The following is a 57,671-nucleotide window of genomic DNA, read 5'->3' on the forward strand; positions in this document are numbered from 1 at the left end:
GTGGCGGGACCTCGGTCCCGCCACCGGGGAGGCGTTTTCGCGGGCTCCGCCCGTCTTCGCGGTCCTGCTCACCTACCTGCCGCGGGGTGCGCCCTCCCGGCGACGGACGGCGACGACGACGCAGAGAGCGCCGGCTGCCAGGACGAGGACGACGTTCACCAGCAGCGCGGTGCTCAGCGCGGAGGCGGGAGACGCCCCGGCGCCGATCCGCCCGTTGAACACCACCCCGAGGACCGCGGGGCCCAGGGCGCCGCCGTACTGGCGCAGGGCGGTGTTCGTGGCCGCCGCCGCACCGGCCGACCGCCAGGGCACGGCGTTGATGGCGACCACCGAGACGGGGGTGAGCATGAACGACATCGCCACCCCGAACACCGCGAGACGCCAGACGACGTCGGCGAAACCCGTCGTCTCGTCGATCGCACCGATGAGCAGCAGAGCGACCGCCGACAGGAACATGCCGAGGCCCAGCAGGACCAGCGGTCGCACGCGCGACATCAGAGCGCCGACCAGGGGGTTGACGAGCGCCGAGACGCCGGCGGTGAACAGCAACCGCAGGCCGATGCCCAGCGGGCTCAGCCGCTGGGTGTAGCCGAGGAACAGGCTGAGCAGGAAGGCCGTGCCCACGATGGAGAACAGGGCGATGAGCGCGGACACGCCGGCGGCGGTGAACTGGCCGTTGCGGTACAGGCTCAGCTCCATCAGCGGGGCCGCCGAGCGGGACTCCGCGACGACGAAGGCCACCAGGGCGATCGCGGCGAGGCCGAGCGCGACCAGGCACGGCACCGAGGTCCAGCCGTGCTCGCCACCCTCGATGACCCCGTAGATCGAGACGGTGACGGTGGCCAGCACCTGCCCCGTCCAGTCCAGGTGGCGGCCCGCGGGGGCCTTCGACTCCGGCAGCGCCACCAGGGCGGCGGCGGCGGCCAGGGCGGCCAGCGCCCCGGTGGGCGCGTAGATCCACCCCCAGTCCAGGTACCGCAGGATGGTGCCCGACAGCAGGGGCCCCAGGGCCAGGCCGACGACGATGCCGGTGGCCCAGGCGTTCACGTAGCGCCCGCGCCGGCGAGGGTCCGGCACTGCGTGGGCGATCAGGGCCAGGGTCGTCGGCAGCAGCGCGCCCGCGCCGAGCCCGGACACCGCCTGACCGGCCCACAGGGCGTGGACGGCGGCGGAACCCTCGGCCGTGCCGGCCAGGCCGGCGATCACGGCCCCCAGGACGGTCAGCGACATGCCGGCGAGGAAGACGCGCCGGCGTCCGTCAGCGCCAACAACTACGAGAAGTTCGCGATCGGGCAGGCCAAGCAGTTCGTCCCGGTGACCAGTCGCGGTTTCATCATCAGCGACGGCATCCTCATGCGCAACGGTGAGAACAGCTACACCCTCACCGGAGTGCCGGCCGCCCAGAACTGGGTGAAGTACCACGCGCAGACCGGCGGTCACGACGTCACCTTCGAGACCGACCCCGACTCCCGATTCCGTCCGGGGGGAGGGCCGCCGCGCCTGTTCCGCTACCAGGTCCAGGGCCCCCTGGCCCAGGAGCTCGTCGAGCGCGCCTTCGGCGGCCCGCTGCCGGAGACCAAGTTCTTCCACTCGACCCCCGTGTCGCTCGCCGGTCAGCGGCTGAAGGCCCTGCGGCACGGCATGGCCGGTCAGGCCGGGTACGAGTTCATTGGTGACTGGTCCGGGGCGACGGCGGTCAAGGACGCGCCCTACGATCAGTACGCACGGGACCAGTACCGGCGCAACGCCTGAGCGCCGGCTCGCCCGGCCGGTCGCCGCCGCGGACCGCAGGTGCCGTCCGCACCACCGGCCGGACCGGTCGCGCCACCAGGACCACCCGAGGAGCATCGTGGAAGCAGTTCACCCCGAACCCGGCGCAGCACAGCACGACCTGTTGCAGGACTTCTCCCTCGAGATGACGGGCAAGGACGTCCGCCAGCTGCAGGAGGCTCGTGCCGCGATCCCGCCCGGCACGCGGATCAACGTCACCTACCTGGCCAACGAGGACCTGCAGATGCGTGTCGCGGCGGCGCGGGCCGTCCGCGACTGCGGCTTCGTCCCCGTGCCACACGTCTCCGCGCGCCGGCTGCAGTCCGCCCACGAGCTGCAGACGTTCCTGGACGCGCTGCAGCAGGTCGGTGCCAGCAACGACGTCTTCGTCGTCGGCGGCGACCCGCCGACCCCTGCGGGGCCATACGCGGATTCCCTGGCGGTGATCCGCTCGGGGTTGCTGCAGCAGCACGACGTCCGCCACGTCGGCGTCAGCGGTTACCCCGAAGGCCACCCGGACATCACCGACCCCGTCCTGTGGCAGGCCATCGAGAGCAAGGCCGCCGCCCTGCGCGAGCAGGGGCTCGCCGGCAACGTCATCACCCAGTTCGGTTTCGACGTCGACCCGGTCTTCACCTGGCTGGAGGCGGTGCGCTCCCGGGGCATCGACCTGCCGGTGCGCATCGGCGTGCCCGGCCCGGCCGGGATCCGGCGCTTGCTCAGCTACGCCAAGCGCTTCGGTGTCGGCACCAGTGCGGGCATCGCGAAGAAGTACGGCTTCTCCATCACCAACCTCGTGGGCACCGCCGGACCGGACACCTTCATCCGGGCCCTGGCCGAGCGCTACGCGCCTGAACGCCACGGCGACCTGGGCCTGCACTTCTACACCTTCGGTGGCCTGAAGGCCACGTCCGAGTGGATCGACGACTTCCCAGGGGCACGGCAGTGACCACCACCCAGACCGCCACCCGAACCTCCGCCCGCAACCCGACCGCGCGCACCGGTGCCGCCGGCGGCGAGAACCTGGCCTGCTCGATCGTGCACGGGCCGGACCGGACCGGGATCGTCGCCTCGGTTCTCAGCGCGCACGACGCGAACATCGCCTCCCTGAACCAGTACTCCGACGACCCCCAGGGCGGGCGGTCCTACCAGCGCACGGTCTTCAGCCTGGACAACCTCGAGGTCGCCCTCCCCCGGCTGCAGGAGGACCTGCAGGAGCGTCTGGTGCTCGGTTACGACCTGCAGTGCACCGTGCGCGACCTCTCGGTGCCCAAGCGGGTGGCGATCTTCGCCTCGAAGTCCGAGCACTGCCTCCTGGACCTGCTCTGGCGCCACCGCCGGGGCGAGCTGCCCGTCACGGTGTCCATGGTGATCTCCAACCACCCGGACCTGGCCGAGGACGTGCGCTCCTTCGGCATCCCCTTCTTCCTTCGGCATCCCCTTCTTCCACGTCCCCTCCACAGGGCCGGACAGGTCCGCCGCCGAGGCAGAGCGGCTGCGCCCGCTGCGCGGCAACGTCGACTTCGTCGTCCTGGCGCGGTACGTGCGGATCCTCGCCGGCGACTTCATCGACCAGGTGGGCGTGCCGATCATCAACATCCACCACTCCTTCCTGCCCGCCTGCAGCGGCGCGGCGCGGACCTCGAGCGGGCGGCCCTCTCGCGCGCCGTGGCCCGACACAGCGAGGACGGCGTCATCCGCGCTGGCAACCAGACCATCGTCTTCGCTTGAAGAAACCACCGGGCCACCACGACATCGAGCGCGACGACGACAAGCATGACCGCCGAGACGAGCAACTGGTGCGTCGCACTGGTGTTCCCCGTCAGCTCACCGAAGACGCGGAAGTAGTGCGGAAGTAGTACGGCGCGGCGGCACCTCCGATCGAGGCCCCGGCGAACACCAGCGCGGTGGCCATCGCCGACGTGCGCGGCGTGGCGCGGTCGTTAGTCGTGGTGATGACGAAGGGCGTGAAGCAGCCGAAACCGGTGCCGGCGAGCGCGGCCGCGGCGAAACCAACCGGAGCGCTGTCCGCGCCGCACATCGCGAGCTCGGCGACGGCGAGGACCGTGGCCGCCACGGCACCGGTCCACGCGCGCAGCCGGCGGACCACGGGGCCGAGGACCAGGCCGACGGCGACCTCGGGCAGCGAGGACCAGGCCGACGGCGACCTCGGGCAGCGAGGACCAGGCCGACGGCGACCTCGGGCAGCGAGGACCAGGCCGACGGCGACCGCGGGCAGCGAGGAAACCGTCAGCAGCAGCGAGGTCGTCGCCGAGGTCGTCAGGTCCTTCCCGCTGACGAAGGCGAGCGGCATCGAGACGAAGACGCCCTGGAAGGCCGCCGTGGGGACCAGCGTGATCGCTGCGGTGATCCGGACGTCCACGGAGACGCAGTGCCACGGTGCCGCGAACCGGCAGCGGGTTCGTCGGCGGGGGTGTGGGCGGGCGGTTCGGGGATGAACCGGGCGAAGAGGACGAGGCAGACCAGGCTGAAGGCGTGCACGAAGAACGCCGCCTTCCAGTTCACCAGTGTCAGCGCGCCGGCGACGACGGTGCTCACCATGCCGGCGACCGAACCGACGGTGACGAGGCTCTGCACGCTGCTCCGCCCGGCGTCGGGGAGGGCCTCGGCCAGCTCCGGGAGGGTCGGCGAGATCACCGACGCCTCGGACAGCAGCAGTGAAGCGGACGGCAGGACGAGCTCGAGGAGCGGTGAACCGGGATTCCTGGCCACGGGAGCCTCCTCGTCGAAGCCGGGCGGTGCGTCGGGGTCGCCCAGGGGTGCTGGGGGCCCGAGCGGTCAGGGGCGCCCGGCGCGCACGAGACGCAGCCGGATCAGACCGATCCCTGACTCAACTGCGGTTGACCCCTCACCCGAATGCCGCGGAGGATGCCCGCGTGCCCGGCCCCACCGACCTCGGCGACGTGCGTCGCCGCAACCCGTCGCCGGTGCTGCGCACCCTCGACGCGCACGCGCCGTGCGCGCGCAGCGACATCCGCGCCGCGACCGGCCTGGTGAACGGCACCGTCGCCAGCCTGGTGGACGACCTGGTCGCCCGCGGGCTGGTCGCGGAGCTGGGCACCGGCGACCGCCCGGGCTGAAGGGCCGAGCGGCTAGTACTGCAACGGCACTTGTGGTAGATGATGCATCCTGTGGTGGTGGACGGGGCTCTGGCGGAGCTTGATCGGGTGCACGCGCGGATCGCGCCTCGGTTCGCGCGGGCAGAGCCGCGGGCGCGGGTGCGTGACTACGTGACAGGTCTGGCCGCGGGGCTGGAGCGCAAGAACGGCTGGACGCTGGCCGAGCAGGCCGGGGAGGTGTCCCCAGACGGGATGCAGCGCCTGCTGCGGCGGGCGGACTGGGACGTCGATGGGGTACGTGACGACGTGCGTGACTACGTCGTGGAGCACCTCGGCTCACCCGAGGGGGTGCTGATCGTGGACGAGACCGGGTTCTTGAAGAAGGGCACCCGCTCCGCCGGGGTACAGCGGCAGTACTCCGGCACCGCCGGGCGCATCGAGAATCCCCCAGAGGGGGTACCCCCAGCCAGATCGGCACGTTCCTGGCCTACGCCGCGCCTCGCGGGCACGCGTTGATCGACCGGGAGCTCTACCTGCCGCAGTCGTGGACCGAGGATCGTGACCGCTGCCGCAAGGCGGGAATCGGTGACGAAGTGGAGTTCGCCACCAAGCCGCAGCAGGCCATCGCCATGCTCGTCCGGGCCTTCGACGCCGGGGTTGCGTTCGCCTGGGTCACCGCCGATGAGGCCTACGGCCAGGCGGCCTACTTTCGGGTTTGGCTGGAAGACCGGGACGCCACACACGTGCTGGCCTGCAAGAGTAACGACACACTCATCACCACCGATGCCCGCCAGGCCCGCGCCGCCGAGCTCATCGCCGCACTGCCCGCCCAGGCGTGGCGGCGCTACTCCGCTGGCCCTGGCGCCCACGGCGAACGGATCTACGACTGGGCCCGAGTCCCGATCCGCATCGCCTGGCAGCACGGGCGCGGGCACTGGCTGCTGGCCAGGCGCTCCACCAACACCGGGGAGTTGGCGTACTACGTCTGCTGCGGACCCCGCACCAGTTCCCTGGCCGACCTCGCCCGCGTCGCCGGCACCCGCTGGCACGTCGAGGAATGCTTCCAGCAGGCCAAGAGCGAAGCCGGACTGGACCACTACCAGGTCCGTGACTATCGGGCTTGGTACGCCCACATCACCCTCTCGATGCTCACCCTGGCCTGGCTGGCCGTCACCCGCGCTGCCCTCGACGAAACCACCCTCGAAGAGACCGAAAAGGGGGCGCCGATCCCGGCAGTCATGGCATGATTGCCTTCACGCTACCGGAGGTCCGCCGCCTTCTCGTCAAGCTGGCTCTCACCGTCCAGCACGCCGCCGAGCACGTCTGGAACTGGTCACACTGGCGCCGCCGACGCCAGCACCAAGCCCGCACCTGCCACTACCGACGACGCGGACACACCTCACCACAAGTGCCGTTGCAGTACTAGGGCGTGTCCTGTGGATCTTGTAGGTGGGTCGTCATGGCGTCGTGGGTGGGGTCGGTCGTGGTGAAGTCACCGACAAGGCATGGGCGCAGATCGAGCCGTTGCTGCCGCCGATGGTGCAGCGTGGTGGGCGCTGGCGTGATCACCGTCAGGTCGTGAACGGGATCTTGTGGAAGTTGCGGACCGGGGCCCCCTGGCGGGACCTGCCCGAGCGCTACGGGCCCTGGAAGACAGCCCATGAGCGACTGCGCAAGTGGACCGCGGACGGCACCTGGGAGCGGATCCTGGCCGAGGTCGTGGTCAAGGACGACTCCATCGGCAGTCTCGATGAGGCCACCGCGGTCGTGGTCAGCATCGACTCCACCCACGTCCGGGCCCACCAGCACTCCGCTGGGGCCCGGAAAAAGGGGGCTGCGCGCCCTGGATCGAAGACCTCGCCATCGACGGCGAATGCCTCGGGCGCTCCCGTGGAGGGCTGACCAGCAAGCTGCACCTGGCTGTCGATGCCTTCGGCCGCCCGCTCGCGGTCGTTCTCACCCCGGGCCAGGCAGGCGACAACCCGCAACTGCTGCCCCTGCTGGACGCCTTGAGTGAACTGTCGGTGCAGGGGCGCAGGCTCCGGGTCGAGCGGGTGGTCGCCGACAAGGCGTACGCCCACCGCCCCACCCGGAAAGCGCTGCGCCGCAGGTGCATCAAGGCCACCATCCCGGAGAAGAGCGACCAGATCGCCCGCCGCAAGGCCAAGGGCTCAGCCGGCGGCAGGCCACCGGCTTTCGATGCGGACATCTACCGCCAGCGCAATGTCGTCGAGCGCTGCATCAACCGCTTGAAGCAGTTCCGTGCCTTCGCCACCCGCTACGCCAAGCGAGCCGCGTACTTCCGCAGCGAAGTCATCATCGCCTGCATCATGATCCACCTACGTTGATCCGCAGGACAGGCCCTAGCCGACGCCGCCTTCGCGCACCGGCGTGTAGATCACGACCTGCAGGTCCGGGTGGTCGGCCGGGGTGAGCTGGTGGTGCTCCAGGCGCAGGTCACCGGCGTCCGGGTGGTGGAACAGGCGCTCGCGGGAGGTGAACCCGCGCACGTCGTGGTCGGTCCAGCCGGCCTCGAAGTGCGCGCTGGCGGCGCGCAGCCGCTGCACGAGCGCGGCGACGGCCGGCTCCCCCAGCAGCGGGCCGGCCTCGGCGCGGAACTCGGCCAGGAAGCGGCGGCTGTCCTCCTCCCAGCGCGGCAGCAACCGCCGCACGGACGGGTCGGTGAACACCAGCCACAGCAGGTTGCGGTCCTCCTCGGCCACCTCGGCGATGCCGGGGTACAGCACCGCGTAGGCCTCGTTCCACCCGACGATCTGCCAGTCGGAGGTGATCGCGAAGGCGGGCAGGCCCACCTGCGCGTCCAGCAGCCGCTGCACGTTCGCCGGCGCGGTGCGCGGCGCGGCGGTGGACGGCGGCCGGGGAGCGGGGTGGCCGGCCAGGGACAGCGCGTAGGCGTGCTCGGCGTCCGACAGGCGCAGGGTGCGCGCCAGGGCGTCCAGCACCTGCCGCGAGGGGTGGGTGTCGCGGCCCTGCTCCAGCCACGTGTACCAGGTCACCGACACGCCCGACAGGGCGGCGACCTCCTCGCGGCGCAGACCCGGGCTGCGCCGGCGCGTCCCGGCCGGCAGGCCCAGCTCGGCGGCGGTGAGCTGGTCGCGGCGGCTGCGGAGCAGCGCGCCCAGCTCGCGCCGGCGGGTCTCGCTGCTCACCCGGGCATCCTAGTAGCGCCACTACCAGCACCGGCGCCGTCTCCCGGCACCCGGGCGGGTGCCGCACACTGGTGCCATGCCCCCTCTGAGGTCCCGGACCGTCACGCACGGCAGGAACATGGCCGGCGCCCGCGCACTGCTGCGCGCCGCCGGCGTGGCGCGCGAGGACTTCGGCAAGCCGATCATCGCCGTCGCCAACAGCTTCACCGAGTTCGTCCCGGGTCACACCCACCTGCAGCCGGTGGGCCGCATCGTGTCCGAGGCGATCCACGCCGCCGGCGGCGTGGCGCGCGAGTTCAACACGATCGCCGTCGACGACGGCATCGCGATGGGTCACGACGGGATGCTCTACTCCCTGCCCAGCCGCGACCTGATCGCGGACTCGGTGGAGTACATGGTCGAGGCGCACCGCGCCGACGCGCTGATCTGCATCAGCAACTGCGACAAGATCACCCCCGGCATGCTCATGGCCGCGCTGCGCCTGGACATCCCCACCGTGTTCGTCTCCGGCGGCCCCATGGAGGGCGGCACCGCGGTCCTCGTGGACGGCACCGTGCGCAGCCGCCTGAACCTCGTCTCCGCCATCGCGGACGCCGTGAACACCGAGGTCTCCGACGCCGACATCTCCCGCATCGAGGAGGCGGCCTGCCCCACCTGCGGGTCGTGCTCGGGGATGTTCACCGCGAACTCGATGAACTGCCTCACCGAGGCCCTCGGCCTGGCGCTGCCCGGCAACGGCTCGGTGCTGGCCACCCACACCGCGCGCCGGAAGCTGTACGAGGACGCCGGGCGCACGGTCGTGGAGATCGCGAAGCGCTGGTACGAGCAGGACGACGCCACCGTGCTGCCCCGCAACGTCGCCTCCCGCGCGGCGTTCGACAACGCGATGTCCCTGGACATCGCGATGGGGGGCTCCACCAACACGATCCTGCACCTGCTGGCCGCCGCGCAGGAGGCCGGGCTGGACTACACGCTGGCCGACATCGAGCAGCGCTCGCGCGCCGTGCCGTGCCTGACGAAGGTGGCCCCCAACGGCACCTACCTCATGGAGGACGTGCACCGCGCCGGCGGCATCCCGGCCATCCTCGGCGAGTTGGACCGCGCCGGGCTGCTGGACCACGACGTCACCACGGTGCACTCCGCCTCGGTGGCGGAGTGGCTGAAGGACTGGGACGTGCGCGGGGGTTCCCCGTCCCCCGAGGCGGTGGAGCTGTTCCACGCCGCGCCCGGCTGCGTGCGCTCGTCGAAGGCGTTCTCGCAGTCGGAGCGGTGGGAGAGCCTGGACACCGACGCCGAGGGCGGCTGCATCCGCGACGTCGCGCACGCCCACTCCGCCGACGGCGGCCTGGCCGTGCTGCGCGGCAACCTCTCCCCCGACGGCGCCGTCGTGAAGACCGCCGGCGTCGACGAGTCGATCTGGACGTTCTCCGGGCCGGCCGTGGTGGTGGAGTCCCAGGAGGACGCGGTCGAGGCGATCCTGTCCGGGCGCATCAGCGCCGGCGACGTGGTCGTCATCCGCTACGAGGGGCCCCGCGGCGGGCCGGGCATGCAGGAGATGCTCTACCCCACCTCGTACCTGAAGGGCCGCGGACTGGGGAAGGTGTGCGCGCTGGTCACCGACGGCCGCTTCTCCGGCGGCACGTCGGGGCTGTCCATCGGGCACGTCTCCCCCGAGGCGGCCGCCGGCGGCACCATCGCCCTCGTCGAGGACGGCGACACCGTCGTCATCGACATCCCGAACCGCGTGCTGCGACTGGACGTGCCCGACGAGGTGCTCGAGCAGCGGCGCACCGCCCTCGAGGCGGGCCGGGGCTACCGCCCGGCCGCCGTCCGCCCCCGCAAGGTCTCCACGGCCCTGAAGGCGTACGCGGCGCTGGCGCTGTCGGCCGACAAGGGCGCCGTGCGCGACATCGGCCGCTTCGACGGGGGTGCACCGGGCGGCGCCTGAGCGGGTTCCTGTGCAACAGCCCAGGAACCTGTGGATCCGGTGAGTCCTCAGCGGTTCCGCTCGAGCAGGCCGTCCCCGGCCCCGATGCACTCCTCGGGGCCGAGGGGCGGCCCGTGAGAGGAAGCACGATGACCGCCGTCACCACCGGCAGCGCCACGTCCTCGATCTGGCGGGACCTCGCCACCCGGCGCGCGCAGCTGCGCCGCGGCCGCGGCGAGGGCGGTGCGGACCCGACGGAGGCGTTCCTGGACTCGGTGACCGATCCGCTGGACACCGGCGCTTGAACCGAGCGGAGCTCACTGCCCGGCGGCACCCCCGCCCAGCGACCCGGCGGCCCGGGGACGCAGCACCGTGCACAGCGCGAGGAAGTTGGCCAGACCCACCAGCCCGGTCACGGCGTGGATGAGGAGCAGACCGCTCAGCGCGCTCGCGCCCGGCAGCAGGTGGTGCCACACGGCGAGCGCCGCGGTGCTCAGCACCACGCCGAGCACGGCCGCCGCGCCGCCCACGCCGTGCCCGCGGAACCACGGCGTGCCCGCACCGCCCGGGAAGGTGAACCGGCGGTGCATCTCATTGGCCACCAGGGTGGAGAACACCGTGGCGGACACGTTCACCGCGGCCACGGGGATCGGCGTCCAGGCCTGCAGCAGCAGGAACACCACCGCGTGGGCGAGGTTGCCGGTCAGGCCGGCAGCCACGAACCGGGGCAACGTCCGCGTCGGGGCGACGGGGGTGGCGGTGCGCACGGCTCCAGCCTGGCCCGCCGAGGGGCACCGCCGCGTCCTCCTCCAGCACGGTCCTCACCTGCACCCGACGCAGTACGCGGTGGGTCGCAGCATCCCCCGACGGGGGCGCTCGCGGCTCGCCGGAGGGGTCAGCGCGGGTCTGCGCCGCCGGCCTCGGGGAGGACGTCCTGCGACTGCTGCTGGACCTCACCGGTGACCCGGCTGCGTTCGACGGGGCCCGGTGGCGAACCGCCGGCGGCGGCCAGCGCCCCGATGAGGGCGGCGAAGGTCAGCGTGGTCGCGGTGGTGCGCACGGGTGGTCTCCCTGGTGACGACGTCGTCCGGTGACGGTGCAACGCGCGAGACCCCCCTGGTGTTTCCAGCCGCCCTGCCGCGCGCCTCACGCCCGGCGCCCGCCGCGCAGCCAGGTCACCTCCCGCTGCAGCAGCTCCCGCCTGGACGGGCTGTCGTAGGAGCGGGTGCCGTGGCCGAGCCCGTCGTACAGCACCCGGCCCGGGCCCGGGGCCTGCCACACCACCGGGTGCTCGACGCCCTCGTGCTCGGTGGTGAGCAGGACCCGCGAACCCTCCGCGCGCTGCAGCAGGCAGTAGCGCTCGTCGAACGCCTCCACCCGGCCCAGCCCCGCCACGACCGGGTGCTCCTCCCCGGGGACGGGGCGGAAGAGCGCCGGCCCGATGGGCGGGTGCATCGACAGGCCGGGGACCCACCGCCCGCCGATCAGGTCCGCCCAGCCGGGGGCGTCCGTGAACGTGTTCGCGGCCTGGTGCAGAGCCAGCAGGGGCACACCGTCCTCGGCGACGAGCGAGGCCAGGCGCGCGTGGAACGGCGCCCACGCCGCGTCGTCGCCGTCCCAGTGCGGGTCGCTCCGCCCGGTGCCGGCGACGACGACGAGCAGGGCGAGCCCGTCGGCGTCGTCGAGCGCGGCAGGGGCCGTGCCGCGCACCTGCGGTTCGAGGCCGGCCGCGGCCAGTTCCCCGGCGACGCGGTGCCCGGTGGCCGCGTCGTCGTGCCAGCGGTCCTGGTAGCGGCCGCGGCCCACCAGCACCAGCGCCCTCGTGGTCGGTGTCGTGTTCACGTGGAGATCCTCGCGCCTGCCAGGACCGGTCGCGCTCCAGCGGCCGTCCACCCGGGCCGGCCCCGGTGCCGGCGGCGCTCAAGTCGGACTCCACCGCGGCCGAGGAACCCGTGACGGAGTTCGTCGACGGCAGGAGGTTCGAGGTGGACGGCATCAGCGGCGTCGTGTCGCGCATCGCGGACATCGAGGCCCGCATCCGGGCCCTGCAGCCCCCCGCTCCCCCCGCCCGGGCGGTGACGACCGGCACCGGCGCCACCGCGTCCAGCGGCGCGACGGGCACCTCCTTCGCGTCGCTGCTGTCGCAGAACCTCACCACCGCGACGGGCTCCGCGTCCGGCACCGCGTCGGGCGTGAGCGCCGGGGGCGTCGCGGGGACCAGCCGGGCGCGCAACGCCGACGGGGTGCCGCTGGACCTCGTGGGCTACGGCAACGGCAAGATCCCCGCGAGCGCGCTGAGCAGCATCGGGCAGGGTTCGCACACGATGTGGGCGCCGGCCGCCCAGGCCTACCAGCAGCTGCGCGCGGCCGCCGCCCGCGACGGCGTCACGATCAAGGTCACCGACTCGTACCGCTCCTACGAGCAGCAGGTCGACGTGGCCCGGCGCAAGGGGCTGTACTCCCAGGGCGGTCTGGCGGCGAAACCCGGCACCAGCGAGCACGGCTGGGGGCTGAGCCTCGACCTCGACCTGGACGGCGAGGCGCTGACGTGGATGCGCGCGCACGCGGAGGAGTTCGGCTTCAGCGAGAACGTGCCCCGCGAGTCGTGGCACTGGACGTTCACGGCCTGACGTCCGCGCGCGGGGGCCGACGGTCGGACCGTCACAGCAGGCCCTCCAGCTCGGCCGCCCAGTCCTCGGCACGGAGCTCCGGCCCCGCGGCGTCCGGCGCAGGCTGGAACCACACCACCTTGCCCGGTCCCCGTCCCGGCGGCAGGGGTTCGACACCCCACGCCGAGGAGATCGACTCCACCAGCCGCAACCCGCGCCCCGTCGCGGCCGCCGGGCCGAACCGGCGCTGCTGGACGTGGGCCTCGGAGGAGTCGGCGACCTCGATGCGCACCTGCCCGCCCGGCGCGAGGCGCACGGTGACGGTGACGGCGGTGCGGGCGTGCAGCACGGCGTTGGTGACGAGTTCGGAGACGCCGAGCTCGGCGGTCTCCTCCAGCTCACCGGCCCCGGTCTCGCGCAGGGTGCGGCGCACGTGCCGGCGGGCCGCGGAGACCGCGCCGGGGTGGGGGTCCAGGCGCAGGGGCTCGCCCGCGCTGCGCCACCGCACCTCCCCGTCCGGCTCCGGGCGGGTACCGGGTCCCCCCGGCGGCAGCGGCGGACCGGGCGGGTGCTGCGGTTCCGGCCCCCGCCAGGGCCGGGGTGCGGCGCCGGCCAGCTGCCGCTCGAACTCGCCGAAGACCCACCGGCGGTACGCCGCGACCTCCGGCGCCGCGGGCAGGGTGAGCAGGTGCTCCTCGGCGCGGCAGAAGTCGTCGGCCTCCTCCAGCGCGGCCAGCAAGCGCACGGCGAAGGGACCGGCCTCGGCGGGCACCCGGTAGGTGACGTCGCAGGACTCCCGCCCGGCGGCCGACGCGGCGTCCATGACGGCCGTGGGGTCGGCCAGCAGGTGCGCGTACGTGTTCTGCAGCTCCGCCGCCAGGTCCAGCAGCCGCTGCGGCAGCGCCGTGGCGGAGGGGTGGCGGGCACCGAACCGCAGCAGCGCCAGTTCCCGCAGGAGCCCCTCGGTGTACTGGGTGAACTCCTGGCGGCGGCGCAGCGGCAGGTCGAGGAGGTGCACCTGCGGCAGCGCCTCGCCGTCCTCGCCCGCCCGTCCCTGCGCCGGCGCGGCCACCGGGCCCAGGTGCACCGCCAGGACGGCGATGTCGTCGCTGCCGGCGGGGTGCAGGCGGTCCAGCAGTTCCCGGCACAGGTGCGGCAGGGGGGCGCGCTCCAGGCCGGCCCCGGCACGCAGCAGGCGCTGCAGGCCGTCCGTGAGGGACTCGCCGGGGTGCTCGACGAGCCCGTCGCTGTAGAAGACGACGGTCGCACCGGCCGGCAGGGACGCGTGCGCGTCGTGCCGCGGCAGGTCCGCCACGCCCAGGGGCAGGTCCGCCTCGGCCTCCAGGAACCGGGGCCCGGCACCGGGCACGAGCAGCAGCGGCGGGGGGTGCCCGGCGCTGGACCACTGCGCCTGCCAGCCGGCGCCCTCGCACCGCAGCCGGGCGTGCAGGAGGGTGGCGACGTCGCTGGGTGCGAAGCGCTGCAGCACCCGGTCCAGCCGGGTGAGGACCTCCGCGGGCCGGGCGACGCGGTCGGCGGCGATCGCGCGCAGCTTGTGCCGGATCGCCCCCATCCGCGTGGCCGCGTGCAGGTCGTGCCCGGCGACGTCGCCGAGGACCAGGGCGGCGCTGCCGTCGGGCAGCTCGAACGCGTCGTACCAGTCGCCGCCGACCTGGGCGAGGTCGCTGGCGGGCTGGTACAGACCCGCCAGCCGCAGCCCGCCGATCCGCTCGGGCAGCTGGGGCAGCAGGGCCCGCTGCATCTGCTCGGCCCGGTGCTGCTCCTGCTGCAGCAGCCGGGCGGTGTCGACCGTGGCGGCCGCACGGGCGGCGAGGTCGGCCACGAACGCGACGTCCTCGTCCCGGAAGGGCCGGGCCGGGAGGGTGCGCACCAGGGTGAGGGCACCCAGGGTGCGCCCGCGCGCCCGCAGCGGGGCGACGATCGCCGCGCTGGCGCCCAGCTCGCGCAGGTGCGACCTCCGCTGCGCCCACGACTCGTCGCCCTCGTCGTCCACGGTGGACAGGTCGGCCACGTGCTGCAGGGGGGCACCGTGCAGGACCTGCACCAGCGGGCTGCGCATGCCCGGGTCCAGGGGCGGCAGCGGCCCCAGCCCGGCCAGGGCGCCGGCCTCCACGGCCGGGTCGCGGTGCACCAGCGCCACCCGCCGGGCCCGGGCGCCGTCGGCCTCCAGCAGGTCGACCGCCACCCAGTCCGCGAGCGCCGGGACCACGCGCCGCGCGAGCCCGTCCAGGGCGCGGTCCAGGTCCGCGGGACCCTCGGACAGCAGCTGGGAGACGTCGGCCAGCAGGGTGAGGCGCAGGTTGGCCGCTTCGGCCAGGGCGAGGCGGCGGCCGTGCCGGGACGCGTCGTCGCGCTGGGCGCTGACGTCGTGCAGGGTCAGGACGCCGCCGGTGAGGGTGCGGGCCAGGACCACGGGGGCGAAGGCCCAGGAGGCCACCAGCAGGGTGCCGTCGGCGCGGGCGAGGACGGCGCCGTGGCCCGCGGCGGGGCGGGCGGCCCTCAGCGCGGCGACGACGGGGCAGTCCCCGCGGGCGAGGGGGCTGCCGTCGAGGTGCTGGTGGTGCAGCCGCTCGTGCAGGGGTTCGCCGAGCAGCTCGCTCTCGGAGTAGCCCAGCAGCAGCTCGGCCCCGGGCGTCAGGGCGGTGATGAGACCGTCGCGGTCCAGGGCGATGACGGCCACGGCCGGGCCGTCGAAGATCGCCGGCAGCAGGGAGGCGTCGATGGCCACCCGCGTGTCGCGGCCGTCCCGGGGCGCTGCGGGGTGAGCCTCGGGTGCGGGGTGGGGCGGTGGAGCACCCACTCCACTCACACTCGGTAACTCATTCGTCACTGAGTGGATGTTACGGGCCGGGCAGCCCGGCGAGCGCGGCCCCGCGGCGGGGGGAACGCGCTCAGAGCTTGTCCAGCTTGGCCCCGTTCACCAGGCGGACCTCACCGGAGGAGAAGCGGACGGTGACCTGCTCGTCGGCACCGATCGCCACGACGGTGCCGAGACCGTGGCGGTCGTGGGTCACGCGGTCGTCGACGGCGAACTCCGTCGGGGTCCGGGGGGCTGCGGGCTGGAACGGGCTGGTCGGGAGGTGACGCCGGGCCGCACTCGCACGAGGGGACATGCTCCGAGTGTCCTCCACGCGACGGGCTCCTGGGAACACCGGCGCCCCCACGTCGCCCATCCGCCGCAGCGCCCGCCCCGGCGAGCGCGCTCCAGCACCCCCGCCCGGTCCCAGCGGGCGCGAACGCGCTCCCTGCGGGAACCTGGCCCCTCACCCCGCCCGACCCGCACCCGCGGGAGCGGGACCGACGTCCAGAGAGGTGCTCCCGTGTCCGAGCGTCAGACCGTGATCCGTTCCATGCACGACATCGGCCTGGCGGCCTGGTTCGGTGGTTCGCTGTTCGGGGCCGTCGGCCTCAACGGCGCCTCGGCCGCCGTCTCCGACCCCCGCGACCGCACCCACGTCGCCACCGCCGGCTGGGCGCGCTGGGCCCCGGTCAACGCCGCCGCCCTGGCCGTGCACAGCATCGGCGGCGTCGGGCTCATCCTGGGCAACCGCGGCCGGGTCGTGGGGCAGTCCGGCACCCGCGGCAACACCGCCCTCAAGGCGGGGCTGACGCTGGTCGCGATGGGCGTGACCGCCTACTCCGGTCTGCAGGGCGCCAAGCTGGGCAAGGACTCCCACGCCCCGGCCGCCTCCGGCGTCGACCCCGAGCAGGGCACCCCCGAGGACGTCGCGGGCGCGCAGCGCCGGCTGAAGGTGCTGCAGTGGAGCATCCCCGCCCTGACCGGCGTGCTGCTGGTCATGGGGGCCCAGCAGGGCGAGCAGCAGAAGGCCGGGCAGGTCGCCCAGGGTCTGCTGAGCAGCCTGAAGCGCTGATCCCACCGGGGTGGGCCGGTCCCCGGCCCGCCCCCGCAGCGCTCAGGGGGCCGCGACGACCCCGGGCGCAGCGGTGCGCTGCGGGTGCGGGCCGTGGGAGCGGGCCGGCCCGAGCACGCGGTCCGCGTAGTCGCGGGCGGACAGCGGGCGCGAGAACAGGTACCCCTGCCCGTACCGCACGCCGAGCTCGATGAGGCGCGCGCGCTGCTGCGGCGTCTCCACCCCCTCGGCCACGACCTGCAGGTCCAGCGCGGCGGCCATGGCCTGCACCCCGGCGACCAGCTGGGCGTCGCCGTCGGCCACCGCGCCGACCACCGAGCGGTCCAGCTTGAGCACCTGCACCGGGAAGCGGCGCAGGTAGTCCAGCGACGTGTACCCGGTGCCGTAGTCGTCGAGGTGGACCTCGACACCGGCGGCGCGCAGGTCCGCCAGCGACGCGGCGGCCGGGCTCTCGACGGCCAGCTGCTGGTGCTCGGTGATCTCCAGGTGCAGCTGGGACGTCGGCACGCCCGCGTCGGCCAGCAGGGTCAGGACGCGATCGGCCAGGTCGGGGTCGTCCAAGCTGGCGCGCGTGAGGTTCACGGCCACCGGCAGCTCGCGCCGGCCCTGGTCGCGCCAGCGGGAGAGCTGGTCCACCACCTCCTGCAGCACCACGGCGTCCAGCTCGGCGTCCAGGTCGTTGGTGCTGACCAGGGCGAGGAACGCGTCGGGGGCCAGCAGGCCGTGCTGGGGGTGCCGCCAGCGCACCAGCGCCTCCGCACCCACCACCCGGCCGGACGCCAGCTCCACGAGCGGCTGGTGGTGCACCTCCAGGTGCCCGACGTCGGGGGCCCGGCCGGCCAGCAGCCGGCGGACCTGACCGCTGAGGGTGTAGCGACGGGCGACCTCCTCGCGCATGGCGGGGTGGAAGTCCACCGCCCGGCCGCCACCGGCGGACTTCGCGGCGTACATCGCGACGTCGGCGCGGGTCAGCAGCTCGACCAGCGGCACCGGCGCCGCGGCGTCCTCGCGCGCGACGCCGACGCTGGCCCCCGCGCGCAGCACCAGACCGCGCACCACGACCGGGGCCTCCAGCGCGCGCAGCACGCGCCCGGCCACCTCGCCGGCGCACGCGGCGGGGGCCAGGACGACGAACTCGTCCCCGCCCAGGCGGGCGACCACCCCGGTCCCCGCGCAGACCTCGCGGACGGCGCCCACGAGCCGGTCGCGCACCTGCAGCAGCAGGGCGTCGCCGACGTCGTGCCCGTGGGTGTCGTTGACCTGCTTGAAGTCGTCCAGGTCCAGCAGCAGCAGGCTGCGGCCACCGGGACCGGGCGGCTCGGCGTGCGCGCGGGCCAGCCCGCGCCGGTTCGCCAGGTCGGTCAGCGGGTCGTGCTCGGCCAGGTGCTCGCTGGCGCGCAGCGCCGCGGCGGCCCGCAACAGGCACAGCGCCGCCACCAGCGCCCCGGTCACCGGGACCGTCCAGCCCGGCAGGCCCGGTGCGCCGGCGGATCGCGCCACCCACCACAGCGCGGCGGGCACGGCGACCAGCGGCAGCAGCCCCAGCAGAGCCGCGGAGGGGCGTCGCCGGCGCGTGAACGTCTCGGCGGCGAAGGCCACCGTCATGGACGGGTGCAGCGCGGCGAGCCCGTAGAGCAGCAGGGCCAGCACCCCCAGGCCCTGCACCGCCTCCCCCGGCAGGGCGGTGCGCCGCCCGTGCAGGGAGCAGCTCAGGTCGTAGACGACGGTGAGCAGGCCGGCGGAGAGCAGCAGCCAGGAGCTGACCGGCAGGGCGCGGCGCGAGACGGCGAAGCGCAGCAGCACCCCCAGCAGGACCACGTCGACGCCGGCCACCGCCACGCCGGTCGCGTCCCCGTGGCCGGCCAGCGCCACGGCCACCAGCTGGGCGCCCACCAGCGCCACGACGGCGGCGATGACGACGAGGTCCAGCCTGCCGCCGGGCGAGGGTTCCCGGCCCCCCTCCCGCCCACGGGCCACGTGCAGCACGATCCCCGCCGCGACCGCCTGACCGGCCCACACCAGGGCCGTCGGCGGGCCGTCGACCCGGCCGGTGGTCTGCGCGAGCCAGGGCACGGCCCCCCACAGGGCCAGCATCAGCGCCACCAGCCACCAGGCCGCGCCGCGGGGGCGGTGCAGCGCGACGCCGAGCACGACCAGCGCCACCGCGACGGGCGCGACCACCAGCACCGCCGGCCCGCGCCAGGCGGGCACGGCCAGCACCAGCGCGGCTGCGGCGAGCGCGCCGACGAGGAGCGCCCAGGTCGATCGGGCGCTCCATCGGGCACGGCGAGAGGTCACGACCCGGCGTCGTCACGCCCGGGCGGCGGCTTGACGCCGTGTCACCCGACCGGCGGCCCCGGCCCCACCCCGCAGCGGGCCGGCGGGAGCCGTCCAGGAGCGACGGCGCGCACCACGGTCGCACCGATGCCCGCGGCGCCGCTCAGGCTCAGGCGGCCGGGTCGTGGACGGTGCGGGACAGCACGGCCTCGCGGGCTCCCGTGGCGATCGAGTTCCTGCGCCCCGTCGCGGTGTCCAACCCCCGGATGCGGCCGGTCGAGTGCCCGCGGCGGAAGTTGACGGCCGCGACGCCGTCGCAGGGCACGACCTTCTCCTGTCACGCGAAGAGGTGGGCGTCCTCGCGCAGCTTCCACACCCGGTCGCGATCGGTGTCGGCCAGCCCGCGCTCGGCCCCCGCCAGGCAGTGCCAGGTGTAGGCGCTGTCCGTGAGGTGGAGGTGCTCGTAGGCGTTCTCGGGGCCGTAGACGTGCAGCACGCGAGCACCCGCGAGCTCGGAGGCGCGTTCGTGGCGCGCCGAGCGAACCGGTGCGCACGTCCTCCTCCACCCACGGGGCCCCGGGCGGCGCGTCAGTCGGCCGGCAGGAACGCCAGGCTGCCGGCGTCCACCACGCTGGTGCCGCCGTCGACGGGAACCACCGCTCCGTGCACGTAGGAGGCCGCCGGCGTCAGCAACCAGGCGATGACGCCGGCCACCTCCCCCGGCGTCGCGGCCCGGCGCTGCGGGACGGCCGCGGTGACGCGCGCGTAGGACTGGTCGAGGTCCAGGCCCAGGGGCTCGCCGAACTCGGCCATCTCCGCGTCACCCATCTCGGTGCGGACCCAGCCCGGCGCTACGCAGTTCACCCGGACCCCGCGCGGGCCCAGGTCCACGGCGAGGTTCCGGGTCAGCATGTGCAGACCCGCCTTCGAGGCGCCGTAGGCGGCGTAGGCGGGCGAGGCGCGCAGACCGGCCACCGAACCCACCGTCACCACCGAACCGCCGGCGCGCACCAGGTGCTCGAGCGCGGCCCGCACGAGCAGGAAGGGTGCGGTGAGGTTGATGCGCAGCGTCTCCTCCCAGTCCTGCACGGACAGGGTGCCGACGGTCCCGGCCCGGACGATCCCGGCGTTGAGGACCAGGCCGTCCAGCGCCCCGAACGCCTCCACCGCGGTGGCGACGGCCGCGTCGGCGCCCTCGGGGGTGGCGACGTCGACGGCCAGGGGCAGTGCCCCCGTCCGCTCGGCCACCTCCTGCAGGGGTCCGGGCCGGCGCCCGCAGGCGAGCACCTGCTCACCGCGAGCCCGCAGCGCAGCGGTGACCGCCGCCCCGATGCCGGTGCCCGCTCCCGTGACGACGACGTTCACGACAGGTTCGCCGCGAAGTCGAGGTCGCGGCGCGCCGTGGCTCGCCACCACCCCAGCACCGCCAGCAGCGGGATGCCGAGCAGCAGCCACGCCCCCGCCCCGCTGCCGCCGAGCAGCGCGTAGTTCGTGATCGCCAGGTACAGGACGACGACGAAACCGGCCAGGGACAGCGCCGGGGCCACCGTGGTCCGCCAGAGGCCCTCCTCCGCACGACTGCCCGCCAGGAAGGACAGCATGGCGATGCAGGTGACCAGCAGGACCGTGAGCAGGGACGCCGTGCCCAGCGCCAGGAGCCAGAAGTACGTGGTGCCGATGGGGTCGGCGCGGGCGACCTCGAACCCGCCCAGGACCACCAGTTCGGTGGCGCCGATGGCCAGGGCGGCGGCGACCGGGGTGCGCGAGCGGCTGCTCGTGCGGCCCAGGACGGTGGGGATCGCCCCGGCGCGGCCGAGGGCGAACACGTAGCGGGCGAAGAGGTTGTGGAAACCGATGAGCATCGCCAGGAAGCTGGTGACGACCAGGAAGTCCAGGACCGTCACGAACGGGGACCCGAGGTAGCGGCCGGCGATGTCCGGGACGAACGTGCCCGACTCCAGCTTCGCCGCGGCGTCGTCCTGCACGGTCCCCAGGCCGTTCGCGGTCGACAGGCACCACGTCGTGAAGGCGTAGAAGAGACCGATGAAGCCGATGGACAGGTACGCGGCGCGCGGGATGGTGCGCCGGGGGTCGCGCGCTTCCTCGGAGAAGACGACGGTCGCCTCGAAACCGGTGAAGCACGCGACGCAGAACAGGAAGGCCACCCCCAGCCCCGGTGCGAGCACCGCGTCCGGGGTGAAGCCGGCCAGCGAACCGCCGGACGGCCCGCCACCCTGCACCAGGATGCCGATGTCCAGCACGATGAACGTCGCGACCTCCAGCAGCAGCAGGACGCCGAGGACCTTCAGGCTGATGTCGACACCCCGCGCCGTGAGGGCGGTGACCAGCAGCAGCGACAGCAGGAGCAGGACGACGCGGGGCACCGGCAACCCGAGCCGGTCGGCGAACAGCTGGGTGACGAAGACCCCGTACTGGCTCCACAGCGCGCACTGCACGGCGACGTAGAACAGGACCGTCACGCCGGCCGCTGCCGCACCGGCGCGGGTGCCCAGGCCCGAGGCGACGTAGGTCACGAACCCACCGGCGTTGCGGATGCGGCGGCTCATGGTGACGTAACCGACGCTGAACACCGTGAAGAGGACGCCCGCCAGGAGGAAGACGGCGGGTGCGGCGGCACCGATGCTGGCGAAGACGACGGGCGACCCGCCGACGACGGCCGCCATGGGGGCCACCGCGGCGACGACGAAGAAGGTGACGCCGAAGACGCCGAGGCGGTCGCGCTGCAGTCCGGAGTTCTGGACGGCACCCTCCGCCCCCGGGCGCGTCGGCGACGGTGCGGGCTCGGTCCCGCTCACGACCGGCACCGTGCCGGCAGCGTGGTGCGCAGGGCGCCGGATCGCGGTGCCGCGGACGGGGTGGTCGTGCGCATGGCGTTCCTCTCGGGGTGTCGGGGATCGAGGGTCCAGGGGTCCACGGGTGCGGGGGCCGGGACCCGGCCCGGAGGGTTCAGCAGTTCGAGCACACGGCGTCGGGTGACGGTGCGACCGCCCAGGACATCCGGTGCACCTGCGCTCCGGAGGTCGCCTGCTCGTCGATGTCGTGGACCACGTCCCCGCCCACCAGGGTGAGGTCGACGGGGACCTCGTGGAACTGCTCCACGGGGACGCGCAGGGCACCCTCGTCGTCGAGCACTCGTTCACCGAGGACGCAGACGTCGCCCACCTTGCCCCTCTCCAAGGAGCCCTTCCAGTCCTCGGCGTGGTCCTGCCAGGCACCGGCGGTGGTGAACGCCCGCAAGGCGTCGTGGAAGCCGATGCGCTGCTCGGGGCCGGAGACGGCCCCGGAGGCTCCTCGGCGCAGCAGGGCGCCCTGCAGGCCGAGGCGCCAGTCGGGTGACACGTTCGGCGAGTCGGAGGAGACCGCCACGACCACACCGGCGGCGAGCGCCGTCGCCAGCGGAACCTGGTAGGCGGCCCTCTCGGGCCCGACCACCTCCGGCTGGCTGTCCGCGATGAGGCTCTTGATCGCGGGGTTGAAGTTCACGCCCAGCCCGTGCTCGGCGAGCAGGTCGAGGGTTTCCGGCCGGGCGAAGTCGCCGTGGATGACGTAGTGGCGCAGGTGCGCCCCGGAACCGTCCGACAGCGCCGAGGCGCAGGCGGCGGCGACGGCGTCGATCGCGGCGTCGCCCGTGGCGTGCGTGCCCACCTGCCAGCCGGCCTCGTGGACGAGGCGGACCATGGCGGTGAGCTCGGCGACCTTGCCGGCGGCGTCCTCCCCGACCGTCACGAGGTTGCCGCGCCCCCCGCCGACGTACTCCTCGCGCATGAACGCGGTCCGGCTGGCGATGGGCACCCCGTCCGCGCGCAGCTTCACCCCGCGCACGGCGAACAGCCGCGGGTCGACGTCCACGGCCGGGCGGTAGGCGGCCAGCAGCTCGCGCACCTGGTCCGTGCTCACCGGGTAGGTGTCGTCCGGTCGGCTGAGCAGGGCGGTGACCCGCAGCGGCAGGGACGCCTCCCGGGCCATCTCCGCGTACAGCGAGCGCGTCAGGTCCCCGATGCCCGGTTCGGTGCAGCTGGTGATCCCCAGGCGCGACACGGCGGCCGCGGCGTCCTCGATCGCGGCCCGCTGCTCCTCCCGGGTGAAGGCCGGCACCTGCGAGTTCACCAGGGCCATGGCCGTCTCCTGCAGCACACCGGTCGGCCGGCCCCGTCGAGGACCACGACCCCGCCGGCGGGCACCGGGGTGCTCGCGGTCACGCCCGCCAGCTCCAGCCCCCTGGAGTTCACCCACAGCTGGTGGTTCGACCAGTCGAGGAGGACGACGGGGTTGTCGGGCGCCACCGCATCGAGGTCCTGCCGGGTGGGTGCGCGCCCCTCGGTGAAGAGGTCCTCGTTCCAGCCCTTGCCCCGGATCCACGCGCCCGGTCCCGCCTGCGCGACGGCCGCGGCGACGGCCGCTGCGACAGCGGTGATCGTGCCTCCGGCCGCCTCGCCGACGTCGATCGTGCGCGGGGGCATGGCCAGGCCGGTGCGCAGGAGGTGCAGGTGCGAGTCGTTGATGCCGGGCACCGCCGTGCGCCCCCGCAGGTCGACGACCCGGGTGCGCCGGCCCACCCACCGCCGCGCCGACGCGTCGTCGCCGACGTGGACGACGACGCCGTCGCGCACGGCGAGCGCCGTCGCGATCGTGTCGCAGCCGTCGAGAGTGACGACCTGGCCGTTGATCAGGACGGTGTCCGCCTGGCGGCGTCCGCGCCGACCGGTGCCGGCGCTCGCGGGGGCCGCGCCGGCCAGCGCCGCGGCTCCCGCTGCGGCACCGGTCGCGGCGCCGAGGAGGAGGCGTCGCGTCGGGCCCGTCACGGGGTGGGTGGTGCGGTGCTTCGCGCGGTCGCGGTGCGGCACGGTTCCTCCTGAGGGGCAGGGGTGGTGGGTGGGAGGAGCGGTGGGTCAGGCGGTGAAGGGGCGGCCGGTGATCCGGTCGCTGATCTTGCAGCAGCAGGCCCCGGCGCCCAGGCAGTCCGCCCCGTGCCGGCCGCTCATGGCCACGGCGGCGGCGTTCGCCGCACCGCCGGTCCCGCTCGTCGCGCCGGCGGCGGAGGCGTCGTGCACGACGACCCCGCCGAGCACCGTGGCGGCCACGGTCATCCCGGGCAGGTCGTGGGCGTCGACGCCGAGGAGGTCGCCGTCGAGCACGCAGAGGTCGGCGACCATCCCGCGCTGCAGGGTGCCCTTCCACCCCTCGGCGTGATCCTGCCAGGCGGGGGTGCGGGTGTAGGAGGTCAGCGCCTCCAGGCGGCTGATCGCCTGCTCGGGGCCGGTGACGCCGCCGTACATCCCCTCGCGGGTCTCCGCTCCGAAGACGCCGACGAGCCAGTCGGGCATCGTCACCGGCGCATCGGAGGCGCTGGAGACGCGGACGCCCGCGTCCAGGGCGCTGCGGTAGGGGGCCTGCCAGGCGGTGCGCTCCGGCCCGAGGACGCTCTCGACGCTGTCCCCCAGCAGGTGCTTGATGGACGCGTTCATGTTCGCGCCGATGTCGTGACGCGCCATCGTGCGCAGCGTCGCCTCCGGCGCGAGGTCGGCGTGGATGACGTAGTGGCGCAGGTCGCTGCGGCGCCGCCCGCGGCCGGTGGCGGCGAGGTAGGCGGCGACGACCGCGTCGATCGTGGCGTCGCCGGTGGCGTGCGTGCCGACCTGCATCCCCGCGGCGATCGCCACGGCGATGATCTCGTTCAGCTCGCCGACCTGCTCCTCGATCGTGGCTCCGTCCACGGTGAGCGAGCCGTGGGTGCCGTCGAGGTAGGGGTCGTGCAGCCAGGCCGTCCTGGCGGCGGTGGGGATGCCGTCGCCGAACACCTTGACGCCGGCGACCCGCAGCAACTGCTCGTCGACGCCCTCGAGCGGGGAGAAGGCGTCGAGCGTCGAGCGCAACCCCGCCGCGTTCGGACCGGCGCTGAGCAGCGCGGTGATCCGCACCCCGAGGCGCCCGGCGGCGGCCTCGGCGGCGTACACGGCGAGGGTGTCCAGCCCGATGCCCGGCTCGGTGATGCTGGTGATGCCGCGCTGGTGCAGCAGCGCCGTGCCCGCCTCGACGCTCTCGGCGATCTCCTGCGCTGAGAACGGCGGGACGACCGCTCGCACGAGGTTCTGCGCCCCCTCGCGCAGCACTCCGGTGGGCTCACCGTCCGCGTCCTTCTCGATGACGCCGCCGGGTGGCGGCACCGTGTCGCGCGTGATGCCGGCCAGTCGCAGCGCCGCGGTGTTCACGCTGGTGGCGTGGAAGGAGAAGTCGGTGAGCACGACGGGGTGGTCGCCGGAGACGGGGTCGAGGTCCGAGGCGCGCGGCGGGCGCGGCAGGCGGTTGTCGTTCCAGCCCTGCCCGCGGATCCAGGCCGCCGGGTCCGTGGTCGCGGCCACCGCGTCGCGCACCACGGCGACCAGTTCCTCGATCGTCGCGGTGTCGACCGGGTACGAGTACGGCGGCAGGTTCAGGCTCAGCGAGTTCAGGTGCAGGTGCGAGTCGTTGATGCCGGGCAGGACGGTTCCCCCGGTGGCGTCGAGCACCTGGGTGCGGCGACCGGTCAGGCGCTTGACGTCCCGCGCCGAGCCGACCGCGATGATCCGGCCGCCGCGCACGGCGACCGCTTCGGCGGTGCGGCAGCGCTCGTCCATCACGAGCACCTTCCCACCCACGACGACGAGGTCGGCGGGACCGGAACCGGCAGCCGCCGCGGCGGGCACCGTCGAGCCTGCGACGGCGACCCCGGTGGCGCCGGCGCTCGCACTGATCAGAGTTCGACGACTGAGGTGGGGCACGGAGGACTCCTGTGGGCGGTGGCAGGACCCGGTCGACCGGTGCGGTCGCCCCCGGGATGAGGGTGGGGTTCGAGGAAACCAGCGACTCACGTGCGGCACATCCGTACGAATACCGAGGAGAACAGGCCGCGCACCGTGTGAACCTTGTCAGTTCACAGCCGCGGGCGTACCGTCACCGCCACCGCCGAGCGAGTTCGAGGAGCTTCATGGACGCCGCGGCCCTGGCTGTCGCAGCCGAGATCGGCGCGCTGACCGCTTCGGAACGGGGCAGCGGGGTGGCGGACCGGGCGCTGGAACTGCTCAGCCACCTGGTTCCCAGCGATGCCTCTGCCCTGCAAGTGGTCGAGGGGCCGTTCACGTCCTTCCTCGCCACGCACGGGGACCTGCGTCACGTCGGCGCCGCCTCCGCGGACGAGTTCCTGCGCGACCCGAACCTGCCGCGCGTGGTGGGCGCGGAACTCCCCTTGTCGCTGTCCACGGACCCGGGGAACTCGTTCCGCGAGGGCACCTTCTTCCGCAGGTACCTGGAGCCCGCCGGCTTCCGGGACGGGGTTTCCGTGCACCTCGGAGTCGGTGGTTCCACGTTGGGGTTCCTGCACCTGTCGGCGACGCAGGAGGTCTTCGGGCACCGGGAGCGGACGGTCCTCGCCGCGCTGCGGCCGGTGCTGGCCGGGTGGCTGCACCGGGAGCGCAGCACCTCAGGGCTCTCGGACCGCCTGCCGGCCGGTGCGTGCGCAGCGGTCGTCGTCGGCGGTCGCGTCGAGGAGCTGGCCGGGCGCGACCTGCCGCCCTTCCTGGGCGAACGGGGGTTCCGCCGGGTGCTCGAGCAGTGCGGGTCCTCCAGCGAGCGACGGCTCACCGCCTGGTGGGACGACGGCCGGCAGTGGTACCGGTTCGTCGTCGAACCGCTGCACCACGACGACCGCCGCAGGGGCGGGCACGTACCGCTGCTGGTGCACGCCGTCGCAGGCCCCCTGCCGGCCGGTTTGACGCGCCGCGAGGTGGACGTGCTGACGTGCCTGGCCCTGGGCATGGACAACGCGTCCATCGCTCAGGTGCTGGGCGTCTCCCTGCGGACCGTGCACTCGCACGTCGAGGGCGTGCGCCGCAGGACGGGCAGCGCGAGCCGGCTGGAGGCGGCGGCCTACGCCCACCGCGAAGGAGTGCTGCACCCGCTGCGGCAACTCCCGGGCGGCGGGGTGGACAGGCTCTCGCACCGCCGGTGAGCGCACCGGGCAGCCGCTCGGCGCGTCGGGGGCGCCGGCCGGGTTCAGGCGGCGACCAGGGGGATCGCCGCCATCACGAGCATGCTGGCGGCCATGCCGCTGCTGCACACGCTCCGCACGAGCGGGTCGCGGCCGGCCACGGCGACGGCCGCGGGCCCCGGGACGCACCGGCGCACGGCCAGCGCGAACCACGCTGCCGCCACGACGAGCGCGACGGCTGCGGTGTCCCCGGGCACGGAGTGGACGTGAGCACCGGAGGGCGGCGCCGCCTCGGCGGTCGTGCTGCTCCCGGAACCCTCCTCGGGCCCCAGCACCAGCAGCAGGACCGCCATCGCGAGGAGCTCGAGCGCGGTCGCGGGCGAGCGCCCGCCACGGCGGGCGCGTGCGGCGCCGGCCCACGCGGCGGCGAACGTCCCCAGGACGACGGCGAGCCAGGCGGCGAAGGGGACGGCCCTGCTGCTCCCGGCGAGCAGCCCGGGGAGCATCGCCACGGTCATCACGAGGTGCGGCCAGCGCTCGTGGCGGTGGGCCACCACCGCCACGAGCGCCAGCACGACACCGAGCACCGCCACGGCGAGGTGGACGTGGTGCAGCACCCCGCCGTGGCCCGTCACGGCACCGGGGTGGTCGTGGCGGCCGTGCCCTCCTCCGCGGGCCGGGGCGGCCGGGCCGCGGCCGCGGCACCCGCACCGAACGCCACCACCACCGACGCCAGCAGCACCAGGGCGAGCGTGGTCGATCCGCCGATGAGGGTGGTGAAGTTCGACAGCACGGCCACCAGGACGCCGAGGAGCCCCAGGCCCCCCAGGGCGGGGGCGATCTTCGTGTTCCAGGCGCGCCGGTCCACGCCGGTGCGGGCGAAGAACGCCAGGACCGCGGCGCAGGCCAGCAGCATGAGCACCAAGACGCTCACCGTGGCCAGACCCGACATCCACGTGAACAGGTGGACGACGGGGTCTGCGCCCGCCAGGGCGAACACCGCGAGGACCACGACCGCGGTGACGGTCTGGGCCACCGAACCGTTGTGCGGCGAGCGGTGGCGGTGGTGGGTGCGGCTGAGCAGGTGCGGGAGGGCGCCGACCCGGCCCAGGGCGTAGCAGTACCGCGCGACGGCGTTGTGGAAGGCCAGCAGAGCGGCGAACAGGCTGGTGAAGAGCAGGACGGGCAGGACGTGGTTCCCGAAGCTGCCGAGGTACTGCTCGCTGACCACCCCGATGACGAGGTCGGCGATGTGTTCACCGGCCACCGCCTGCACCTGCGAGGGGCCGACGGCGACGACGACGGCCCAGCTGGCGAAGGCGTAGAAGACCCCGATGAGGACCACCGCCACGTACGTGGCGATCGGAACGGTGCGCTTCGGGTCCCTCGCCTCCTCGCCGTAGATGGCGGTCGCCTCGAAACCGATGAAGGAGGCGATCGCGAACATCAGGGCGATGCCGGGCGAGCCCGACGTGAAGGTGGCGGGCTCGAAGGAGGTCAGCGACGCTCCCTCCGGTCCGCCGCGCAGGAGGACGGCGACGCTGAGGACCGCCACGATCCCGATCTCCAGGACGAGCAGCACGCCGAGGACCTTCGCCCCCAGGTCGATGTTGCGGTAGCCGAGGAGACCGACGACCGCGACGAGGACCGCGGCCCACAGCCACCACGGCAGGTCGGGCCCGCCGTACTGCACGACCAGGCCCTGCAGGGTGGTGGCGGCGAGGCCGTAGATGCCCGCCTGGATGGCGGTGTACGTCAGCAGCGCCAGCCCGGCCGCGCCCAGCCCGGGTGCCCGGCCGAGGCCCCGGGTGACGTAGGCGAAGAAGGCGCCGGTGTCGGTCACGTGCCGGCTCATGGCGGCGTAGCCGACGCTGAACAGCAGCAGCACGACCGCGACGGCGAGGTAGGCCGTGGGGGTGCCGGCGCCGTTGCCGATGGCGAGCATGACCGGCAGGGCACCGCCGATCGCGGTCAGCGGCGCCGCCGAGGCGACGACGAGGAACACGATCCCCGGCACGCCGATGGACCCGCGCAGGCCACCGGGCTGCCGCTCCGGTGCCGCGCCGCGCTCACTCACCGCTGGTCCCGGCGTGGCACGAGGGCGCCGCGGGGGCGCCGGCCGAGGAGGCGCAGTGCGCGCCGGCCGTCGGGGGGACGTCCAAGGTGGGGTTGCGGTCGAAGAACCCCACGGGCTTGAGCTTGAAACCGGTGTAGTCCACCGGCATGATCGGCCAGTCCTCCGGGCGCGGGACGTGCGTGAGCCCGAAGGTGTGCCACACGACGACGTCCTGCCCGTCGATGTCGCGGTCCTGGGCGACGTAGTCCGGCAGGCCAGCGCCCCCGGAGTGCTGGTTCACGAAGTCCCCGGCCGCGTAGCGCTGCGCGGGGTCGTAGCGGGTGACCCACAGGTGTTCGGTGGCGAACTCCGCGCGCTTGCGGATCGGGGAGTCGTCGGCGGCCAGCAGCGTCGGCTGCCCCTCGGGGAACAGGGCGTAGGCCACGGGCTGCCCGAGGGCGTTGCGCCGCTCGGGGTTCGTGATGTGCCAGGCGCGTGCGAGGGAGGGTTCGGCCTTGCGGCGCGCCTCGGACTCCGTGCGCAGCGGGGTGGTGCGGGTGGTGAAGGCGTTGCCGCGCGGGTTGTCCGGTCCGGTCGGCACGCGGCGCACCTCGACCTCCTCGACCCGGTTGGCGTCGCCGTCCACGGCCATGTCGAGGCGGGCGCTGAACAGGTGCTGGTGGTACGGGGCCCCCAGACCCGGCGCGATCTCGGAGGCGTACGGGTACCCCTCGCCCGGGTGGGCGGAGGTGAAGACGATGCCGGTCGCCTTGGCCTCGAACTCGATGGTGCCGTCGAGGTACAGGTACCAGTAGAAGCCGTAGTCGTAGTTGCCGATCGTGGTGAAGAACGACACGACGAGCCGGCGCTGGCGGCGCACTGCGGCCCTGCCGGCCCACAGGTCGGTGTGCTTGAAGAGGATGCCGTAGTCCTCCTCGTGGATGCACACCGCGTTGCGCAGCACCCGGGGGTGTCCGAGCTCGTCGGCGATGACGGCGTCCAGGTAGGTGATGTCGCCGACGCAGTCGCACCCCAGTTCCAGGGCGTTGGCGTAGCGGCCCACCAGGTACTCGCCGGTGTCGAAGTAGTTCTGCCACGAGCGCACCGGGGAGGGGTCCGCGTACGGCACGACCATCTCGGCGATGGAGGCGCGGTGGACGATCGGCCGGTCGCGGCCCTGGTCGCGGTCGTGGAAGGAGATCTGGTGCAGCACCAGGCCTTCGCGCGCGTCGAAGCCCACGCGCACCGAGAAGTTCTCCCACTGCAGCAGGTCGCCGTCGAGGGTGAACGAGGGTCCCTCGGGCTGGGTGATCGAGATCGGCTTCTGGCTCGTGCGGTACTCCCCGCGCACCGCCGGGTCGTCGTAGTTCCCCGAACCCTGGGGCACGGGGACGACGCCGAGGTCGACGACCTGGGTCACCTCGCGGGCGATGACGTCGACGTAGCCGACGAGCCCGTCGATCGGGTGCGCCCAGGCGTGGTCCTCGGGGTGGTCCTGGCGGAACGCCAGCCCGCGCAGGATGCGCTTGCCGGACTCGCCCTCGATGTCGTCGAAAACACCGGCCGACAAGGGGGCGACGCGCACGTCGGCGACGTCGAGGTCCCGGGCGGCCAGCGCCGCCAGCCACCGCTCGTCGGTGGCGAGCAACTGCTCGACGAGTTCGAACTCCTCGTCGAGGACGGGCAGCTGGCCGTCGGTCGCCGCGTCGAGGTCGGTCACCGACGTGACCTCACCCTCCCCCTGCGCGGTGAGGACCACGAGCACGTCCTTGGCCTCGACCCTGCCGGTGTCGTGCAGCAGCACCCTGGCGCGCCGGGGCGGGTTCTCGCCCCGCGCCGCGGCTTCGCGCAGTTCCTGCTTCGTCGGCTCGTCGAGACCGACGTAGACGAAGCGGGACGTCTCACGCAGCAGACCGGCGCCGGACACCGCCTCCCGGACGGCGTCGATCTCACCGGCGGTCAGGGAGGACAGCGGGTGCGGACTGCTGGTACCGGGAACCAGGGTGGGGGCGGGCGTGGTCGCCGTCATACGGACCTCCTCGTTGAGTCTCCGAGCGTAGAAGAAACGGTACGCGATGGGTTACGCCGACGGGAAGAACTCGTTACGCGCCTGTTTCGGGCGCCTGTGACCGGGGGACGCTCACAGCTGCGCGAGGAAGCGCTCGAGCGCGGCGAGCTGGCGGTCCGCACCGGGAGCGGCGACTCCCGAGAGCACCAGGATCTGCGCCCCCATGAGCTGCGCCAGGAGCTGGTCGGCCAGGACCCCCTCCTCGGCCGGGGAGGTCACCTCGCCGGCGGCCCGGGCCTCGCGCAGCCAGCCCACGAGGGCGGTGCGCCAGTTCGCCATCGCCCGGCCGTGCACCTGGGCGAGCTGCTCGTCGACGACGGCCCGGCTCCAGGCGGCGATCGCGACACGGGCCTCGTGCAGCTTCAGCTCGTCCAGGGGCAGCACCTCCCGGCAGAAGGCCCGAAGCGCCGTCAGGCCGGAGGCGCCCTGCGCGACCGCGGCGACGCGTTCGTTGGTCTGCTCGTACACGTACTCGTAGGCGGAGCGGATCAGGTCCTCCTTGTCCGCGAAGTAGTGCGTCAGCGCACCGTTGGCGAACCCGGCCTCGCGGGCGATCTCCCGCATGGTCGCGGCGTCCGCGCCGTGGTGCCCGATCAAGCGCCAGGTGGCCTGGATGATCTCGCGGCGGCGAACGGTGTGGTCGACGAGCTTGGGCATGGCTCCCGGTCCGGTCCACGGGCGGCCGGGCGCCGTCCGCTCCCCCAGCCTGCCACGAGGCCGCTGACCGCCCCGCGGGGCGGTCAGCGGCCCGGCGGCCGGCTCAGGCGGTGGGGGCGACGGTGGGTGAGGCGGCGCTGATGACCTGCGGCACCGCGACGGACTTCAGGCCCTCCACCCCGAACTCCAGCCCGTACCCGGAGCCCTTGACGCCGCCGAACGGCACCATGGGGTGCACACCGCCGTGGGCGTTGATCCACACGGTGCCGGCCTGGAGGCGCTCGGCGACGGCACGGGCGGCCGCCGCGTCCGAGGACCACACCGAGGCGCCGAGGCCGACGTCGAGGCGGTTGGCGCTGGTGATCGCGTCCTCCACGTCGCCGTAGCGGATGATCGGCAGCGCGGGGCCGAACTGCTCCTCGTCCACGAGCGGGTCGCCGTCGGTCAGGTCCGCGACGAGGGTGATCGGGAAGAACAGCTCCCCCAGCTCGGTGGCAGGCTTCCCGCCGGTGACGATCCGGCCGCCGCGCTGCTCGGCGTCCTCGACGAGCCGGGCGACGACGTCGAACTGCTGCTTGTTCTGCAGCGGCCCCAGGACGCTGTCCTCGTCCAGGCTCGGGCCCATCGGCATCCTGCGCGACACCTCGGCCAGGGCGTCGACGACCCGCTCGTACAGGGAGTCGTGGACGTAGAGCCGCTTCAGGGCCGCGCACGTCTGGCCGGTGTTGATGAACGCGCCCCAGAACAGGCCCTCGGCGATCGCCTCGGGGTCGGCGTCGGGCAGGACGATCCCGGCGTCGTTCCCGCCGAGCTCCAGGGTGAGCCGGGCCAGGTTGCCGGCGGAGCTCTCGACGATCTTGCGGCCGGTTGCGGTGGAGCCGGTGAACATCACCTTGTCCACGTCCGGGTGGGAGGCCAGGCGCGCACCCACCTCGCGCTCGCCGGAGACGGCGGTGAGCACGCCCTCCGGGAGCTCCTCGTTCAGCAGCGAGACCAGCGCCAGGACGCTGAGCGGGGTGTACTCCGAGGGCTTGACGACCACGGCGTTGCCCATGCGCAGCGCCGGCGCCACCTGCCAGATCGTGATCATCAGCGGCCAGTTCCACGGGCCGATCGCGCCGACGACGCCCACGGGGCGGTAGACGAGCTCCGCGCGGGTGGTCCCGTCGTCGACGACGACCTGCGGCTCGAGCACCGTGGCGGCGGTGGCGCGCAGCCAGGCGGAGCAGGCCCCCACCTCGAAGCGGGCGTTGGGGCCGTTGAGCGGCTTGCCCTGCTCGCGGGCCAGCAGCCGCGCCAGCGGCTCGGCCAGGGCGTCGACCCGGTCGGCCATGCGCAGCAGCGCCTGCGAGCGCTCCTCGTGGCCGCGCGCGGCCCAGCCGGGCTGCGCGGCGCGGGCGGCGGCCACGGCGGCGTCGAGGTCCTCGACGCCCTGGACGGGCGCGTGGCCCAGGACCGCTCCCGTGGCGGGTTCGCGAATCTCCCGGCCGCGCCCCTGCGGGACGGCGACGCGGGCGAGCAGGTCCTCGGCGGTGGTGGCAGGGGTCTCGGTGGCGGTCATGGTGCTCCTTCGCATCCTCGCGGGCTCCCCGGTGAGCGGACCGCGGACGGGCTGCCGCCAGGATCGCCCTGCCGCAGGGCCGTGCGCTTGACCCCGCGCGTGCAGCGCTTGTCCGTGAGCGCACGAACGGTCCCCGACCCGGTGACCCGGCCACCCGCAGCGCAGCACAGTGCCACGAGGTGCACGACCTGCCGCAGCCGTCGAAGGAGACGACCTTGAGCGAAACGACCTCGACCTACGACACCATCGTCGTCGGCGCCGGCTCCGCCGGTTCCGTGATCACCCGGCGCCTCGTCGACGCGGGCCAGCGCGTGCTGCTGCTGGAGGCCGGTGGGGACGACCTGAACCCGGCGATCCACGACGTCGGCCGCGCCGGGGAGCTGTGGCACAGCACCGACGACTGGGACTACTACACGACCCCGCAGGCCCACGCCGCCGGCCGCCGGCTGCACCTGCCGCGCGGCAAGGTGGTCGGCGGATCGCACGCCCTGAACGCCACCATCTACGTGCGCGGGCACGCCTCGGACTACGACGCGTGGGCCGACGCCGGGTGCGAGGGCTGGTCCTGGGCCGACGTCCTGCCCGTGTTCAAGGCGATCGAGGACTACGACGGCGGTGCCAGCGAGGTGCGCGGCAAGGGCGGCCCGCTCGACGTCGTCGGCGGTTACCCGCTGGCGCCGATCCAGAGCTCCATCGTGGAGGCGGCCCAGCAGTGCGGGGTCCCGTTCAACCCGGACTACAACTCCGGCGAGCTGGACGGGGTCTCCCAGCAGCAGATCACCGTTCGCGACGGGCGGCGGCTGACCACCTACACCGCGTACGTGCGCCCGGTGATCGGGTCGGCGGGGCTCGACGTCGTGACCGGCGCGCACGTGCACCGCCTCCTGGTGGAGGGCGGTCGCGTCGTCGGCCTGGAGTACGAGACCGGCGGGGAGGTCGTCCGGCAGCACGCCGGCCGCGTCGTCCTCTCGGCCGGCGCCATCGGCTCCCCCCGCATCCTGCTGCTCAGCGGGATCGGCCCGGCCGCGGAACTGGAGGCCGTGGGGGTGCGCCCGGTGCTGGACCTGCCCGGGGTGGGCAAGAACCTGCACGACCACTTCCTGTCCCCGGTCGTCTTCACCACCACCCGCCGTGAGATCGCCCCGCCCACCGCCGGCTCCTCGGTCACCCAGACCCACCTGTTCGCCCGCAGTCGCCCGGGCCTGGAGGTCCCCGACACCCAGCCGATCCACTTCAGCGTGCCGATGTGCGAGCCGTGGATGCAGGGGCCCGCGACGGGTTTCTCCCTCATGGCCGGCCTGGTGCGCCCGCAGAGCCGGGGCGAGCTGCGCCTGTCCGGCCCCTCCCCCGAGGACGAGCTGCTCATCGACCCGGCGGCGCTGGCCGAGGAGGCCGACCTGGAGGCGCTGGCGTTCTCGGTGCGCCAGTGCCGCGAGATCGGCGCCGCCGACGCGCTGGCCGCGCAGTGGGGTGCGCAGGAGCTCTACCCCGGGCCGGGCGTGCGGACCGACGAGGAGCTGCGCGACTACGTGCGCCGCACCGTGATCACCTACCACCACCAGGTCGGCACCTGCCGGATGGGCGTCGACGACCTCGCCGTCGTGGACCCGGAGCTCGCGGTGCGCGGGCTCGAGGGCCTGCACGTGGCGGACGCCTCGATCATGCCGCGCATCACCTCCGGCAACACGAACGCGCCGAGCATCCTCATCGGCGAGAAGGCCGCGGCCCACCTGGTGGGCTGAGGGTCCGCGAGGCCGGTTCAGCCGCCGTGCAGCGCGCTGCGGGTGCGCGAGGGCGGTTCGCCGTAGGCGGCCTTGTAGGCGTGCGAGAAGTGCGCCGGGTCGGCGAACCCCCACCGGGCGCCGATCGCGGCGACGGGACGCTCGAGCTGCCCGGGGTCGGTCAGGTCGCGCCGGCAGCGTTCCAGCCGGCGCGCCCTGATCCACCCGGAGACGGTCGCCCCCTCGGCGCGGAACAGGGCGTGCAGGTGCCTCGTGGAGACGTGGTGCGCCGCGGCGATGCTCGCCGGGTTCAGCCCGGGGTCGGCCAAGTGCGCCTCGATGTGGTCGTGCACGCGGGCGAGCAGGGCGTGCCGCCGGGCGTCCACGCTGCCGCGCACGTCCAGTTCCGTGGCGACCATCGTGGTCACCAGGTCCAGCGCGTGGGTGCTCAGGCGTGTGCGGGCGGGACCGGGGAGCCGGTCGAGCTGCTCGCCCACGTGCGCGAGGAAGGGCGCCACGACCGCGCCGAGGCCCTGCGCGCCGCTGAACCGCGTCGCCGTCAGCTCGCGCACCCGCTCCGGCGGCAGGCCGAGCAGGGAGTGCGGGAACATGAGGACGACCGCGCGGAAGTCGTCGTCGAACGCCATGGAGTACGGGCGGGAGGTGTCGTACACCGCCAGGTCGCCGGCACCCAGGACGGCCTGGCGGCCCTCCTGCACCAGCAGGCAGCTGCCCTCGAGCTGCACGCTGACCTTGAAGCGTGCGGCTCCCCCCCGCTGCACGAGCGCAGCGGTGCGCTCCACGAGGTGGCGGCGGGCGTCGACCTCGGTCACCTCGACCTTGCCCGCCGCCGTGCGGCGCAGGCGTGCGCGGAAGCGGTCCGGGGCGCTGGTGCTCACCCGCAGCGGGACGAAGGCGGAGGAGACCGCGTCGCTGAAGGCGTCGATGCCCTGCAGCTGCAGGTGGCCACCCCCGCCGGGGCGGGTGCTCGGAGCCGTCGGAGCCACGTGGACCTCCCCCTCCTCGGACGCCGCCACGACGCCGTGGCGATCCGCACGATGCTAACCAGGGCACCCCCGCCGGGCAGCCCCTCGCGCCGGGGCGTTCACCCGAGCGCACCCGTGGCACCACCGCCCCCGCGCCCCAGCGCTGCGGACAGCTCGCCGGCCGCCGCGGTCAGGCGCGCGGCGAGGTGGGCCTCGTCGAGCACGGTGCCGTCGATGTAGACGACCGCGAGGGCGCACGGTTCTTCCAGGTGCGCCGGGACCGGCACCGCGACGGAGCGCAGGCCGGGGATCACCTCGTCGTGGGAGGTCGCCCAGCCGCGGCGGCGCACCGCGGCGACCTCCGCGGCGCGCGCTCCCTCGGCCGCCGCGGGGCGGGCGGCGAGCAGCGCCAGGCCCGGGGCCCCCCGCTGCAGGGGGTGCACGGTCCCCGGCCGCTGGGCGAGGCTCGCCCCGGGGCGCCGCGGTTCCACGCTGGCCAGCGTCACGCAGTCCTCGTCGCGGGCGACCACCGCGAAGGCGGTGACACCCAGGTCCGCCGCGACGGCCTCCAGCACCGGTTCGGCCGCGGTGCGCAGGTCCGGGAGCACCGAGCGCGACAGCACGGCCAGCCCGACGCCGGGGCGGTAGCGCCCGGCCGGGTCCCGGTCGACGAGGCGGTGCGCCTCCAGGGTCCGCAGCAGCCGGTAGGCGATGGAACGGTGCAGCCCGAGACCGGCGGCGACGTCGTCGACGCTCAGGGAGCGGTCGGCCTCGGCGAGCAGCTCCAGGACCCGCAACCCGCGCGACAGCGTCTGCGACAGCGCTCCTTCGACCGCCACGCCCTCCCCCTCGTCGAAACCCGTCGTCGCCGACGACCTTACCGAGACGCCGGCCTTGACGGTTCCCGCGGCCATCCCTACGGTGTGTTCCACATCAGAGTTCACAGTTCTGATATCGAACGCGCCGACGACGGCGCAGGCGGCCACAGAGAGGTGGGCACAGCCCGTGCAGTTCCACCACCACGGATACGTCTCCGGCGACCCGCGCATCCAGCCCGCAGCCGGCGTCGGGCTCGACCGCCCGGACGAGCTGCCCGACGAGGTGGACGTGCTGATCGTCGGGACCGGCCCGGCCGGCATGATCACCGCTGCCCAGCTCTCCCGCTTCCCCGGTGTGGTCACCCGCATCGTCGACCGGCGCGAGGGCCGCCTCGCCATCGGCCAGGCCGACGGCATCCAGGCCCGCAGCGTGGAGACGTTCCAGGCGTTCGGCTTCGCCGACAGGATCACCGCCGAGGCATACCGGATCACCGAGACCGCCTTCTGGAAGCCGGACCGGGACGACCCCGCGCGCATCGTCCGCACCGCGCTGACGCCCGACGACCCCTCGGGCATCAGCGAGTTCCCGCACCTCATCGTCAACCAGGCCCGGGTGCTGGACTACTTCGCCGAGTTCATGGCGCACTCCCCCACCCGGATGCGCCCGGACTACGGCTACGAGTTCAGCGGCCTGCAGGTCCACGAGGACGGCGAGCACCCCGTCGAGGTCACCCTCGTCCACACGGCGGGCGCGCGCGCGGGCCGGACGCGCACCGTCCGGGCCAAGTACGTCGTCGGTGCCGACGGCGCGCGCAGCAAGGTGCGGGCCTCGATCGGCTGCACGCTCGCCGGCGCCGCGGCCAACCACGCCTGGGGCGTCATGGACGCTCTGGCGGTCACCGACTTCCCCGACATCCGGCGCAAGTGCGCCATCCAGTCCGCCACGGGCGGCAGCATCCTGCTCATCCCGCGCGAGGGCGGGCACCTGTTCCGCATGTACGTCGACCTCGGCGAGGTGCCCGAGGGCGGCAGCAGCGCGGTGCGCAGCACCACGATCGAGCAGATCATCGCCACCGCGCAGGAGATCCTGCACCCGTACACCCTCGACGTGCGCGACGTCGCCTGGCACAGCGTCTACGAGGTCGGCCACCGCCTGACGGACCGCTTCGACGACGTCCTTCCCGAGGACGCGGGGACCCGCAGCCCGCGCGTGTTCATCATGGGCGACGCCTGCCACACCCACAGCGCCAAGGCCGGGCAAGGCATGAACGTGTCCATGCAGGACGGTTTCAACCTGGCCTGGAAGCTCGGGCACGTGCTGGAGGGCCGCAGCCCGGAGAGCCTGCTGAGCACCTACTCGGCCGAGCGCCAGGTCGCCGCCCAGGCCCTCATCGACTTCGACCGCGAGTGGTCCACCCTCATGGCCAAGAAGCCCGAGGAGATGGCCGACCCCGGCGAGCTGGAGAGGTACTACGTGCGCACCGCCGAGAACCTCGCCGGCCTCGCGGTCCAGTACGCCCCCTCGCAGCTCGTGGCCGAACCCGTCCACCAGCAGCTCGCGACCGGGTTCCCCGTCGGCAGGCGCTTCAAGTCCGCTCCGGTGGTCCGCGTCTGCGACGGCAACCCCGTCCACCTCGGCCACCACGCCACCGCCGACGGGCGCTGGCGCATCTACGTCTTCGCCGACGCGGCCCGGGCGGGCACCGGCTCGGCCGTCGACCGGCTCGCGCAGTGGCTCAGCACCGCCGCCGGCTCCCCGCTGGCCGCCACCCCCACCGGCGCCGACCTGGACGCGTGGTTCGACGTGAAGGTGGTCTACCAGCAGGCCCACCCGGAGGTCGACACCACCGCCGTCCCGGAGGTGTTCAAGCCCCGGACCGGCCCGTTCCAGCTCATCGACCACGAGAAGGTCTACGCCGCCGACCCGGCGGCGGACGTCTTCGACGTGCGGGGGGTGGACCGCGGCGGTGCCGTCGTGGTCGTGCGCCCGGACCAGTACGTGGCGAACGTGCTGCCGCTGGACGCGCACGCGGAGCTCGCGGCCTACTTCGCGCCGCTGCTGCGCCTACCGGTGGCCGGCGGCGCCTGAACCCGGCGCCGGCTCCGCGGCCGTGTTCACCGCGATGATCTCCTCCTGGTAGGGCGCCACGACGCTCGGGCTGATCCGGCAGTCGAGGAGGAAGACGCCCTCGCGCCCGGAGGCGAGCCACTCCGTCAGGCGTTCCAGGTCCTCCACGGTGCGCGCCACCGCCGCATCGGCACCCACGGCGCGGGCCAGACCGGCGAAGTCCACCTCGGGGATCAGCATCGGCTCGAGCGCCAGGCCCTGCCCGCCGTACAGGCTCACCTCGGCGTTGTACGCGGCGTCGTTCCAGACGACGACCACGCCCCGGCGCACGGTGCGCACGACGCTCTCCAGGTCGGCCAGAGCCATCAGGCAGCCACCGTCGCCCGTCGACAGCACGATCGTGGAGTCCGGGCGGGCTCGCGCCGCACCGATGGCGCTGGCCAGGCCCAGCCCGATCGTCTGGTAGGCGGTGCCGACCATCTGCATGCGGTGCGGAGCCGTGACCGGCCAGTACGAGTTGGCCCAGCCGATGAAGTGACCGCCGTCGGAGACGACCACGCGGTCCTCGGGCAGCACCTCGGCCAGCCGGGTGGCCACGCTGCGGGGATCGAGCCGCCCGTCCGCCGCCACCCCGGAACCCGGGTGCCGGCGGTGCAGCCCCCGCTGCGTCAGCGCGACGGCTGCGGCGCGCCACTCGGGGACCGCGCCCGGCCCGGGGGGCAGGGCGTCGAGCACGGCTCGCACGGCGGCGGTGGCACCGCCCCGGACGAACCGCGTCACCACCGGGTGGGTCGGGCCCTCGGCCTCGTCGATCTGCACCACCCGGGTGCCGGCACCGAAGAGGCGACCGAACCGCGTCGTGAACTGGTTCAGGCCCGCGCCGACGACGAGGACGACGTCCGCCTCGCCCACCAGCGCCATCGCCTCCTCGTCACCGAAACCCCCGGTGACGCCCAGGTCGAAGCACGGGTCGGGGAAGAGGCTGCGCGCCGTCGCGGTGGTGCCCGTGACGGCACGGAGGGCCTGTGCGAGCTCCCCGAGGACGGAACCGGCACCGGCCAGGACCGCGCCGCGCCCGGCCAGCAGGAACGGGCGCCGCGCGGAGGCCAGGTCCGCTGCCGCGGCAGCGGCCGCCGCGCGGTCCACGTCCACCGGCACGGGCAGCCGGAGCGCCGGCAGACCCCCCGCGCCGGGTACCGGGCCCGCCTCGCGCGCCGCGACGTCGTAGGGGATCGCCACGACCACCGGGACGCGCTCGCTCAGGGCGTGCTCCAGCGCCGCGGTCGTCACGGCGATCGCGTCGTCCGGGCCGACGGTGAAGGTGGGCACACCGACGCCCGCGGCGATCGCTCCCTGGTCGACGTCCCACGGTCGTGGTCCCGCGGTCGGCCGGTCGCCCACGACGAGCACGAGGGGTGTTCGCGCCTGCACCGCCTCGGCGAGCGGGGTGACGGCGTTGGTGAAACCCGCGCCGTACGTGGTGGTCGCCACGGCGGTGCGGCCGCTCGCGCGGCAGTAGGCGTCGGCCGCGGCGACGGCGGCCGCCTCGTGGCGGACCGCGGTGAACCGCACCCGCGCGCCGGTGTGCAGGGCGTCGATGAACCGGGCGTTGCCGTTGCCCATCAGGCCGAAGGCCTCGGTGACGTGCGGGGCGAGGGCGTGGGCGACCAGGGCGGAGGTGGTGGACACGTGGACTCCGGGGAACGGTGCGGGAGGTTTCCATGTGTGTCTCGCGGCACCACCGCTTCGTGCCCCTTTTGCGGGCACCGGGACCGTCGCCCGGACGAGGACCACCTTAGGACGGGAACACGCTCGCCGGAAGCCCGTCCGGGGCGGTCGTGGCGGTCACGCGATCCCACCGGGTCGAGGGTTCGGCGCGAAGACCTTGCCCGGGTTCAGGATGCCTGCCGGGTCGAAGACCGCCTTGATCCGCCGCTGCAGGTCGAGCTGGTCCTCCCCCAGCTCATCACCCAGCCACCGGCGCTTGAGCACGCCGATGCCGTGTTCCCCGGACAGGGTCCCCCCCACCTCCAGCGCGAACTCGAACAGCTCCCCGGCCGCCCGCCAGACCACCTCGGGCACCCCCTCGCCCTGGAAGGCGAAGGTGGGGTGCAGGTTGCCGTCCCCGGCGTGGCAGGCGGTCGGGATGACGAGGTCGTAGCGCTCCTCCAGCTCGCGCACCCGCGCGAACACCGCGCTCATCGCCTCCAGCGGGACGGCGACGTCCTCCACCAGCACCGTCCCCAGGGTCTCGATGGCCGGGAACGCCTGCCGCCGCACGGCCATCAGGCGGGCACCCTCGTCGGGGTCCGTCGTGAGCTCCGCGTCACCACCGGCGGCGGTGGCGAGGGCCAGCACCGCCTCCCCCTCCTCGAGGGCAGCGGCGCCGTCGGTCTGCACCAGCAGCAGCGCGTCGCCCCGGGACAGCAGGTCGGTGCCGCTGTACCGGCTGATGCACTCCAGCGTGCGGCGGTCCATCAGCTCCATGACCGCGGGTGTCCACCCGGCCGCCACGACGCTCGCGGCGGCTCCCGCGGCGCGCTCGACGGAGGGGAAGGACGCGCTGATCGTGGCGACCGCGCCCCGCACGAGCGGGCGCAGCTTCAGGGTGCACTCGACGATCACCCCGAGCGTGCCCTCCGAGCCGACCACCAGCGCGCACAGGTCCAGGCCGGTGACCCCCTTGACGGTGTCGTGACCGACGCCGATGAGCCGGCCGTCGGCCAGCACGACCTTCAGCGACAGCACGGCGTCACGGGTCACGCCGTACTTGGCGCACAGCAGACCTCCGGCGTCGGTGGCGATGTTGCCGCCGACGGTCGAGATCTCCCGGCTGGCCGGGTCGGGGGCCCACCACAACCCCTGACCGGCGAGCCGGCGGTTCAGCTCGGCGTTGAGGATGCCCGGTTCCACCACCGCGAGGCGGTTCTGCGGAGAGACCTGGAGCACCCGGTCCATGGCACGGGTGGACAGCACCACCTCACCGGGTCCGGCGATCCCGCCACCGACCAGGCCGCTGCCGGCCCCACGGGTCACGATCGGCACGCCGTGTGCGCTGGCCGCGCGGCAGGTCTCCTGGACGTCGGCGATCGAGCGCGCTTCGACGACGCACAGCGGGACGCCACCGCTGACCTGACCGGAGCGGTCCCGGCGGTACTGCTCGAGCTCCGCCGGGCACGTTCGCACCCGGCCGGGCAGGCGCTCGAGCAGGTCCGCGACGACCCCCGTGGTGGCCGTCGGCACGCCGTCGGCGTCGACGCTCATCCCGGTCCTCCCTGTCGGTCCGTGCACGGTGGGGTGCGGATCAGGCGTGACGCACTCCGTAGATCGGGTTCTTCGCCTGCTCCTCCTCGTTCTCCGGCCCCAGGTCGATGCCCCGGCGGTCCCGGATCAGCAGGGTGGCGGCGAACGCCACGAGGGTCAGCCCGACGAGGTACCAGCCGACGGAGTACACCGTCCCCGTCTCCTGGACCAGCGCGGTCGCGATGGTCGGCGCGAACGCGCCGCCGAGGATCGCCCCCAGCGCGTAGGAGATCGACACCCCCGAGTAGCGGATGGAGGCGGGGAACAGCTCGGAGAAGAACGCCGACTGCGGGCCGTACGTCAGCCCGGTACCGATGCTGAAGATGCCCAGGCCCAGCGCCAGGTACAGGACGTCGCCGGTGTTGACCAGGGCGAGCATCGGGAAGACCGCCGCCAGCTGGCAGACCCAGCCGACGATGTACGTGTTGCGCCGGCCGATGCGGTCGGAGACGACCCCGGCCGTCCACGTCGAGGCCAGCCACACCACGGCGGAGAACAGCACGGCGAGCAGGACGGAGGTGCGGTCCATGCCGAGCGGGCCGTCGGGGTTCGTGGAGTAGTTCTGGATGAACCCACCGGTGGTCATGTACCCGGCAGCGTTGTTGCCCGCGAAGGTCAGCGCGGCGAGCAGGACGAGCAGGGCGTGCTTGTGGAACAGCCGCACCAGGGGCACACGGGTCCTGGCGCCGCGGACCGCGATCTCGCGGAAGACGGGGCTCTCCTCGACACCGCGGCGGATGACGATGCCCACGACCAGCAGCACGACGCTGAGGAGGAACGGCACCCGCCAGCCCCACTCGACGAACGCCTCGCCCCGGGCGAAGACCCCGCTCATGAGGGCGAGGGCGCCCGAGGCCAGCAGCATGCCCAGCGGCACCCCGATCTGCGGGAAGGCGCCGAACTTGCCGCGCTTGTCGGCGGGCGCGTTCTCGACCGCCATCAGCACGGCTCCACCCCACTCGCCCCCGGCCGACAGCCCCTGCAGGATGCGCAGCACGACGAGCAGGACCGGGGCGACGACACCGGCCTGGGCGTAGGTCGGCAGCAGGCCGATGAGCGTCGTGGACCCGCCCATGAGCAGCAGCGTGAGCACGAGCATCCGCTTGCGGCCGATCTTGTCCCCGAAGTGCCCGGCCAGCGCCGCACCGAGCGGGCGGAACAGGAAGCTGAGCCCGACGGTGGCGAACGAGAGCAGGATCGCGATCGATCCGCCGGCCGGCTCGAAGAAGTTCTGCGCGAACACCAGGCCGGCGGCGTTGGCGTAGATGAAGAAGTCGTACCACTCGACGGTCGTGCCGACGACGGTCGCGGTGGCGACCCGGCGCCGCTCGGCCGCCAGCGCGGCCTCCGGTGTTCTGGATGTGAGGGCGGACACTGATGACTCCTTCGTCACGGTGGGGACCTGCGGCTCGTGCCCACCCCGGCGGGCGGGCACGAGCCGATCACAGCGGGAAACCGACGTACTTGGTCTCCAGGTACTCCTCGATGCCCTCGGAACCGCCCTCACGGCCGAACCCGGAGGCCTTGACGCCGCCGAACGGGGCGGCGGCGTTGGAGATGACCCCGGCGTTGAGGCCCACCATGCCGGTGTCCAACGCCTCGGCCACCCGCATGCCGCGGGAGAAGCCCTCGGTGAAGACGTAGCCGACCAGACCGTACTCGGTGTCGTTGGCCAGGGCCACACCCTCCTCCTCGGTGTCGAAGGTGACCACGGGCGCGACCGGGCCGAAGGTCTCCTCCGTCAGCAGCCGCGCACCGGCCGGGACCCCCGTGACGACGGTGGGGGCGTAGAAGTAACCGGCCTCCCCCACTCCCTCGCCGCCGGTGAGCACCTCGGCGCCCGCGCTCACCGCCTCGCTGACGCGGGTGGCGACGTCCTGGCGGGCGCGCGCGTCGATGAGGGGGCCGACCTGCACGCCCTCCTCGGTGCCGCGGCCGACGCGCAGCGCGCCCATCCGCTCGGCCAGCCGCCGCGAGAACTCCTCCGCGACGCCGCGCTGGGCGTAGAAGCGGTTCGCGGCCGTGCACGCCTCGCCCATGTTGCGCATCTTCGCGGCCATCGCACCCTCGACCGCCGCGTCCAGGTCGGCGTCGTCGAAGACGAGGAAGGGGGCGTTGCCGCCCAGCTCCATGGAGGTGCGCAGCAGGCGCTCCGCCGACTGGCGCACCAGCGCCTGCCCGACCGGTGTGGAACCGGTGAACGTCAGCTTGCGCAGCCGCGGATCGGCGATGAGCGGGGCCATCACCTGGCTGGTGCGCGAGGTGGTGACCACGTTGAGGACCCCGTCGGGCACACCGGCTTCCTGGAGGACCCGTGCCAGGGCCAGCATCGTCAGCGGCGTCTGGGTGGCCGGCTTGACGACGACGGTGCAGCCGGCGGCCAGGGCCGGGCCGATCTTGCGGGTGCCCATCGCCAGCGGGAAGTTCCACGGCGTGATCGCCAGGCAGGGGCCCACCGGCTGCTTCATCGTCAGCATCCGCGAGCCGCCGGCCGGGTTCTGGGCGTAGCGCCCCGAGATGCGCGAGGCCTCCTCGGAGAACCAGCGCAGGAACTCCGCGCCGTAGGCGACCTCGCCGCGGGCCTCGGCCAGCGGCTTGCCCATCTCCAGCGTCATCAGCAGCGCGAAGTCCTCCGCGCGCTCGGTGACCGCGTCGAAGGCGCGGCGCAGGACCTCCGCGCGCTGCCGGGGCGGGGTGCGCGCCCAGTCGTGCTGGGCGGCCACCGCGGCGTCGAGGGCGGCGACGCCGTCCTCGACCGAGGCGTCGGCGATGCCGGTCAGCACCTGCCCGGTGGCCGGGTCCTCCACGGTCAGCGTGCCGGCCCCGCCGTCGCGCCAGGTGCCCCCGATGAACAGCTGCGTCGGCACGTCCCGCAGCAGCTGCTGCTCGCGCTCGGCGCCGCCTCCCGCGGCGTTGCCCGCACCGCTGGTCGCGCCGCCCGTCGTCGTGCTCGTCATGCGTCCTCCTCCTCGCCCGCTGCGCCGCGCATCAGACCTGGTGACCGACCTTGAAGCCCTGCTCCACCTCGTCCTTGCGGGTGTAGGAGAAGCCGTCCGCGCCGATCGTCACGTCGGCCTCGCGGTCGTCCTGGCGCTCGACGACCTCGCGGGGGTTGCCGTCGAGGTCCAGCACCGTCGAGGCGTTGCTGTACCAGGACGGGACGACGGGGTTGCCCCACCAGTCGCGACGCTGGTTGTCGTGCACGTCCCAGGTGACGACCGGGTTGTCCGGGTCACCGGTGTAGTAGTCGTGCGTGTAGATCTCGATGCGGTGCCCGTCCGGGTCGAGCAGGTACAGGTAGAACGCGTTCGAGACGCCGTGCCGGCCCGGGCCGCGCTCGATCTGGTCGGAGCGGCGGACCGCGCCGAGGTGGTCGCACAGGTGCAGGATCTGGCTGCGCTCGTGGGTGGCGAACGCGATGTGGTGCATCCTCGGGCCGTCGCCACCGGTGAGCGCCACGTCGTGCACGGTGGGCTTGCGGTACATCCAGGCCGCGTAGACGGTGCCCTCCTCGTCCTCGATGTCCTCCGACACCTTGAAGCCGAGGCCCTCGTAGTACTCCCGCGCGGCGGGGACGTCCGGGGTGACGACGTTGAAGTGGTCCAGGCGGGAGATCGCACCGGCACCGTGGAGGTCGTAGCGCTGGGTGAAGCGCTCGACGTGCTCGGCGTCGTGGAAGAACTCGACCGGGAAGCCCAGGGGGTCCTCGATCTGCACGGCCTCGCCGATCCCCCTGGTGGTGCCGGCCGGCACGCGGCGGACCGGCACCTCCAGGGCGCGGTAGTAGTCCTCCGCCAGGTCGAGGTCCTGCGGCGTGCGCACCCGGTAGGCCAGCTTCGCGCACGCCGCGACGGGCCCCTTGCGGATCACGAGGGAGTGGTGCAGGTACTCCTCGAAGGCCCGCAGGTACAGGGCGTCCTCGGTCTCGGCGGTCACCACGAGCCCGAGCAGCTCGGTGTAGAACCACCTGGAGCGCTCGAGGTCGGTGACGACCAGTTCGGCGTATGCGCAGCGGATGACGTCGGGCGGGGTGGGCAGGGCGTCGTTCACGGGTTTCTCCTCGTCGAGAAGGGGGTCTCAGTAGTCGATCTCGCTGGCGGCGCGGGCGCCGAAGCGGGTGGTGTGCACGTCGCCCAGGGTGATGTGGACGGCCTGCTGCTCGGTGTAGAAGTCGATGGAGCGGTAACCGCCCTCGTGGCCGAGGCCGGAGGCCTTCACCCCGCCGAAGGGGCTGCGCAGGTCGCGCACGTTGTGCGAGTTCAGCCACACCATGCCGGCCTCGATGGAGTGCGCGACGCGGTGCCCGCGCTGCAGGTCCGAGGTCCACACGTACCCGGCCAGGCCGTACTTGACGTCGTTGGCCAGGCGGATCGCGTCGGCCTCGTCCTCGAAGGGCGTGATCGCCACGACCGGGCCGAAGATCTCCTCCTGGAAGATGCGGGCCGTGGAGGGGACGTCGGCGAACACGGTGGGCGCCAGGTAGTTGCCGACCGGCAGGTGCTCGGGACGGCCGCCGCCGGCGACGAGGCGGCCCTCCGTCTTGCCGACCTCGACGTACCCCAGGACGCGCTCGTAGTGCTCCGGGTGCACCAGCGCCCCGACCTCGGTGGCCGGGTCGTGCGGGTTCCCGACGACGATGTTCTTCGCCCGGGCGGCGTAGCGCTCCACGAACTCGTCGTAGACGCTGCGCTCGACCAGGATGCGCGAGCCGGCGGTGCACCGCTCGCCGTTGAGGGAGAAGACCCCGAACAGCGTGGAGTCCAGCGCCGCCTCGAGGTCGGCGTCGGCGAAGACGACCGCCGGGGACTTGCCGCCCAGTTCCATCGACATGCCCTTGAGGTGGGCCGCGGAGTTGCGGAAGATCAGCTGCCCGGTGGTGGTCTCGCCGGTGAAGGAGATCAGTCGGGTTCCCGGGTGCTTGACGAGCGCGTCGCCGGCCTCCTCGCCGATGCCGTTGACGAGGTTGAACACGCCCTCGGGCAGTCCGGCCTCGGTGAAGATCTGCGCCCACAGGCTCGCCGACAGCGGGGTGAACTCCGCGGGCTTGAGGACCACGGTGCACCCCGAGGCGATGGAGGGGGCCAGCTTCCAGCTCTCCAGCATGAACGGGGTGTTCCACGGCGTGATGAGGCCGGCGACGCCGACCGGCTTGCGGTTGACGTAGTTGACCTGCTTGCCGGGCACCTTGTAGGCGTCGTCGGTCTGGGCGACGATCAGGTCCGCGAAGAAGCGGAAGTTCTCCGCCGCGCGCTGGGCCTGCCCGAGGGCCTGGGTGATGGGCAGGCCGGTGTCGAAGGTCTCCAGCTCCGCCAGGCGGGCGTCGGACGCCTCGACGAGGTCGGCGATCCTGTTGAGGACCCGGGCGCGGGCGCGGGGGGCCATCGTCGGCCAGGGGCCGTCCTCGAAGGCGCGACCGGCCGCCTGCACGGCGGCGTCGACGTCGGCGGCCTGCCCCGCGGAGGCGGTGGCGTAGTTCTCGTTGGAGACGGGGTCGAGCACGTCGAAGGTCTCGCCGCCGACGGAGTCGCGCAGCTCGCCGCCGATGAAGTGCTGCAGGTGGGTGGGCAGCCCGTCGGGCACGTGTCGGGTGGTCGCCTGGCTCGCGGTGTCCGTGGTCACGGTTTCCTCCTGGTCGTCGTCGGGGAGCGTCGGGGGTGGTGGGTCAGCCGCGCGGGCGGACCTCTGAGGGGTGGGCGGCCTCGTGGGCGAGCACCGCTGCGAGGGTGGCCGCGCGGTGCGAGCGGGTGGCCTGCTCGACGGCGGCGGGATCGGCTCCGGAGGCGATGAGCTCGATGAGCTCGTCGTGCTCGGTGACGGACTGGTGGGTGCGCTCGGGGACCATCGAGAACACGCTGGTCCGCAGCGTGCTGAGCCGGCTCCACCCGCGGTCCACGAGGTCGAGCAGGTGCGGGTTGGGGCAGGGCGCGGCCAGCGTGCGGTGCAGGCGCTGGTTGAGCTGGCTGAAGCGCTGCGTGTCGAACCCCCCGCGAGGCAGTTCGCGCAGCTCGGCGCGCATGAGCTCGTTGAGCCGGCGCACCTCCTGCAGGTCGGCGGCGGTCAGCAGGGGCACGGCCTGGCCGACGGCCGCCCCCTCGACGACGGCCAGGGTCTCCATCGTCCAGCGGTACTCCACGGGGTCCAGGCCGCGGACGGTGGCGCCGACGTTGCGCTCGAACTCGACGAGGTCCTCCGCCTCCAGGCGCCGGACGGCTTCCCGGACCGGGACCGTGGAGGAACCCAGCTCCTTGGCCAGCGAACCCAGCACGAGGCGGTACCCGGGCGTGTACTCCCCCGAGAGGATCCGGTCGCGGATCAGCCCGTAGGCCGCCTCGACCTTGGACGTGCTGGTCCCGGCCGCGGGTCCAGGGTTCATCAGCGCCGCCTCCACGTCGTCGTCAGGGCACCTGGCGTATCAACATCGTATATCTTAATGTACATCGCAAGACCGTCAAGGGTGCGCAGCGGTGTCCCGCTCCACGTGCGGCACGATCGCGTGCACCCCCGGACACGAACGTCAGGAGAGCGTCGACGATGACCCGCCCCGACCACGACCCGCGCTTCGCCGCCCTTCCCGCCGGTCGCCCCGGCAAGGTGGTGGCCGTCCACCTCAGCTACGCCTCCCGCGCCGACCAGCGCGGCCGGCGGCCCGCCGCCCCCTCGTACTTCCTCAAGCCCTCCAGCTCGCTGGCCGCCGGCGGCGGCACGGTCGAGCGCCCGGCGGGCACGGAACTGCTGGCCTTCGAGGGCGAGATCGCGCTGGTCATCGGCGAACCCGCGCGCCGGGTCCCGGTGGAGCGGGCCTGGCAGCACGTCTCGCACGTCACCGCCGCCAACGACCTGGGCCTGTACGACCTGCGCAGGAACGACAAGGGGTCCAACGTCCGCTCCAAGGGCGGCGACGGGTTCACCCCCCTGGGGCCGCGGCTCATCGACGCCTCCGACCTCGACCCCGCGGCCATCCGGGTCCGCACGTGGGTGAACGGCACCCTGGCGCAGGAGGACACCAGCGCAGCCGTGCTCTTCCCGCTGCCGCAGATCGTCGCCGACCTCTCCCAGCACTTCACGCTGGAGACCGGCGACGTGGTCCTGACCGGGACGCCCGCCGGTTCCAGCGTCGTCGTCCCCGGTGACGTCGTCGAGGTCGAGGTCGACGTCGTGAGCGGTGCGCGTGCCGGCGCCACCTCCGGCCGGCTGGTGACCACCGTGGTCCAGGGCGAGCACGCCTTCGACGCCGGCCTCGGCTCGCTGCCCGCCGTCGACGACCAGCAGCGCGAGGAGGCCTGGGGTTCGCGCGAGGCCGCCGGCCTGGAACCCGCCGCCTCCCCCGGGCTCGGCGACGACCTGCGCGCCAAGCTGGAGCGGGCCCCGGTGGCCGCCCTGTCGGCGCAGCTGCGCAAGCGGGGCCTGAACAACGTGAGCATCGACGGCGTGCGCCCGAACCACCCGGAGCGCAAGCTCGTCGGCACGGCGAAGACGCTGCGGTTCGTGCCGAACCGCGAGGACCTCTTCGCCTCGCACGGCGGTGGCTTCAACGCCCAGAAGCGGGCCTTCGACGCCGTCGAGCCCGGCGAGGTCCTCGTCATCGAGGCCCGCGGCGAGTCCGGCTCGGGAACCCTCGGCGACATCCTCGCCATCCGGGCCAACGCCCGGGGGGCGGCGGGCATCGTGACCGACGGCGGTGTGCGCGACGCCGACGCCGTGGCCGCCGTGGGCCTTCCCGTCTACTCCCGCGGAGCCCACCCCGCCGTCCTGGGCCGCAAGCACGTCCCGTGGGACGTCGACGTCACCATCGCCTGCGGCGGGGCCGCGGTGCAGCCCGGGGACGTCATCGTCGGCGACTCCGACGGGGTCGTCGTCGTCCCCCGCGACCTCGCCGAGGAGGTCGTCGACGCCGCTCTCGCGCAGGAGGAGGAGGACGCCTGGGTCGCCGAGCAGGTCGCGGCGGGCCACCCCGTGGACGGGCTGTTCCCCATGAACGCGCAGTGGCGGCAGAAGTACGCCGAGCGCGACGACGCCCGCTGAGCCCACCCCACCGGAGGAGACCACCGATGTTGTCCCCTGAGACGATCACAGCGATCGCGGACGAGCTGGCCGCCGCCGAACGCGATCGCACGACGGTGCCCCTGCTCACCGCCCGCCACCCCGGCATGGACGTCGAGGACTCCTACGCCGTGCAGAACGAGTGGCGCCGCCGCGGCACCGCGGCGGGCCGGCGACCCGTCGGCCGGAAGATCGGCCTGACCTCGAAGGTCATGCAGGTGGCCACCGGCATCACCGAACCCGACTACGGCGCGATCTTCGCCGACATGGTGTTCGAGAACGGCAGCACGATCGAGCACGCCCGCTTCTCCAACGTCCGCATCGAGGTCGAGCTCGCGTTCGTCCTGCGCGAACCGCTCGCCGGTCCCCACGTCTCGATCTTCGACGTGCTGCGGGCCACCGAGTACGTCGTCCCGGCGCTGGAGATCCTCTCCTCGAGGATCGAGATGCAGGGCCGGACGATCGTCGACACCATCAGCGACAACGCCGCCATGGGTGCGATGGTCGTCGGGGGCAACCCGGTGCGCGTCGACGAGGTCGACCTGCGGTGGGTCGCGGCGCTGCTCTACCGCAACGAGACCATCGAGGAGTCGGGTGTCGCGGCGGCCGTCCTCAACCACCCCGCCAGCGGTGTGGCGTGGCTGGCGCAGAAGCTGGCCCAGCACGACGACCACCTCGCGGCCGGGGAGATCGTCCTGGCCGGGTCGTTCACCCGGCCGATGTGGGTGCACCCCGGGGACACCGTCCTCGCCGACTACGGAAGGCTGGGGACGATCTCGTGCCGCTTCGCCTGAACCCGACCCTGCGGGACCGCCTGGGCGCCACCGACCGGGCGCTGTTCGGCGGCTGGGTCTGCTCCGGCTCCCCCGTCATGGCCGAGATCATGGCCGGCTCCGGCCTGGACTGGGTCCTCATCGACATGGAGCACGCCCCGAACGGGCTGGAGTCCACCCTGGCCCAGCTCCACGCGGTCTCGGGCTACCCCGTGACACCCGTCGTGCGGGTGCCCGCCGCGGACGACGTCCTGCTCAAGCAGGTGCTGGACCTGGGGGCCCAGACCGTCCTGGTCCCCATGGTCTCCACCGCCGAGCAGGCCCGCGCCGTGGTCGCGGCCACGCAGTACCCGCCCGCCGGGCGCCGGGGCGTCGGCAGCGCGCTGGCCCGCTCGGCTCGGTGGAACCGGGTGGACGGCTACCTGCCGAACGCGGCGGAGCACGTCTCCGTCGTCGTGCAGGTCGAGACCGCCGAGGCCGTCGAGAACGCCGGGGAGATCGCCGCGACACCCGGTGTCGACGGCGTGTTCGTCGGCCCGAGCGACCTCGCGGCGTCCATGGGCCTGCTGGGCGCGCAGACGCACCCGGACGTGGTGGCCGCCGTGCACCGCGCCCTGGAGGCGGTGCTCGCCGCCGGCAAACCGGTGGGGGTCAACGCCTTCGACCCCGCGGTCGCCCGCGCCTACGCCGACGCCGGAGCGCGCTTCGTGCTGGTGGGCGCCGACGTCGCGCTGGTGGCCAGGGCCTCGGAGAAGCTCGCGGCCGAGTTCGTCCCCGCGCCGGGGGACGAGGCCGAGCGGCCCTCGTACTGACGTCCCGCTCGGAGGTGGTCCGCAGGGGTCCGGTGCGCGCCGGGGCGCACCGGGCCCCCTCAGGAGTACAGCGCCTCGACGTCCGCGGCGAACAGGCGCAGCACCTCGTGGCGCCGCATCTTCAGGCTGGGGGTCAGGCAGTCGTTCTCGACGGTGAAGTCGCCCTCCAGCACGCCGAACCGGCGGATCGACTCCGCCCGGCTGACCAGGCCGTTGGCGTGGTCGACCGCCGACTGCAGCTCGGCGCGCACGGCCGGGTCGTCCTTGGCCGCCAGGACGTCCAGACCCTCCCGGCCGTGCAGCTGGCCCCAGGCCGCCACCGCCGCCTCGTCCAGGGTGAGCAGGCAGGTGACGTAGGGGCGCTCGTCGCCGACCACGACGCACTGCGAGATCAGCGGGTGGGCGCGCAGCCGGTCCTCCAGCGGGGCCGGGGCGACGTTCTTCCCGGCGGCGGTGACGATGATCTCCTTGGCGCGCCCGGTGATGGTGAGGTTCCCCGCAGCGTCGAGGGAGCCGAGGTCGCCGGTGCGGAACCAGCCGTCGCGGAACGCCTCCGCCGTCTCCTCCGGGCGGTTCAGGTACTCCTTGAACACCCCGATCCCGCGGCAGAGGATCTCCCCGTCCTCGGCGATCGCCACCTCCGTGCCCGGCAGCGGCAGGCCCACGGTGCCGATCCGCTGGTCGCCGGGGCGGTTCACGCAGGCCGGCGCCGCCGTCTCCGTCAGCCCCCAGCCCTCGAACACCGTGAGGCCGGCGCCGCGGAAGAAGTGCCCCAGGTACTCCCCCAGCGACGCCCCGCCGGAGACCGCGCGGGTGAGCCGGCCGCCCAGGGTGGTGCGCAGCTTGGCGTACACGAGGCGGTCGAAGAGGGCGTGCCGCGCCCGCAGCGCGCGGCCGGGACCACCGGTGTCCAGGGCCCGCGAGTACGCCACGGCCGTCTCCTCGGCCCGGGCGAACAGGGCCGCGCGCAGCTTCCCGCCGGTGGCCGCCTTGTGCTGGGCGGCGGCGTGGACCTTCTGGAACACGCGCGGCACCGCCAGCACGAAGGAGGGCCGGAAGCTCTGCAGGTCGGAGACCAGTTCCCTGGTGTCGGGCGCGAAACCCATCCGCACCCGCGCCGACAGGCACAGCACCTCCACGAACCGCGCCAGCACGTGCGCCAGCGGGATGAACAGCAGGGTCGAGGCCCCCGGCTCGTCGAGCATGTCCGGCATCACCGCGTGGGCGTTGCGGACCAGGTCGACGAAGTTCGCGTGGGTGAGCACGCACCCCTTCGGCCGGCCCGTGGAACCGGACGTGTAGACGATCGTCGCCGTGGCCGAGGGACCGGCGCTGGTGCGGGCCGCCTCCAGCGCGTCGTCGCCCACCTCGCGGCCGGCGAGCGCCAGCGCCTCCAGCGCACCCTCCTCCAGGGTCCACCACTCGCGCAGGGTGGGGACCTGCTCGCGCACCCCCGCCAGGACGCCGGCGTGCTCCGCGGTCTCCACCACGCACACCACCGCGCCGGAGTCGGACAGGATCCATGCGACCTGCTCGGGCGAGGACGTGTCGTACACCGGCACGCTGACCGCGCCGGCGAACCAGCACGCCGCGTCCACGACGGTCCACTCGTAGCGGGTGCGCGCCATCAGCCCCACCCGGTCGCCCGGGCGGACCCCTGCCGCCAGCAACCCCTTGGCCACCGACCGCACCGTGGCGGCGAACTGCGCGGTGGTGACGTCGACCCAGGCGCCGGTGCCGTCCCTGCGGCTGAAGCACACCGCCCGGGGGTCGTCCCGCTCCCAGTCCAGGACCAGGTCGCTGAGGTTGCCGTCCGTGGCCGGCGGCACCTGCGCGGGCTGGCTGGAGGTGGCCAGCAGCCCGGCCGGCCGCCGCTCACCCCCCGGCGCACCGGCGGGGGTCGTCGCGGAACTGCTCGGCGTCGTCGTCGACACCTCTGCAGACGTCATCGGCTGCTCCTCGGTCCGCGCCCCGGTCCCCCGGTGACGCCGTGCTGGTCCCCGGATGATGCGCCCGCACCGGGGGTCGGTCAAGGCGACGCACCCCACCCGGCCCAGGCGGCCCCCGCAGCGGGTCCGGCCGCCCCCGGGGACGACGAGGGCCACAGCACCCCGGCGGGGTGCTGCGGCCCTGACGTGCGCGCTCAGGCGGTGGCGCCGGCGCTCTCCTGCGCGGGGGCCAGGGCCCGCGGGTCCCGGGTGCGCGCCGCGGCGATCACGGCGGCGCCGATCACACCGGCGATCGCGAACATCACGAAGCCCCACCGGGAGGCGCCGCTCGCGATGAGCAGGCCGCCGACCCACGGCCCCGCGACCGCGCCCCAGCGGCCGATGCCCGCCGCCCAGCCGACGGCGGTGGCGCGGCTGCGCGCCGGGTAGGTGGTGCCGACCGCGGCGTACACGAGGGTCTGCGCGCTGAACAGCCACGCGCCGGCCAGGAAGACCACGAGGTAGGTCAGCAGCAGCGGCATGCGCAGGAAGAGCAGCCCGACGGCCACGGCGGTCAGCAGGAACCAGACCACGGCCACGGTGCGGGCGCCGATGCGGTCCGCCAGGCGGCCGGCGACGAGCATGCCGACGATGCCGCCGACGTTGATGACGACGAGGAAGCTGACCGCGGAACCGAGCTCGTAGCCGGCGGCGCGCATCATCGTGGGCAACCAGGTGCTCACGCCGTACACGAGCACCAGGCCGAAGAAGGAGCCGATCCAGAACAGGACGGTGACCTTGCGCAGCCCGGGGGCGAACAGCCCGCGCAGCCCGGAGCGGTCCGTCTCGCCCTCGGAGCGGGCCGGCGCGTACGCCTCCAGCGGCACCCCGTAGCGGGTGGCGACGCGCTGGGCGCGGTCGGTGCGGCCCTTGGCGATCAGGAAGGTGATCGACTCGGGCAGCATCGCCCACAGCACCGGCAGCACGAGCACCAGGGGCAGGGCACCGAGCCAGAACACCGCGCGCCAGCCCAGCGCCTCCACGACGCTCATCGCGAGCACACCGGCCAGCGCACCGCCGGCCTGGTGGGCGGTCATGAGCAGCGTCACGGTGATGTTCTTGCGACCCGCGGGTGCGAACTCCAGGACCGTGGTGATGGCGGTGGGCAGCAACCCGCCCAGGCCGAACCCGGCGATGAAGCGCGCGGCGCCGAAGGCCGCGGCCCCGGGGGCCAGCGCGCAGCCGGCCGAGGCCAGGGAGAACACCGCGACACCGGCGAGCAGGATGCTCCGCCGCCCGACGCGGTCGGTGATGATCCCGGAGGTCAGGGCGCCGAGCAGCATGCCGAACGTGGTCAGGCTGCCGATCTCGCCGGCGGTGGCCGCGTCGAGGCCGAAACCCTCGTCGGCGAGCACCGCGGGCAGCACCGCGCCGTAGGAGAACAGGTCCAGGCCGTCGACGAGGACGGTGAACCAGCACAGGGCCAGGACGCGGGTGGCGAGGCGGGCCGTGGCGGGTGAAGCGGTCAGCGGGTATGGCGAGGACATCGTCGTACCTCCGTCGGAAGGGATCAGGTGGGACGGGCGCAGGCCCGTGGTGGTGCGCTCAGCGCGCGGCGGAGCGGTCGCGCAGCTCGGCCAGCAGGTCGTGCGCGGCGGTGGCGACACGGGGCTCGACCCCGAGCTCGCGCAGCTGCTCGGCGGCGGCGGCCATCTCGTCGGTGCGGCGGCGGGCGTGGGTGTGGGTGCCCTCGACCAGCCGGACCAGGGTGCTGCGGTCGAAACCCGCGAGCTCGTCGGCGACGTTCTCGCGCAGCCAGTCCTCCACACCCGCGGCGCGGGCGCCCTCCAGGGCCTCCACGACGGCCGCGGCCAGGCCCTTGTAGAAGACGCTGCGCAGCAGCTTGCGGGAGATCGCTGCGCCGGGCGGGCCGTCGAGGACGTCCACGGACGCGCCCCAGCCGCTCAGCAGCCGGGCGTACCGCTGCGCCCCGGGGCCGGAGACCACCATCGGGGTGCGCAGGCCCTTGCCGGGCACCGGCGCCATCAGCGCGACGTCGGCGACCGGGACGTCCCGGCCGGCGAGCCGTTCGGCGAGCTGCTGCTTGACGCCCGGCGAGGCGGTGTTGAGGTCGGCCCACACGGTCCCGGGGCGCAGGGCGTCCAGCGCCGCCTCGAGCGCCGGCAGCGCGTCGTGGGAGCTGTTGACGCTGAGGACCAGGTCGGCGTCGCGCACCGCGTCGCGCTCGTCGCGGCGCGCGGCCACGCCGGCCGGCGCACCGGCCACGGGGTCGTACCCGCGCACGTCGGCGCCGGCGGTCGCCAGGTCGCGGGCGATCTCCGAACCGGCCTCACCGAGGCCCAGGACGGCGACGCGCGCGCTCGAGGAGACCTCGGTCACCACGCGTCGCCCTCGACGGGGTCGCTGCCCACCGTCACGCGCTCGCCCTGCGGCACGGGCGGGGTGCCGTGGGTGTGGAAGGACTCGATCGTCTTCAGCCCCCACGCCTGCCCCTTGGCCCGCTCGGCCTCGGTCCAGTCCACCGGCTGCCAGTCGGGCGCGATGACGAGGCGGGCGCCGGCGTTGCACAGCTCGATGCGGTTGCCGCCGGGCTCGTAGACGTACAGGAAGAACGTCTGCTGGATGGCGTGCTTGTGCGGGCCGGTCTCGATGAACACGCCGTGGTCCAGGGCGAGGTCGGCCGCGCGCAGGATGTCCTCGCGGGTGTCGGTGGCGAAGGCGATGTGGTGCAGGCGCCCGGAGGAGCCGGTCCAGTCGCGGGTCCAGACCGCGTCGTAGCCCTTGTTGGTGAACGTCGTCCAGCTGCCGGCGGTGGTGCCGTCGTCCAGGACGATCTGCTCGGTGACCAGGGCGCCCAGGGTGTCGCGGAAGTAGTCGCGGTTGGGCACGACGTCGGCGCCGAGGTAGTTCACGTGGTCCAGCCGGCGCACCGGCACGCCGTGGTCGGGCCGCGCGGCGGCCTGGTTCTTCAGGGACGGTGCGAGCTCGGCGGGCGGGGTGTACCACTCCGACTCGTAGTACACGCCCATCTCGTGCCCGTCGGGCTCGGTGAAGACGTACGTGGGCCCGCACCCCGGGTCGCCGTCCTGCCAGCCGGTGCCGCGCCCGCTCGCCTCGATGCGCTGCACCAGCCGCTGCAGCGCCTCGGGGCTGGCGGCGCGCAGGTTGGTGCGCCCGATGCCGGAGGTGGTGTGGGCGGTGAGCTTGATCGTGGTGCGCTCGTAGTCGTCCCAGGCGTGCAGGAACACCGAGTCGCCCTGCGAACCCACCTCGGTCAGGCCCAGGTAGCCGGTGAAGAACTCCAGGCTCTGCTCCGGCACGGGGGTGCGCAGCTCGACGTGGGCCAGGTGGGCGATCTCGTGCAGCGGGGGCATCGTCGTCTCCGGGAGTGCGGGGAGGGGCGGGGAGGAGGTGGATCAGGCGCGCGGGTACGCGGTGCCGTCGAAGAGCTTGCGGGCGGTGCGCACCACGCCGGAGCGCACGGCGCGGGGGGGCTGCGCGGTGGTGTCGACGACCACGTCGACGAGCAGGTGACCGGTGGGGTGCTCCACGTCGACCGTGGTGCGGTCCCCGGGCCAGCCGTCGGCCAGCTCGTGGCCGACGGCGCCGGGCAGCAGGACGCCGGTGACCGCGCTGACCGCGGCCAGCACGCCGATGGAGGTGTGCGGGTGCACCGGGATGAACGAGCGGGTGCACAGCTGCCCGCCGTCGGCCGGCGCGGCCAGCAGGATCGTCTTGGGCACCGACGAGCCGGTGACGTCCCCCAGACCCATCAGCGCGCCCGCCTTCACGCGCAGGGCGTCGACGCGCGCGAGCAGGGCGGTGTCGGCGGCCAGCTCCTCGTGCGTCTCGTACCCCGTCAGGCCGAAGGAGGCGGCCGTCGCCAGGACCACGGGCATGCCGTTGTCGACGCAGGTGACCTCGATCCCGTCGACGGTGTCGCGCAGGTTCCGCGTGGGCAGCAGCGCACCGGTCGCCGAGCCCTCGGTGTCGGCGAAGTCCAGGACCACCGGGGCGGCCGTCCCGGGCACGCCGGCGATGGACACGTCACCGCGGTACTCGACCCGCCCACCCGGGGTGGGGAAGGTCGACACGGCGAAGCTGTCGGAGTTCACCATGCGGATGCGCACGGCGGTGCGCTCCGGGCCG

General features: G+C 74.0%; 45 protein-coding genes and 5 pseudogenes (1 of these 50 running past the window's edge). 16 read left to right on the top strand and 34 right to left on the bottom strand.

Going from position 1 to position 57,671, the window contains the following annotated elements:
- Window positions 1-72 precede the first annotated feature (72 nt).
- The gene (locus ACRYM0_RS05340; RefSeq protein ID WP_432502813.1) at window positions 73-1,230 is read right to left on the bottom strand and encodes an MFS transporter; all 1,158 of its coding nucleotides are present in this window, start codon (window positions 1,228-1,230) and stop codon (window positions 73-75) included.
- Window positions 1,231-1,251: 21 nt separating this feature from the next.
- Here ACRYM0_RS05340 and ACRYM0_RS05345 point away from each other — a divergent pair.
- The 3 genes and pseudogenes from ACRYM0_RS05345 to ACRYM0_RS05355 all read left to right on the top strand — a co-directional run.
- Window positions 1,252-1,707 (top strand): annotated as a pseudogene (locus ACRYM0_RS05345) (aminomethyl transferase family protein); the annotation flags it as partial.
- Window positions 1,708-1,915: 208 nt separating this feature from the next.
- Window positions 1,916-2,719 (top strand): methylenetetrahydrofolate reductase, encoded by an 804-nt coding sequence (locus ACRYM0_RS05350; RefSeq protein WP_432502940.1) that lies wholly within the window; start codon window positions 1,916-1,918, stop codon window positions 2,717-2,719.
- Window positions 2,716-3,501 (top strand): annotated as a pseudogene (locus ACRYM0_RS05355) (formyltransferase family protein). Before ACRYM0_RS05350 ends, ACRYM0_RS05355 begins: the two are co-directional and overlap by 4 nt.
- A gap of 91 nt (window positions 3,502-3,592) precedes the next feature.
- Here the strand turns inward: ACRYM0_RS05355 and ACRYM0_RS05360 are convergent.
- Window positions 3,593-4,153: a hypothetical protein gene (locus ACRYM0_RS05360; RefSeq protein WP_432502816.1), complete on the bottom strand. Its 561-nt coding sequence runs from the start codon at window positions 4,151-4,153 to the stop codon at window positions 3,593-3,595.
- Window positions 4,051-4,503, bottom strand: coding sequence for a hypothetical protein (locus ACRYM0_RS05365; protein ID WP_432502818.1), 453 nt, complete (start codon window positions 4,501-4,503; stop codon window positions 4,051-4,053). The genes ACRYM0_RS05360 and ACRYM0_RS05365 overlap by 103 nt, the downstream gene beginning before the upstream one ends.
- A gap of 164 nt (window positions 4,504-4,667) precedes the next feature.
- On the opposite strand from ACRYM0_RS05365, the gene ACRYM0_RS05370 reads away from it, so the two are divergent.
- The 3 genes and pseudogenes from ACRYM0_RS05370 (at window position 4,668) to ACRYM0_RS05380 (ending at window position 7,198) form a co-directional block, all read left to right on the top strand.
- Window positions 4,668-4,871: a hypothetical protein gene (locus tag ACRYM0_RS05370; protein WP_432502821.1), complete on the top strand. Its 204-nt coding sequence runs from the start codon at window positions 4,668-4,670 to the stop codon at window positions 4,869-4,871.
- Between the two features lie 51 nt (window positions 4,872-4,922).
- Window positions 4,923-6,097: pseudogene (locus ACRYM0_RS05375) on the top strand (IS701 family transposase).
- Window positions 6,098-6,386: 289 nt separating this feature from the next.
- Window positions 6,387-7,198, top strand: a protein-coding gene (locus tag ACRYM0_RS05380; protein WP_432502942.1) for an IS5 family transposase whose coding sequence is annotated in 2 segments (ribosomal slippage) — window positions 6,387-6,716 and window positions 6,719-7,198 — 810 coding nt in all. Because the reading frame shifts where the segments join, the coding sequence is not laid out codon by codon here.
- A 15-nt stretch (window positions 7,199-7,213) separates the two neighbouring features.
- Here the strand turns inward: ACRYM0_RS05380 and ACRYM0_RS05385 are convergent.
- On the bottom strand, window positions 7,214-8,020 hold the full coding sequence (locus tag ACRYM0_RS05385; RefSeq protein WP_432502824.1) for a helix-turn-helix transcriptional regulator: 807 nt from the start codon (window positions 8,018-8,020) through the stop codon (window positions 7,214-7,216).
- A 76-nt stretch (window positions 8,021-8,096) separates the two neighbouring features.
- Here ACRYM0_RS05385 and ilvD point away from each other — a divergent pair, with 76 nt between their 5' ends.
- Window positions 8,097-9,968, top strand: coding sequence for a dihydroxy-acid dehydratase (gene ilvD, locus ACRYM0_RS05390; RefSeq protein WP_432502826.1), 1,872 nt, complete (start codon window positions 8,097-8,099; stop codon window positions 9,966-9,968).
- A gap of 128 nt (window positions 9,969-10,096) precedes the next feature.
- The gene (locus ACRYM0_RS05395) at window positions 10,097-10,252 is read left to right on the top strand and encodes a hypothetical protein (RefSeq protein ID WP_432502828.1); all 156 of its coding nucleotides are present in this window, start codon (window positions 10,097-10,099) and stop codon (window positions 10,250-10,252) included.
- A 12-nt stretch (window positions 10,253-10,264) separates the two neighbouring features.
- Here the strand turns inward: ACRYM0_RS05395 and ACRYM0_RS05400 are convergent, their stop codons facing one another.
- From ACRYM0_RS05400 to ACRYM0_RS05410, 3 genes are all read right to left on the bottom strand, one after another.
- Window positions 10,265-10,714 carry a GtrA family protein gene (locus ACRYM0_RS05400; RefSeq protein ID WP_432502830.1) on the bottom strand — a complete coding sequence of 150 codons (450 nt, stop codon included), beginning with the start codon at window positions 10,712-10,714 and terminating at the stop codon, window positions 10,265-10,267.
- A 128-nt stretch (window positions 10,715-10,842) separates the two neighbouring features.
- Window positions 10,843-11,007 (bottom strand): hypothetical protein, encoded by a 165-nt coding sequence (locus ACRYM0_RS05405; RefSeq protein WP_432502832.1) that lies wholly within the window; start codon window positions 11,005-11,007, stop codon window positions 10,843-10,845.
- An 86-nt stretch (window positions 11,008-11,093) separates the two neighbouring features.
- Window positions 11,094-11,789: a ThuA domain-containing protein gene (locus ACRYM0_RS05410; RefSeq protein ID WP_432502834.1), complete on the bottom strand. Its 696-nt coding sequence runs from the start codon at window positions 11,787-11,789 to the stop codon at window positions 11,094-11,096.
- A gap of 110 nt (window positions 11,790-11,899) precedes the next feature.
- Between ACRYM0_RS05410 and ACRYM0_RS05415 the strand changes: the two genes are divergently transcribed.
- Window positions 11,900-12,577: a M15 family metallopeptidase gene (locus ACRYM0_RS05415; RefSeq protein WP_432502836.1), complete on the top strand. Its 678-nt coding sequence runs from the start codon at window positions 11,900-11,902 to the stop codon at window positions 12,575-12,577.
- A gap of 31 nt (window positions 12,578-12,608) precedes the next feature.
- Here the strand turns inward: ACRYM0_RS05415 and ACRYM0_RS05420 are convergent, their stop codons facing one another.
- Window positions 12,609-15,305: an ATP-binding SpoIIE family protein phosphatase gene (locus tag ACRYM0_RS05420; RefSeq protein ID WP_432502838.1), complete on the bottom strand. Its 2,697-nt coding sequence runs from the start codon at window positions 15,303-15,305 to the stop codon at window positions 12,609-12,611.
- Window positions 15,306-15,468: 163 nt separating this feature from the next.
- Window positions 15,469-15,591: a hypothetical protein gene (locus tag ACRYM0_RS05425; protein WP_432502840.1), complete on the bottom strand. Its 123-nt coding sequence runs from the start codon at window positions 15,589-15,591 to the stop codon at window positions 15,469-15,471.
- A gap of 306 nt (window positions 15,592-15,897) precedes the next feature.
- Between ACRYM0_RS05425 and ACRYM0_RS05430 the strand changes: the two genes are divergently transcribed.
- Window positions 15,898-16,449: a hypothetical protein gene (locus tag ACRYM0_RS05430; RefSeq protein ID WP_432502842.1), complete on the top strand. Its 552-nt coding sequence runs from the start codon at window positions 15,898-15,900 to the stop codon at window positions 16,447-16,449.
- Window positions 16,450-16,491: 42 nt separating this feature from the next.
- Here ACRYM0_RS05430 and ACRYM0_RS05435 read toward each other — a convergent pair whose 3' ends face one another.
- From ACRYM0_RS05435 to ACRYM0_RS05460, 6 genes and pseudogenes are all read right to left on the bottom strand, one after another.
- Window positions 16,492-18,747: a putative bifunctional diguanylate cyclase/phosphodiesterase gene (locus ACRYM0_RS05435; RefSeq protein ID WP_432502844.1), complete on the bottom strand. Its 2,256-nt coding sequence runs from the start codon at window positions 18,745-18,747 to the stop codon at window positions 16,492-16,494.
- Window positions 18,748-18,895: 148 nt separating this feature from the next.
- Window positions 18,896-19,423: pseudogene (locus tag ACRYM0_RS05440) on the bottom strand (MoaF C-terminal domain-containing protein).
- Window positions 19,315-20,091, bottom strand: a complete 777-nt coding sequence (locus tag ACRYM0_RS05445; protein WP_432502846.1) for an SDR family NAD(P)-dependent oxidoreductase — start codon at window positions 20,089-20,091, stop codon at window positions 19,315-19,317. The pseudogene ACRYM0_RS05440 and the gene ACRYM0_RS05445 overlap by 109 nt, the downstream one beginning before the upstream one ends.
- Window positions 20,088-21,542 (bottom strand): APC family permease, encoded by a 1,455-nt coding sequence (locus ACRYM0_RS05450; RefSeq protein WP_432502848.1) that lies wholly within the window; start codon window positions 21,540-21,542, stop codon window positions 20,088-20,090. Before ACRYM0_RS05450 ends, ACRYM0_RS05445 begins: the two co-directional genes overlap by 4 nt.
- Window positions 21,543-21,693: 151 nt before the next feature.
- Window positions 21,694-23,591 (bottom strand): annotated as a pseudogene (locus tag ACRYM0_RS05455) (amidohydrolase).
- A 45-nt stretch (window positions 23,592-23,636) separates the two neighbouring features.
- A complete protein-coding gene (locus ACRYM0_RS05460; protein ID WP_432502850.1) occupies window positions 23,637-25,505 on the bottom strand; it encodes an amidohydrolase in 1,869 nt (622 codons plus the stop codon).
- A gap of 206 nt (window positions 25,506-25,711) precedes the next feature.
- Here ACRYM0_RS05460 and ACRYM0_RS05465 point away from each other — a divergent pair, with 206 nt between their 5' ends.
- Window positions 25,712-26,731, top strand: a complete 1,020-nt coding sequence (locus tag ACRYM0_RS05465; RefSeq protein ID WP_432502852.1) for a helix-turn-helix transcriptional regulator — start codon at window positions 25,712-25,714, stop codon at window positions 26,729-26,731.
- A gap of 44 nt (window positions 26,732-26,775) precedes the next feature.
- Here ACRYM0_RS05465 and ACRYM0_RS05470 read toward each other — a convergent pair whose 3' ends face one another.
- The 5 genes from ACRYM0_RS05470 to ACRYM0_RS05490 all read right to left on the bottom strand — a co-directional run bounded on the left by ACRYM0_RS05470 (window position 26,776) and on the right by ACRYM0_RS05490 (window position 33,052).
- Window positions 26,776-27,345 (bottom strand): hypothetical protein, encoded by a 570-nt coding sequence (locus ACRYM0_RS05470; RefSeq protein ID WP_432502855.1) that lies wholly within the window; start codon window positions 27,343-27,345, stop codon window positions 26,776-26,778.
- Window positions 27,342-28,787 carry an APC family permease gene (locus ACRYM0_RS05475; protein ID WP_432502857.1) on the bottom strand — a complete coding sequence of 482 codons (1,446 nt, stop codon included), beginning with the start codon at window positions 28,785-28,787 and terminating at the stop codon, window positions 27,342-27,344. Before ACRYM0_RS05475 ends, ACRYM0_RS05470 begins: the two co-directional genes overlap by 4 nt.
- Complete coding sequence (locus tag ACRYM0_RS05480) at window positions 28,780-30,795, bottom strand: primary-amine oxidase (RefSeq protein ID WP_432502860.1); 2,016 nt, start codon at window positions 30,793-30,795, stop codon at window positions 28,780-28,782. Before ACRYM0_RS05480 ends, ACRYM0_RS05475 begins: the two co-directional genes overlap by 8 nt.
- A 111-nt stretch (window positions 30,796-30,906) precedes the next feature.
- Window positions 30,907-31,491, bottom strand: a complete 585-nt coding sequence (locus tag ACRYM0_RS05485; protein WP_432502862.1) for a TetR/AcrR family transcriptional regulator — start codon at window positions 31,489-31,491, stop codon at window positions 30,907-30,909.
- Between the two features lie 103 nt (window positions 31,492-31,594).
- A complete protein-coding gene (locus ACRYM0_RS05490) occupies window positions 31,595-33,052 on the bottom strand; it encodes an aldehyde dehydrogenase family protein (protein WP_432502864.1) in 1,458 nt (485 codons plus the stop codon).
- Between the two features lie 215 nt (window positions 33,053-33,267).
- On the opposite strand from ACRYM0_RS05490, the gene ACRYM0_RS05495 reads away from it, so the two are divergent.
- Window positions 33,268-34,794 (top strand): GMC family oxidoreductase, encoded by a 1,527-nt coding sequence (locus ACRYM0_RS05495; RefSeq protein WP_432502867.1) that lies wholly within the window; start codon window positions 33,268-33,270, stop codon window positions 34,792-34,794.
- A gap of 17 nt (window positions 34,795-34,811) precedes the next feature.
- On the opposite strand, the gene ACRYM0_RS05500 is transcribed toward ACRYM0_RS05495, so the two are convergent.
- Together ACRYM0_RS05500 and ACRYM0_RS05505 are read right to left on the bottom strand one after the other, a co-directional pair.
- Complete coding sequence (locus tag ACRYM0_RS05500) at window positions 34,812-35,735, bottom strand: AraC-like ligand-binding domain-containing protein (RefSeq protein WP_432502944.1); 924 nt, start codon at window positions 35,733-35,735, stop codon at window positions 34,812-34,814.
- 143 nt (window positions 35,736-35,878) lie between these two features.
- A complete protein-coding gene (locus ACRYM0_RS05505) occupies window positions 35,879-36,673 on the bottom strand; it encodes an IclR family transcriptional regulator (protein ID WP_432502869.1) in 795 nt (264 codons plus the stop codon).
- Window positions 36,674-36,764: 91 nt separating this feature from the next.
- Between ACRYM0_RS05505 and ACRYM0_RS05510 the strand changes: the two genes are divergently transcribed.
- A complete protein-coding gene (locus tag ACRYM0_RS05510; protein ID WP_432502871.1) occupies window positions 36,765-38,666 on the top strand; it encodes an FAD-binding monooxygenase in 1,902 nt (633 codons plus the stop codon).
- Here the strand turns inward: ACRYM0_RS05510 and ACRYM0_RS05515 are convergent.
- From ACRYM0_RS05515 to ACRYM0_RS05545, 7 genes are all read right to left on the bottom strand, one after another.
- Complete coding sequence (locus ACRYM0_RS05515) at window positions 38,643-40,334, bottom strand: thiamine pyrophosphate-binding protein (RefSeq protein WP_432502874.1); 1,692 nt, start codon at window positions 40,332-40,334, stop codon at window positions 38,643-38,645. The genes ACRYM0_RS05510 and ACRYM0_RS05515 overlap by 24 nt on opposite strands.
- Before the next feature lie 156 nt (window positions 40,335-40,490).
- On the bottom strand, window positions 40,491-41,909 hold the full coding sequence (locus tag ACRYM0_RS05520; protein WP_432502876.1) for an FAD-binding oxidoreductase: 1,419 nt from the start codon (window positions 41,907-41,909) through the stop codon (window positions 40,491-40,493).
- A gap of 40 nt (window positions 41,910-41,949) precedes the next feature.
- On the bottom strand, window positions 41,950-43,323 hold the full coding sequence (locus ACRYM0_RS05525) for an MFS transporter (RefSeq protein WP_432502878.1): 1,374 nt from the start codon (window positions 43,321-43,323) through the stop codon (window positions 41,950-41,952).
- A gap of 67 nt (window positions 43,324-43,390) precedes the next feature.
- A complete protein-coding gene (locus ACRYM0_RS05530; RefSeq protein ID WP_432502880.1) occupies window positions 43,391-44,905 on the bottom strand; it encodes an NAD-dependent succinate-semialdehyde dehydrogenase in 1,515 nt (504 codons plus the stop codon).
- Between the two features lie 31 nt (window positions 44,906-44,936).
- Window positions 44,937-45,998, bottom strand: coding sequence for a 3,4-dihydroxyphenylacetate 2,3-dioxygenase (hpaD, locus tag ACRYM0_RS05535; RefSeq protein ID WP_432502883.1), 1,062 nt, complete (start codon window positions 45,996-45,998; stop codon window positions 44,937-44,939).
- A 27-nt stretch (window positions 45,999-46,025) separates the two neighbouring features.
- Window positions 46,026-47,567 carry a 5-carboxymethyl-2-hydroxymuconate semialdehyde dehydrogenase gene (gene hpaE / locus ACRYM0_RS05540; RefSeq protein WP_432502885.1) on the bottom strand — a complete coding sequence of 514 codons (1,542 nt, stop codon included), beginning with the start codon at window positions 47,565-47,567 and terminating at the stop codon, window positions 46,026-46,028.
- Window positions 47,568-47,610: 43 nt separating this feature from the next.
- The gene (locus ACRYM0_RS05545; RefSeq protein WP_432502887.1) at window positions 47,611-48,321 is read right to left on the bottom strand and encodes a GntR family transcriptional regulator; all 711 of its coding nucleotides are present in this window, start codon (window positions 48,319-48,321) and stop codon (window positions 47,611-47,613) included.
- Window positions 48,322-48,479: 158 nt separating this feature from the next.
- On the opposite strand from ACRYM0_RS05545, the gene ACRYM0_RS05550 reads away from it, so the two are divergent.
- Genes ACRYM0_RS05550 through ACRYM0_RS05560 form a run of 3 tightly spaced genes read left to right on the top strand, consistent with a single transcriptional unit; the run spans window position 48,480 to window position 51,573 of the window.
- On the top strand, window positions 48,480-49,970 hold the full coding sequence (locus tag ACRYM0_RS05550) for a fumarylacetoacetate hydrolase family protein (protein ID WP_432502890.1): 1,491 nt from the start codon (window positions 48,480-48,482) through the stop codon (window positions 49,968-49,970).
- 26 nt (window positions 49,971-49,996) lie between these two features.
- Window positions 49,997-50,782, top strand: a complete 786-nt coding sequence (gene hpaH / locus ACRYM0_RS05555) for a 2-oxo-hept-4-ene-1,7-dioate hydratase (RefSeq protein ID WP_432502892.1) — start codon at window positions 49,997-49,999, stop codon at window positions 50,780-50,782.
- Entirely contained in the window at window positions 50,767-51,573 is an 807-nt protein-coding gene (locus ACRYM0_RS05560; protein ID WP_432502894.1) for an HpcH/HpaI aldolase family protein, read from the top strand. Before hpaH ends, ACRYM0_RS05560 begins: the two co-directional genes overlap by 16 nt.
- 59 nt (window positions 51,574-51,632) lie before the next feature.
- On the opposite strand, the gene ACRYM0_RS05565 is transcribed toward ACRYM0_RS05560, so the two are convergent.
- From ACRYM0_RS05565 to ACRYM0_RS05585, 5 genes are all read right to left on the bottom strand, one after another.
- A complete protein-coding gene (locus ACRYM0_RS05565; protein WP_432502896.1) occupies window positions 51,633-53,522 on the bottom strand; it encodes an AMP-dependent synthetase/ligase in 1,890 nt (629 codons plus the stop codon).
- 194 nt (window positions 53,523-53,716) lie between these two features.
- Window positions 53,717-55,048, bottom strand: coding sequence for an MFS transporter (locus ACRYM0_RS05570; RefSeq protein WP_432502898.1), 1,332 nt, complete (start codon window positions 55,046-55,048; stop codon window positions 53,717-53,719).
- 58 nt (window positions 55,049-55,106) lie between these two features.
- Window positions 55,107-55,904: a DUF1932 domain-containing protein gene (locus tag ACRYM0_RS05575; protein WP_432502900.1), complete on the bottom strand. Its 798-nt coding sequence runs from the start codon at window positions 55,902-55,904 to the stop codon at window positions 55,107-55,109.
- On the bottom strand, window positions 55,898-56,896 hold the full coding sequence (locus ACRYM0_RS05580; protein ID WP_432502903.1) for a VOC family protein: 999 nt from the start codon (window positions 56,894-56,896) through the stop codon (window positions 55,898-55,900). Before ACRYM0_RS05580 ends, ACRYM0_RS05575 begins: the two co-directional genes overlap by 7 nt.
- 42 nt (window positions 56,897-56,938) lie before the next feature.
- A protein-coding gene (locus ACRYM0_RS05585) for a 4-oxalomesaconate tautomerase (protein ID WP_432502946.1) crosses the window boundary here: on the bottom strand, window positions 56,939-57,671 show its 3' portion. Its footprint extends 314 nt past the window's final position; the window shows 733 of its 1,047 coding nt (coding positions 315-1,047); the start codon falls outside the window, past its right edge — the gene reads right to left on this strand; its stop codon occupies window positions 56,939-56,941.

Origin of the sequence: Kineococcus arenarius subsp. arenarius, assembly GCF_050871845.1 — a bacterium.
Classification (GTDB): domain Bacteria; phylum Actinomycetota; class Actinomycetes; order Actinomycetales; family Kineococcaceae; genus Kineococcus.

Bases quoted from the DNA above. Each gene is read 5' to 3' on its own strand.
- ACRYM0_RS05490 (WP_432502864.1), bottom strand. From the start codon at position 33,052: ATGACCGCCACCGAGACCCCTGCCACCACCGCCGAGGACCTGCTCGCC.
- ACRYM0_RS05340 (WP_432502813.1), bottom strand. From the start codon at position 1,230: ATGTCGCTGACCGTCCTGGGGGCCGTGATCGCCGGCCTGGCCGGCACG.
- ACRYM0_RS05545 (WP_432502887.1), bottom strand. From the start codon at position 48,321: ATGAACCCTGGACCCGCGGCCGGGACCAGCACGTCCAAGGTCGAGGCG.
- ACRYM0_RS05465 (WP_432502852.1), top strand. From the start codon at position 25,712: ATGGACGCCGCGGCCCTGGCTGTCGCAGCCGAGATCGGCGCGCTGACC.
- ACRYM0_RS05505 (WP_432502869.1), bottom strand. From the start codon at position 36,673: ATGGCCGCGGGAACCGTCAAGGCCGGCGTCTCGGTAAGGTCGTCGGCG.
- ACRYM0_RS05530 (WP_432502880.1), bottom strand. From the start codon at position 44,905: ATGACGAGCACGACGACGGGCGGCGCGACCAGCGGTGCGGGCAACGCC.
- ilvD (WP_432502826.1), top strand. From the start codon at position 8,097: ATGCCCCCTCTGAGGTCCCGGACCGTCACGCACGGCAGGAACATGGCC.
- ACRYM0_RS05395 (WP_432502828.1), top strand. From the start codon at position 10,097: ATGACCGCCGTCACCACCGGCAGCGCCACGTCCTCGATCTGGCGGGAC.
- hpaH (WP_432502892.1), top strand. From the start codon at position 49,997: ATGTTGTCCCCTGAGACGATCACAGCGATCGCGGACGAGCTGGCCGCC.
- ACRYM0_RS05550 (WP_432502890.1), top strand. From the start codon at position 48,480: ATGACCCGCCCCGACCACGACCCGCGCTTCGCCGCCCTTCCCGCCGGT.
- ACRYM0_RS05350 (WP_432502940.1), top strand. From the start codon at position 1,916: ATGACGGGCAAGGACGTCCGCCAGCTGCAGGAGGCTCGTGCCGCGATC.
- ACRYM0_RS05520 (WP_432502876.1), bottom strand. From the start codon at position 41,909: ATGAGCGTCGACGCCGACGGCGTGCCGACGGCCACCACGGGGGTCGTC.
- ACRYM0_RS05565 (WP_432502896.1), bottom strand. From the start codon at position 53,522: ATGACGTCTGCAGAGGTGTCGACGACGACGCCGAGCAGTTCCGCGACG.
- ACRYM0_RS05480 (WP_432502860.1), bottom strand. From the start codon at position 30,795: ATGACGGCGACCACGCCCGCCCCCACCCTGGTTCCCGGTACCAGCAGT.
- ACRYM0_RS05570 (WP_432502898.1), bottom strand. From the start codon at position 55,048: ATGTCCTCGCCATACCCGCTGACCGCTTCACCCGCCACGGCCCGCCTC.
- ACRYM0_RS05485 (WP_432502862.1), bottom strand. From the start codon at position 31,491: ATGCCCAAGCTCGTCGACCACACCGTTCGCCGCCGCGAGATCATCCAG.
- ACRYM0_RS05580 (WP_432502903.1), bottom strand. From the start codon at position 56,896: ATGCCCCCGCTGCACGAGATCGCCCACCTGGCCCACGTCGAGCTGCGC.